Annotated in this window: 61 protein-coding genes and 2 pseudogenes (2 of these 63 cut by a window edge); 36 read left to right on the forward strand and 27 right to left on the reverse strand. The window is 53.7% G+C overall.

Annotated elements, in window-relative coordinates:
• Together L383_RS19730 and L383_RS19725 are read left to right on the forward strand one after the other, a co-directional pair.
• Window positions 1–204, forward strand: the final stretch of a protein-coding gene (locus tag L383_RS19730) for a TorD/DmsD family molecular chaperone (protein WP_023332670.1). The gene continues 351 nt to the left of window position 1, outside the view; 204 of the gene's 555 nt are visible here — the last part of the coding sequence; its start codon lies off the left edge, out of view; it ends in the stop codon at window positions 202–204.
• 96 nt (window positions 205–300) lie between these two features.
• Window positions 301–783, forward strand: a complete 483-nt coding sequence (locus L383_RS19725) for a DUF1097 domain-containing protein (protein WP_072093713.1) — start codon at window positions 301–303, stop codon at window positions 781–783.
• Between the two features lie 43 nt (window positions 784–826).
• Here L383_RS19725 and csgG read toward each other — a convergent pair whose 3' ends face one another.
• The 4 genes from csgG to csgD are packed head-to-tail and all read right to left on the reverse strand — an operon-like array spanning window position 827 to window position 3,168.
• Window positions 827–1,660 carry a curli production assembly/transport protein CsgG gene (csgG, locus tag L383_RS19720; RefSeq protein ID WP_014883331.1) on the reverse strand — a complete coding sequence of 278 codons (834 nt, stop codon included), beginning with the start codon at window positions 1,658–1,660 and terminating at the stop codon, window positions 827–829.
• A 26-nt stretch (window positions 1,661–1,686) separates the two neighbouring features.
• Window positions 1,687–2,100 carry a curli production assembly/transport protein CsgF gene (gene csgF / locus L383_RS19715; protein ID WP_014883332.1) on the reverse strand — a complete coding sequence of 138 codons (414 nt, stop codon included), beginning with the start codon at window positions 2,098–2,100 and terminating at the stop codon, window positions 1,687–1,689.
• Window positions 2,101–2,123: 23 nt separating this feature from the next.
• On the reverse strand, window positions 2,124–2,513 hold the full coding sequence (csgE, locus tag L383_RS19710; RefSeq protein ID WP_014883333.1) for a curli production assembly/transport protein CsgE: 390 nt from the start codon (window positions 2,511–2,513) through the stop codon (window positions 2,124–2,126).
• A 4-nt stretch (window positions 2,514–2,517) separates the two neighbouring features.
• On the reverse strand, window positions 2,518–3,168 hold the full coding sequence (gene csgD / locus L383_RS19705) for a biofilm master transcriptional regulator CsgD (protein WP_014883334.1): 651 nt from the start codon (window positions 3,166–3,168) through the stop codon (window positions 2,518–2,520).
• A 756-nt stretch (window positions 3,169–3,924) separates the two neighbouring features.
• Here csgD and csgB point away from each other — a divergent pair.
• From csgB to ymdB, 5 genes are all read left to right on the forward strand, one after another.
• On the forward strand, window positions 3,925–4,380 hold the full coding sequence (gene csgB / locus L383_RS19700) for a curli minor subunit CsgB (RefSeq protein WP_023332672.1): 456 nt from the start codon (window positions 3,925–3,927) through the stop codon (window positions 4,378–4,380).
• A 41-nt stretch (window positions 4,381–4,421) separates the two neighbouring features.
• Window positions 4,422–4,874 (forward strand): curli major subunit CsgA, encoded by a 453-nt coding sequence (csgA, locus tag L383_RS19695; protein ID WP_014883336.1) that lies wholly within the window; start codon window positions 4,422–4,424, stop codon window positions 4,872–4,874.
• 60 nt (window positions 4,875–4,934) lie between these two features.
• On the forward strand, window positions 4,935–5,267 hold the full coding sequence (gene csgC, locus L383_RS19690) for a curli assembly chaperone CsgC (protein WP_023332673.1): 333 nt from the start codon (window positions 4,935–4,937) through the stop codon (window positions 5,265–5,267).
• Window positions 5,268–5,426: 159 nt separating this feature from the next.
• Window positions 5,427–5,747, forward strand: a complete 321-nt coding sequence (locus L383_RS19685; RefSeq protein ID WP_014883338.1) for a fimbrial protein — start codon at window positions 5,427–5,429, stop codon at window positions 5,745–5,747.
• A gap of 81 nt (window positions 5,748–5,828) precedes the next feature.
• On the forward strand, window positions 5,829–6,371 hold the full coding sequence (gene ymdB, locus L383_RS19680; RefSeq protein WP_014883339.1) for an O-acetyl-ADP-ribose deacetylase: 543 nt from the start codon (window positions 5,829–5,831) through the stop codon (window positions 6,369–6,371).
• A gap of 35 nt (window positions 6,372–6,406) precedes the next feature.
• Here the strand turns inward: ymdB and mdoC are convergent, their stop codons facing one another.
• Window positions 6,407–7,546: a glucans biosynthesis protein MdoC gene (gene mdoC / locus L383_RS19675; protein ID WP_023332674.1), complete on the reverse strand. Its 1,140-nt coding sequence runs from the start codon at window positions 7,544–7,546 to the stop codon at window positions 6,407–6,409.
• Between the two features lie 254 nt (window positions 7,547–7,800).
• Between mdoC and mdoG the strand changes: the two genes are divergently transcribed.
• From mdoG to L383_RS19660, 3 genes are all read left to right on the forward strand, one after another.
• Window positions 7,801–9,354, forward strand: coding sequence for a glucans biosynthesis protein MdoG (mdoG, locus tag L383_RS19670; protein ID WP_032628846.1), 1,554 nt, complete (start codon window positions 7,801–7,803; stop codon window positions 9,352–9,354).
• On the forward strand, window positions 9,347–11,875 hold the full coding sequence (mdoH, locus tag L383_RS19665) for a glucans biosynthesis glucosyltransferase MdoH (protein WP_023332676.1): 2,529 nt from the start codon (window positions 9,347–9,349) through the stop codon (window positions 11,873–11,875). Before mdoG ends, mdoH begins: the two co-directional genes overlap by 8 nt.
• 85 nt (window positions 11,876–11,960) lie before the next feature.
• Window positions 11,961–12,188: a YceK/YidQ family lipoprotein gene (locus L383_RS19660; RefSeq protein ID WP_014883343.1), complete on the forward strand. Its 228-nt coding sequence runs from the start codon at window positions 11,961–11,963 to the stop codon at window positions 12,186–12,188.
• 6 nt (window positions 12,189–12,194) lie between these two features.
• Here L383_RS19660 and L383_RS19655 read toward each other — a convergent pair whose 3' ends face one another.
• The 3 genes from L383_RS19655 to L383_RS19645 all read right to left on the reverse strand — a co-directional run bounded on the left by L383_RS19655 (window position 12,195) and on the right by L383_RS19645 (window position 14,953).
• Entirely contained in the window at window positions 12,195–12,569 is a 375-nt protein-coding gene (locus tag L383_RS19655; RefSeq protein ID WP_008500834.1) for a MysB family protein, read from the reverse strand.
• A gap of 97 nt (window positions 12,570–12,666) precedes the next feature.
• Window positions 12,667–13,884, reverse strand: coding sequence for a multidrug efflux MFS transporter MdtG (gene mdtG, locus L383_RS19650; protein WP_023332677.1), 1,218 nt, complete (start codon window positions 13,882–13,884; stop codon window positions 12,667–12,669).
• A gap of 142 nt (window positions 13,885–14,026) precedes the next feature.
• Window positions 14,027–14,953 carry a Kdo(2)-lipid IV(A) acyltransferase gene (locus L383_RS19645; protein WP_023332678.1) on the reverse strand — a complete coding sequence of 309 codons (927 nt, stop codon included), beginning with the start codon at window positions 14,951–14,953 and terminating at the stop codon, window positions 14,027–14,029.
• Window positions 14,954–15,174: 221 nt separating this feature from the next.
• Here L383_RS19645 and L383_RS19640 point away from each other — a divergent pair, with 221 nt between their 5' ends.
• Window positions 15,175–16,224 (forward strand): oxygen-dependent tRNA uridine(34) hydroxylase TrhO, encoded by a 1,050-nt coding sequence (locus tag L383_RS19640; protein ID WP_014883346.1) that lies wholly within the window; start codon window positions 15,175–15,177, stop codon window positions 16,222–16,224.
• Window positions 16,225–16,264: 40 nt separating this feature from the next.
• On the opposite strand, the pseudogene L383_RS0123705 reads toward L383_RS19640, so the two are convergent.
• The 9 genes and pseudogenes from L383_RS0123705 to mdtH form a co-directional block, all read right to left on the reverse strand.
• Window positions 16,265–16,844: pseudogene (locus L383_RS0123705) on the reverse strand (YceI family protein).
• 1 nt (window position 16,845) lies between these two features.
• Window positions 16,846–17,412: pseudogene (locus L383_RS0123710) on the reverse strand (cytochrome b).
• Between the two features lie 218 nt (window positions 17,413–17,630).
• A complete protein-coding gene (locus tag L383_RS0123720; RefSeq protein WP_014883349.1) occupies window positions 17,631–17,744 on the reverse strand; it encodes a YceO family protein in 114 nt (37 codons plus the stop codon).
• A 59-nt stretch (window positions 17,745–17,803) separates the two neighbouring features.
• On the reverse strand, window positions 17,804–18,922 hold the full coding sequence (solA, locus tag L383_RS19635) for an N-methyl-L-tryptophan oxidase (RefSeq protein ID WP_023332682.1): 1,119 nt from the start codon (window positions 18,920–18,922) through the stop codon (window positions 17,804–17,806).
• 116 nt (window positions 18,923–19,038) lie between these two features.
• Window positions 19,039–19,293: a biofilm formation regulator BssS gene (bssS, locus tag L383_RS19630; protein ID WP_008500827.1), complete on the reverse strand. Its 255-nt coding sequence runs from the start codon at window positions 19,291–19,293 to the stop codon at window positions 19,039–19,041.
• Window positions 19,294–19,565: 272 nt separating this feature from the next.
• Window positions 19,566–19,811: a DNA damage-inducible protein I gene (dinI, locus tag L383_RS19625; RefSeq protein ID WP_014883351.1), complete on the reverse strand. Its 246-nt coding sequence runs from the start codon at window positions 19,809–19,811 to the stop codon at window positions 19,566–19,568.
• A gap of 74 nt (window positions 19,812–19,885) precedes the next feature.
• Window positions 19,886–20,932, reverse strand: a complete 1,047-nt coding sequence (pyrC, locus tag L383_RS19620; protein ID WP_023332683.1) for a dihydroorotase — start codon at window positions 20,930–20,932, stop codon at window positions 19,886–19,888.
• Window positions 20,933–21,058: 126 nt separating this feature from the next.
• Window positions 21,059–21,619: a lipoprotein gene (locus L383_RS19615; RefSeq protein ID WP_023332684.1), complete on the reverse strand. Its 561-nt coding sequence runs from the start codon at window positions 21,617–21,619 to the stop codon at window positions 21,059–21,061.
• Window positions 21,620–21,743: 124 nt separating this feature from the next.
• Window positions 21,744–22,952: a multidrug efflux MFS transporter MdtH gene (gene mdtH / locus L383_RS19610; RefSeq protein WP_023332685.1), complete on the reverse strand. Its 1,209-nt coding sequence runs from the start codon at window positions 22,950–22,952 to the stop codon at window positions 21,744–21,746.
• Between the two features lie 236 nt (window positions 22,953–23,188).
• Between mdtH and rimJ the strand changes: the two genes are divergently transcribed.
• The 4 genes from rimJ (at window position 23,189) to murJ (ending at window position 27,024) form a co-directional block, all read left to right on the forward strand.
• Window positions 23,189–23,773 carry a ribosomal protein S5-alanine N-acetyltransferase gene (rimJ, locus tag L383_RS19605; protein WP_014883355.1) on the forward strand — a complete coding sequence of 195 codons (585 nt, stop codon included), beginning with the start codon at window positions 23,189–23,191 and terminating at the stop codon, window positions 23,771–23,773.
• A 9-nt stretch (window positions 23,774–23,782) separates the two neighbouring features.
• Window positions 23,783–24,433: a YceH family protein gene (locus L383_RS19600; protein ID WP_014883356.1), complete on the forward strand. Its 651-nt coding sequence runs from the start codon at window positions 23,783–23,785 to the stop codon at window positions 24,431–24,433.
• Window positions 24,434–24,435: 2 nt separating this feature from the next.
• A complete protein-coding gene (locus L383_RS19595; RefSeq protein ID WP_023332686.1) occupies window positions 24,436–25,359 on the forward strand; it encodes a Gfo/Idh/MocA family protein in 924 nt (307 codons plus the stop codon).
• Window positions 25,360–25,488: 129 nt separating this feature from the next.
• Window positions 25,489–27,024, forward strand: coding sequence for a murein biosynthesis integral membrane protein MurJ (gene murJ / locus L383_RS19590; protein ID WP_023332687.1), 1,536 nt, complete (start codon window positions 25,489–25,491; stop codon window positions 27,022–27,024).
• 59 nt (window positions 27,025–27,083) lie between these two features.
• On the opposite strand, the gene flgN is transcribed toward murJ, so the two are convergent.
• From flgN to flgA, 3 genes are all read right to left on the reverse strand, one after another.
• Window positions 27,084–27,509: a flagella biosynthesis chaperone FlgN gene (gene flgN / locus L383_RS19585; protein WP_014883359.1), complete on the reverse strand. Its 426-nt coding sequence runs from the start codon at window positions 27,507–27,509 to the stop codon at window positions 27,084–27,086.
• A 4-nt stretch (window positions 27,510–27,513) separates the two neighbouring features.
• Window positions 27,514–27,807, reverse strand: a complete 294-nt coding sequence (gene flgM, locus L383_RS19580; RefSeq protein WP_023332688.1) for a flagellar biosynthesis anti-sigma factor FlgM — start codon at window positions 27,805–27,807, stop codon at window positions 27,514–27,516.
• 93 nt (window positions 27,808–27,900) lie between these two features.
• Complete coding sequence (gene flgA / locus L383_RS19575; protein WP_014883361.1) at window positions 27,901–28,560, reverse strand: flagellar basal body P-ring formation chaperone FlgA; 660 nt, start codon at window positions 28,558–28,560, stop codon at window positions 27,901–27,903.
• 157 nt (window positions 28,561–28,717) lie between these two features.
• On the opposite strand from flgA, the gene flgB reads away from it, so the two are divergent.
• The 11 genes from flgB (at window position 28,718) to flgL (ending at window position 38,574) form a co-directional block, all read left to right on the forward strand.
• The gene (gene flgB / locus L383_RS19570; protein ID WP_014883362.1) at window positions 28,718–29,134 is read left to right on the forward strand and encodes a flagellar basal body rod protein FlgB; all 417 of its coding nucleotides are present in this window, start codon (window positions 28,718–28,720) and stop codon (window positions 29,132–29,134) included.
• Between the two features lie 3 nt (window positions 29,135–29,137).
• A complete protein-coding gene (gene flgC / locus L383_RS19565) occupies window positions 29,138–29,542 on the forward strand; it encodes a flagellar basal body rod protein FlgC (protein WP_013097138.1) in 405 nt (134 codons plus the stop codon).
• Between the two features lie 11 nt (window positions 29,543–29,553).
• On the forward strand, window positions 29,554–30,264 hold the full coding sequence (gene flgD / locus L383_RS19560; protein WP_014883363.1) for a flagellar hook assembly protein FlgD: 711 nt from the start codon (window positions 29,554–29,556) through the stop codon (window positions 30,262–30,264).
• A 26-nt stretch (window positions 30,265–30,290) separates the two neighbouring features.
• On the forward strand, window positions 30,291–31,499 hold the full coding sequence (gene flgE / locus L383_RS19555) for a flagellar hook protein FlgE (protein WP_023332689.1): 1,209 nt from the start codon (window positions 30,291–30,293) through the stop codon (window positions 31,497–31,499).
• A gap of 20 nt (window positions 31,500–31,519) precedes the next feature.
• Window positions 31,520–32,275: a flagellar basal body rod protein FlgF gene (locus L383_RS19550; RefSeq protein WP_014883365.1), complete on the forward strand. Its 756-nt coding sequence runs from the start codon at window positions 31,520–31,522 to the stop codon at window positions 32,273–32,275.
• A gap of 11 nt (window positions 32,276–32,286) precedes the next feature.
• Complete coding sequence (flgG, locus tag L383_RS19545; protein ID WP_008500810.1) at window positions 32,287–33,069, forward strand: flagellar basal-body rod protein FlgG; 783 nt, start codon at window positions 32,287–32,289, stop codon at window positions 33,067–33,069.
• A gap of 57 nt (window positions 33,070–33,126) precedes the next feature.
• Window positions 33,127–33,825 (forward strand): flagellar basal body L-ring protein FlgH, encoded by a 699-nt coding sequence (gene flgH / locus L383_RS19540; RefSeq protein WP_003857987.1) that lies wholly within the window; start codon window positions 33,127–33,129, stop codon window positions 33,823–33,825.
• 12 nt (window positions 33,826–33,837) lie between these two features.
• Window positions 33,838–34,935: a flagellar basal body P-ring protein FlgI gene (locus L383_RS19535; protein WP_014883366.1), complete on the forward strand. Its 1,098-nt coding sequence runs from the start codon at window positions 33,838–33,840 to the stop codon at window positions 34,933–34,935.
• Complete coding sequence (gene flgJ, locus L383_RS19530; RefSeq protein ID WP_023332690.1) at window positions 34,935–35,888, forward strand: flagellar assembly peptidoglycan hydrolase FlgJ; 954 nt, start codon at window positions 34,935–34,937, stop codon at window positions 35,886–35,888. Before L383_RS19535 ends, flgJ begins: the two co-directional genes overlap by 1 nt.
• 75 nt (window positions 35,889–35,963) lie before the next feature.
• Window positions 35,964–37,604 (forward strand): flagellar hook-associated protein FlgK, encoded by a 1,641-nt coding sequence (gene flgK / locus L383_RS19525; RefSeq protein WP_014883368.1) that lies wholly within the window; start codon window positions 35,964–35,966, stop codon window positions 37,602–37,604.
• Between the two features lie 16 nt (window positions 37,605–37,620).
• The gene (flgL, locus tag L383_RS19520; protein ID WP_014883369.1) at window positions 37,621–38,574 is read left to right on the forward strand and encodes a flagellar hook-associated protein FlgL; all 954 of its coding nucleotides are present in this window, start codon (window positions 37,621–37,623) and stop codon (window positions 38,572–38,574) included.
• Window positions 38,575–38,648: 74 nt separating this feature from the next.
• On the opposite strand, the gene L383_RS19515 is transcribed toward flgL, so the two are convergent.
• A complete protein-coding gene (locus tag L383_RS19515) occupies window positions 38,649–39,863 on the reverse strand; it encodes an MFS transporter (RefSeq protein ID WP_023332691.1) in 1,215 nt (404 codons plus the stop codon).
• Window positions 39,864–39,879: 16 nt separating this feature from the next.
• On the opposite strand from L383_RS19515, the gene L383_RS19510 reads away from it, so the two are divergent.
• Entirely contained in the window at window positions 39,880–40,911 is a 1,032-nt protein-coding gene (locus L383_RS19510) for a LysR family transcriptional regulator (protein WP_078310215.1), read from the forward strand.
• Between the two features lie 40 nt (window positions 40,912–40,951).
• On the opposite strand, the gene rne is transcribed toward L383_RS19510, so the two are convergent.
• Window positions 40,952–44,068, reverse strand: a complete 3,117-nt coding sequence (rne, locus tag L383_RS19505) for a ribonuclease E (RefSeq protein ID WP_023332692.1) — start codon at window positions 44,066–44,068, stop codon at window positions 40,952–40,954.
• Window positions 44,069–44,640: 572 nt separating this feature from the next.
• On the opposite strand from rne, the gene rluC reads away from it, so the two are divergent.
• Window positions 44,641–45,588 (forward strand): 23S rRNA pseudouridine(955/2504/2580) synthase RluC, encoded by a 948-nt coding sequence (rluC, locus tag L383_RS19500; RefSeq protein WP_014883373.1) that lies wholly within the window; start codon window positions 44,641–44,643, stop codon window positions 45,586–45,588.
• Between the two features lie 79 nt (window positions 45,589–45,667).
• Here the strand turns inward: rluC and L383_RS19495 are convergent, their stop codons facing one another.
• Window positions 45,668–46,252 carry a Maf family protein gene (locus L383_RS19495; protein WP_023332694.1) on the reverse strand — a complete coding sequence of 195 codons (585 nt, stop codon included), beginning with the start codon at window positions 46,250–46,252 and terminating at the stop codon, window positions 45,668–45,670.
• A gap of 140 nt (window positions 46,253–46,392) precedes the next feature.
• Between L383_RS19495 and yceD the strand changes: the two genes are divergently transcribed.
• From yceD to fabF, 8 genes are all read left to right on the forward strand, one after another.
• Window positions 46,393–46,914: a 23S rRNA accumulation protein YceD gene (gene yceD / locus L383_RS19490; protein WP_014883375.1), complete on the forward strand. Its 522-nt coding sequence runs from the start codon at window positions 46,393–46,395 to the stop codon at window positions 46,912–46,914.
• Between the two features lie 16 nt (window positions 46,915–46,930).
• Window positions 46,931–47,104: a 50S ribosomal protein L32 gene (gene rpmF / locus L383_RS19485; RefSeq protein WP_003857964.1), complete on the forward strand. Its 174-nt coding sequence runs from the start codon at window positions 46,931–46,933 to the stop codon at window positions 47,102–47,104.
• 80 nt (window positions 47,105–47,184) lie between these two features.
• Window positions 47,185–48,219, forward strand: a complete 1,035-nt coding sequence (gene plsX / locus L383_RS0123725) for a phosphate acyltransferase PlsX (RefSeq protein WP_014883376.1) — start codon at window positions 47,185–47,187, stop codon at window positions 48,217–48,219.
• Window positions 48,220–48,225: 6 nt separating this feature from the next.
• Window positions 48,226–49,179 (forward strand): beta-ketoacyl-ACP synthase III, encoded by a 954-nt coding sequence (locus tag L383_RS19480; protein WP_023332696.1) that lies wholly within the window; start codon window positions 48,226–48,228, stop codon window positions 49,177–49,179.
• Window positions 49,180–49,195: 16 nt separating this feature from the next.
• Entirely contained in the window at window positions 49,196–50,125 is a 930-nt protein-coding gene (fabD, locus tag L383_RS19475) for an ACP S-malonyltransferase (protein ID WP_014883378.1), read from the forward strand.
• A gap of 12 nt (window positions 50,126–50,137) precedes the next feature.
• Entirely contained in the window at window positions 50,138–50,872 is a 735-nt protein-coding gene (gene fabG, locus L383_RS19470) for a 3-oxoacyl-ACP reductase FabG (RefSeq protein ID WP_008500795.1), read from the forward strand.
• 154 nt (window positions 50,873–51,026) lie between these two features.
• Window positions 51,027–51,263, forward strand: coding sequence for an acyl carrier protein (gene acpP / locus L383_RS19465; protein WP_003857954.1), 237 nt, complete (start codon window positions 51,027–51,029; stop codon window positions 51,261–51,263).
• A gap of 91 nt (window positions 51,264–51,354) precedes the next feature.
• Window positions 51,355–52,596: a beta-ketoacyl-ACP synthase II gene (fabF, locus tag L383_RS19460; protein WP_023332697.1), complete on the forward strand. Its 1,242-nt coding sequence runs from the start codon at window positions 51,355–51,357 to the stop codon at window positions 52,594–52,596.
• Window positions 52,597–52,658: 62 nt separating this feature from the next.
• Here the strand turns inward: fabF and L383_RS19455 are convergent, their stop codons facing one another.
• The 4 genes in view from L383_RS19455 to L383_RS19440 are tightly spaced (at most 16 nt apart) and all read right to left on the reverse strand, a layout consistent with a single transcriptional unit that may run on beyond the window.
• Window positions 52,659–53,174: a fimbrial protein gene (locus tag L383_RS19455; RefSeq protein ID WP_226882684.1), complete on the reverse strand. Its 516-nt coding sequence runs from the start codon at window positions 53,172–53,174 to the stop codon at window positions 52,659–52,661.
• A gap of 12 nt (window positions 53,175–53,186) precedes the next feature.
• The gene (locus L383_RS19450; RefSeq protein WP_023332699.1) at window positions 53,187–53,714 is read right to left on the reverse strand and encodes a fimbrial protein; all 528 of its coding nucleotides are present in this window, start codon (window positions 53,712–53,714) and stop codon (window positions 53,187–53,189) included.
• A gap of 16 nt (window positions 53,715–53,730) precedes the next feature.
• Complete coding sequence (locus L383_RS19445; protein WP_023332700.1) at window positions 53,731–54,732, reverse strand: fimbrial protein; 1,002 nt, start codon at window positions 54,730–54,732, stop codon at window positions 53,731–53,733.
• Window positions 54,723–56,124: the 3' portion of a fimbria/pilus outer membrane usher protein gene (locus L383_RS19440; RefSeq protein WP_023332701.1), read on the reverse strand. Its footprint extends 1,142 nt past the window's final position; the window shows 1,402 of its 2,544 coding nt (coding positions 1,143–2,544); the start codon falls outside the window, past its right edge — the gene reads right to left on this strand; its stop codon occupies window positions 54,723–54,725. Before L383_RS19440 ends, L383_RS19445 begins: the two co-directional genes overlap by 10 nt.

Below are 56,124 nucleotides of genomic sequence, written 5' to 3' on the forward strand. Positions count from 1 at the left end.
TCCTGGATCGAAGACAACGCGGGTGATGATGAAAATGAAGCCATCGAAATCCTCTTCGAGACGTATCTGCTGCCGTGGGTTGGAACCTTCCTGGGGAAAGTTGAAGCCCACGCCACCTCTCCGTTCTGGAGAACGCTGGCTCCGCTGACGCGCGACGCCATCGCAGCAATGTGGGATGAGCTGGAAGAAGAGAGTGAAGAGTGATTTACATCACAGAAATTCTGCAACGATACATTTCGACTTGCACGTAATGTGCTTCTGATCTCATTTCCATGGTGCGCATCTGCTAAGATGCGCACCATGAACATATTACTTAGTATTGCAATCACGACGGGCATTCTCTCCGGTATCTGGGGATGGGTGGCGGTGTCTCTTGGTTTATTAAGCTGGGCTGGCTTCCTTGGCTGCACGGCCTATTTCGCCTGCCCGCAGGGAGGGCTGAAAGGGCTCTTTATCTCTGGTTGCACGCTGATGAGCGGCGTTATATGGGCGCTGGTTATCATCAAAGGCAGCGCGCTGGCGCCGCATCTGGAGATCCTGGGCTACGTCATGACGGGGGTCGTTGCCTTCCTGATGTGTATTCAGGCGAAGCATCTGCTGCTGTCGTTTGTACCGGGCACCTTTATGGGGGCGTGCGCGACCTTTGCCGGACAGGGGGAGTGGAAGCTGGTCGTCCCTTCACTGGCGCTGGGGTTGCTGTTTGGCTATGCCATGAAGAACAGCGGTCTCTGGCTGGCGGCGCGACGGGAAAAAACGCAAAACATCACCGCGGTGAGTGAATAAAAAAAGGCGAGATAATCATCTCGCCTTTTTTATGCGCTTCCTGTCAGGATTCCGGAGGCACGGACATATCACGGTATTTCACCAGGATCGGGTTCTGCACGTCTGATTTGTTTTGCAGATCCCACAGCCCGCGATCGATACCATCGTTAATCAGGAAGATCACGCCGGTTTCAATGGCTGACATCAGACACATCATGACCGGTTCATTCGAGGTATAACCAATTTCACCTTCCAGTAAACGCTGGTAGTCGATGAAGCGGAATACCCCCGCCTGGACTTCATAAGACAATATCGTTTTGCTGGTGTTTACCGAGGAGAGCACTTCACCGGTACTGACGTTGACGACACGCAGGTTAACGGCAATTTGGTCGAGCTGATACTGGGTATCCGCGCCAATCCCAAAGTAACGTGCTCCCACACCACCCGATTTAACGTTGCTCTCATAACCGATAATCGAGCCTTCGATCATGACGTTTGCTGCAGCCAGAGACTGCAGAGGCATTCGGTTATTGTCCGCGACGGTGCCATTCTCCTGTGCAGCACGAATAATTTTTCGTTCATTTAACAGGTTCTGTAGCCCCTGGCGTTCCAGCGGTATAAACCAGTGCGAATCCTTGAGTGCGGTTACCAGCATGGCGGTGGCGCTTTGCGGCACTGCCGTGGAGAAGTTACTGGCCGGGTAGGGCTTAAATTGCCCTGTTTCATCCTGAATGTTGTATACCGAGACAAATATTTTGCCCGTTGGAGAAGGCAAATGGGTTAAATCACGATAACTCTGAGCCCGAGGCATTAATGTTGGTTTTGCAGCTTCTTTAGGCGGAGCAGTTAAACAACCGCTCAATAAGCACACTGCAACAAATATCAGGAAGCGCTGCATGATCGTTGTCCTTATTTAGCTATTGTTTAAAAATCAGTTGAATTGCTTTGTAGGCCAGAAACCTCAATGGTGGAGGTTTTTCCGGTTTTACGATCGGTTACGTTCAACTGAAGTTGTCCGTCTCTGTTGGCGATATCGACAATAAAATCGTTGGTCACCATTCGGCCGGGCTTGCCGGTGTTAATGTTTGTCAGCAATCCCCCTAAAATTTGCGACTGGATAGCCTGGGTGAAGTTATCCAGTGCGGAAGGGGTATCAACGGTAAAGTCCTTATAACTGGGATCTTTATAGGAGTTTTGCGCCTGAGCTTCATTCAGCAGGAACGCACCGTTGTTAGGGTTACCGCCAAAGTTAGGGTTACGGAACTGGAACGTCATATTTCCGCCCCAGCAAAGAGGGGTAATAAGCATTATCGAAACAACTGCATATGCAATACGCATGACAGCCTCCGCATATCGGTTCGCTAGAACTCATCTTTTGCTAAATCGCTGGTGCTTAATAGCGCTTTGTCTATTTGCAGGCGATTAATAGCGTCTTCAGTTTGAGCCAGTGCTAAGGCCACGTTTTTATCGAAGTCTGTTTTCGAGGGGAATAAAAACGTTTGATAAATAACGTCCTGATTAGCCGTGATGGTTATCCAGCTTCCCCAACGTGCACTGGGCCGCTCGTTGATTGTTAAATTACCCGTGTAGGTACTGTCCCATTTATCACTGAAGGCCCGGTAAAAACTGTGCCCGATCGATGAGACTGTGTGGTCAGTTAACAATCCGGGAACTTCGACCTCGACGGCCTGCAGATTCCCTGCAGCGAGCAAGAAACTCGCTGCGGCGATCCAACTCAACGTGCGCTTCATGTGATTAACGCCTGAGGTTATCGTTTGCCCATGAAACAGCCTGAGTTCGATTTTTAACAGCTATCTTCTTGAAAAGATTATAAAGGTGCGTCTTTACCGTATTTTCGCTGATAAATAACGAACGGGCGATTTCAATATTTGAAGCACCAATGCGTAGTTTGTTCAGGATCTCTTTTTCACGGTGCGTGAGCAGCGCGGATTCCGAACTGTTATAGCGGTAGTTACCGGAGTGCGTGATGAGGTAGCTGGCCAGCTTTTGCGAGAAATAACACTCTCCGCGCAATATGCCCTGCAGACCCTCTACCACCCGGCCTTCTTCTTCAGTGACGTAGAACACGCCATTGATATGCGGCCAGCTTTCAATATCTCTGAAAGGGTATTCATCAGGAGTGTTCAATAATAACACGCGGATATTATTGTTTTTCCTGCTTAAGTTATCTTGCCAGTAATGGATAAGCTTCTTATCAGCTTCCATCATATCAAACAGAATGATGCTGCCAGGCGCAATATCATCAAAAGAACGTTGAATATTATGCAATTTCCCGTTCAATGATAAAGATTGCTTTAAATGTTGTAATAAAGCTGTCGCTTGCAGAGAAGGTTTTGTGATCAACAGTAATGTATGACCATGTAAACTATGGACTTCATTATACATGATGAAACCCCACTTATTTTTGGCACCTGACAGCTGCCCTCCTGAAAAGAGGAAGGCACCAGAAGTACTGACAGATGTTGCACTGCTGTGTGTAGAATCAGAACATAACCTCCACAGGGAGGTAAATATAAAACCAATTTCGTACAGCTAATTTCAATCTAGCTTTTACGAAGTTTAAAGCAAGTGTTAATCATGTAACAAGATGTAAAAATCAATATTAATTTGTGAATATTGGCTGTTTTGAATGTTGTTATTTGATATGAAAGTTGTACATATAAATAGTCGTGCACAGATTTTAAAAATCATACAAATTTTATTAACTGATTGATTTTATGTCTTAATTTTTATTTTGGGGACGTTAAGCATTGGTATGAGTAACTGATACTTTCTAAGCCATTATGTTCTCCTCTCTCTGGCTTAAGAAAACACGTCCTGTGTCACGTGATGAACAAAATGCCATCCTGCCGTTACGCTTAAACAACGCGGAGGGAAGCGTGGGCAGGCTTGTCGTCGTTGTACGACACAACGCGCATAAATATTCTATAAAAAATTAAACCAGCCTGTGTAATGTGTATTTTTTCTGCAAATTACGACTTTGTGGTGACCTGATAAATAAAAATAAGCCACGCGGGTGAGATATTTAAAATGTTTCAGCGGACATACTCTTCACCGTAACGACGCGTTAACAAAAAAACGAGTCGTTTAACACGAAATACGAACAGGGTGTTTTCAGGTAGCCGGGTCCAGGGTGACAACATGAAAAACACATCGTTATTTTTGATGTTTACATTACTGGGTGTGCCTGGATTTGTAACCGCGGCTAATACTGATTTGGCGAATGCTGAATATAATTTTGCGGTTAATGAATTAAGTCGTTCATCATTAAATCAGGCAGCCATTATTGGTCAACAGGGCGTATTTAATGACGCTCAGATTCGCCAGGAAGGGGCGAAACTCTTGTCAGTCGTTTCCCAGGATGGTGCAGGCAACAGAGCGAGAGTTGATCAATCAGGGACTTACAATATTGCCTGGATCGATCAGAGCGGTAACGGGAACGATGCAGGTATTACGCAAGATGGATATGGTAATAGTGCAAAAATTATCCAGAAAGGGTCGGGTAATAGAGCAAATATTACGCAGTACGGTACGCAGAAAACCGCAGTTGTAGTGCAGAAACAGTCGCAGATGGCAATTCGCGTTATTCAACGCTAGTTATTTCGCGACGACTTTAATCAATCCGATGGGGGTTTACCATGAAATTTATCAAAGTGGCAGCACTTGCAGCAATCGTAGTTTCTGGTAGTGCTATGGCTGGTATGATTAACCAGGGCGGATGGGGTCATGGACATGGTCATGGCGGATACGGTGGCCCAAATTCAACCCTGAATATTTACCAGAATGGTGGCGGTAACTCCGCGCTGGCCCTGCAGACTGATGCCAGAAATTCAGTTCTGAATATTAGCCAGACCGGTGGCGGTAACGGCGCTGACGTTGGTCAGGGGTCTGACGACAGTAGCATTAACCTGACCCAGAACGGATTTGGCAACAGTGCGACACTTGATCAGTGGAACAGTAAAGATTCCGTGATGAATGTCAGCCAGTACGGTGGCCTTAACGGCGCACTGGTAGACCAGACGGCGTCTAACTCCACCGTCAACGTTACCCAGATTGGCTTTGGTAACCACGCGACAGCTCATCAGTACTGATACTGACATCTGTGCTACAAAAAACAGGGCTGATGCCCTGTTTTTTTTCGGGAGTTAATTATGAATACCTTAATTCTCCTCGCCGCGCTGTCGAGCCAGATAACCTTTCAAACCTCACAGCAGGGCAATATGACCACCATTATTCCGCAGGTCACGTTGACGGAATCGTGTGATTGTCAGGTCCAGATTGTCTCTTTGCGCGAAGGGCAGAGTGGACAAAGTTCATTCCGCCAGCAAAACACACTTTTTATCCCCGCTAATCAGGCGATTGATTTAATGCGCTTGAGTTTAAATATCTCAGCGGGAGACACGGTAACGATCGTGGTAACCGTCACTGATGGAAAAGCACTTCATTTATCACAACAGTGGTCGCCTGGAGGGCGCGCGCTCTAATCATTCATAATATCAATATGTTGCGAAGGTGGCGGGTCTGTGCCGTTGAGCTATGCTGTTATCAGGAACTATGTCGTAATGTTCCGTAACGTGACACTTCGTTAACATAATGAAGCGCGTTTGCCCCTCATGGACGATTTTCATTGAGGAGTACCTATCGTGACCCACAATTTTGCACATCTTATTTCAGGTTTGGGCCTGCTCGTTTCTGCCTTTATCGTTCCTGCGCATTCGGCCACTTTTGCGGAAGGGGGCGTCATTCACTTTCGCGGTGCAATCGTTGCTGACCCGTGTGAAGTTACGCAGCAACATCGGCAGCTGGCGGTATCGTGCCCGGATAAAAACCGTATGCAAACCCGTATGGTCAGTTACGACGATGCGCTGAACGGCATGACGACACCTTCCAGCCTGGCGACAGTGGATATGAAATACCTTAATCCTGAAAAAACGCTCGCAGTGGTTCAGATCCAGTACCGCTAATTCGTGTTTTACCGCCGATCGTTTTTCTCAATAACCCCTCTGCGATACACTTAAGAAAAAGGCGGGTAGCAGAGGGCTTTTATGAAACCGCAAATTGAAGTGATTCATGGCGATATTACGACCCAGCATGTCGATGTCATCGTCAATGCGGCCAATCCTTCCCTGATGGGGGGAGGCGGGGTTGACGGTGCTATTCACCGCGCTGCCGGACCGCAGCTGCTGGAAGCCTGTAAAATCGTGCGTCAGCAACAGGGCGAATGCCCGCCGGGCCATGCGGTGATTACGCTTGCGGGCAACCTTCCGGCCAAAGCGGTGATTCACGCCGTTGGCCCAGTATGGCAGGGCGGCGACCACCATGAAGCGAGTCTGCTGGAAGAGGCATACCGAAACTGTCTACGGCTTGCCGCCGACAACGGCTACAAAACGATGGCGTTTCCGGCAATTAGCACCGGCGTGTATGGTTATCCTAAGGCGGCAGCGGCGACCATCGCGGTAGAAACCGTCTACCGCTACCTGTCGCTAAAACCGCTGCCAGAGAAGGTGACCTTTGTCTGTTTTGATGAAGACACCCTGCATCTGTATCAGCGGTTGTTGGCGCAGCGCAGACAAGCGCTGGAGAGTTGAAACAAACGTGGCGCACCGTCAGTGCGCCACGCTGCTCAGGCAGTTTTCGTCTGGGGTTTGCCTGAAAACAGGAAACGCAGGAGAGGGATCCGCAGATGGATCTCGTAGAGCACGATCGCCACGCCCACCACAAACACCAGTCCGGTAAAGAAGCCCAGCGTGTTAGAGGCGATATGCGGCGTGATGTAAGCCCCGAAGAACAGCGTCAACGGGTGATGCACCAGATAGATAAACAGTGAAGCATTGACGAAGTAGGTCACGCGGCTGGACTTAAAGTTCAGCAAGCGGTGGCCGAGTGCGAACACCACATTCACCATCCACAAGCCCAGCAGCATAGTGATCACGCTTTCCGTTTCATACATCCAGGCGTCGCCGCTACCGTAGCGCTGGTTCAGCAGATAGGCCGCAAACGCGAAGGCGGCACCCACTGCGCACCACGGTGACGGTGTGGTAAACAAGGCTTTAAGCTTCGGATAAATAAACGCCAGTGCGCCAATTAAAAAGAACGGAATGTAGAACAGCGACTGCATCACCACAAAATTAAACAACCCGTCGCTCAGTATCGGTGGGTAGACGATAAACAGAGTGCGTCTCACGGCGGCATAAGCAACGCCAAGCAGCAAAAAGAGCACCGACAGTTTGCCCAGCGTGACGTTGGCGAAGAAGGCGTCAGTGGTCGTGCTTAAATGACGGCGCAGACGGCTAAAGATCACCAGGCTGACCGTGGTCAGTACCACCAGTACCAGCAGGAACCAGAGGTGAGACACCAGTTCCCAGACCAGCGTATTGTACTTTTCATACAGCGTAAGATTCGGCCAGTTCTCTGCTTTGCCTTTAACATACTGCAGCATAATGAACTGCGGCAGCGTCAGCAGCGGGATGGCGGTCAACATAGGAATACCCACGCGCTCTACGCGGACTTTCCACCAGCGCTTCAGCGGATAGCGTAAAAAAAGCATGTAGGAGAAATAGCCTGAAATGACAAAAAACACCTGCATACGGAAGGCGTGAATAAAGTCATTAAACAGCGTGAGCCACCAGGACGGCATCTGGCTATTAACATGCCACGTGTGGCTGGAGTAAATCAGTGAAATGTGAAAGGGGATCCCCAATAGCATCAGCCATGCCCGGATCGAGTCGAGGAAATATTCACGTTCTGTTGGTGATGTGCTCATATAACTTTGTGCATTCTCAGACTTTTCGTCTTATCCCTAAGACTCATAATGGTTACATTCGACGCCAACCCTACACCAAGACCGACACACTGTCTCCAGGATAAGCACGCAAAGTGAATCGCGGGTTCTTTCATTTGCTTAATCCATGAGCCAGTAGCTGAACAAAGCAGTGATTATGTTGTCGGATTGCCTGAGTTTCCATTAAAATGGATCGGATCGATATAAGCACACAAAGGGGGAAGTGCTTACTTATTATGAAACATAAACCACAGATGATGAAAATGCGTTGGGTGGGTGCTGCAGTCGTGTTATCACTGTATACCTCATCGGCACTGGCCTTTAACATCGACGATGTCGCAAAACAGGCAAAATCGATGGCAGGCAAGAGCTACGAAGCGCCGAAAAGTAACTTGCCCTCCGTTTTCCGCGACATGAAGTATGCGGACTATCAGCAGATCCAGTTCAATCACGATAAAGCGTACTGGAACAACATTAAAACCCCGTTCAAGCTTGAATTTTATCATCAGGGTATGTACTTCGACACGCCTGTTGCCATCAATGAAGTGACGGCGACCGCGGTACGTAAGATCAAGTACAGCCCGGATTACTTCAATTTTGGCAATGTGCAACACGACAAAGATACGGTGAAAGACCTGGGCTTCGCAGGCTTCAAGGTGCTTTACCCGATTAACAGCAAAGATAAAAACGACGAAATCGTCAGCATGCTTGGCGCCAGCTACTTCCGCGTTATTGGCGCGGGGCAGGTGTACGGGCTTTCTGCGCGTGGTCTGGCCATTGATACCGCGCTGCCATCAGGTGAAGAGTTTCCGCGTTTCCGCGAGTTCTGGATTGAACGTCCAAAACCAACGGACAAACGTCTGACTATTTATGCGCTGCTGGACTCTCCGCGCGCAACCGGTGCCTATCGCTTTGTGATTATGCCGGGTCGTGACACGGTCGTTGACGTGCAGTCTAAAGTCTATCTGCGTGACAAAGTGGGCAAACTGGGCGTTGCGCCGCTGACCAGTATGTTCCTGTTTGGGCCAAACCAGCCGTCGCCGGCAACCAACTTCCGCCCGGAACTGCATGACTCCAATGGTCTGTCTATTCATGCCGGTAACGGTGAGTGGATCTGGCGTCCGCTGAATAATCCGAAACATCTGGCAGTAAGCAGCTTTGCGATGGAAAACCCGCAGGGCTTTGGCCTGCTGCAGCGTGGCCGTCAGTTCTCTCGCTTTGAAGATTTGGACGATCGTTATGACCTGCGTCCAAGCGCCTGGGTTACGCCGAAAGGCGACTGGGGTAAAGGCAAGGTAGAGCTGGTTGAAATTCCAACCAACGACGAAACCAACGATAACATCGTCGCTTACTGGACGCCGGATCAACTGCCGGAAGCCGGTAAAGAGATGAACTTCAAGTACACCATTACCTTCAGCCGCGACGAAGATAAGCTTCATGCGCCGGATAACGCGTATGTGATGCAGACTCGCCGCTCAACAGGTGATGTGAAGCAGTCTAACCTTATCCGTCAGCCTGACGGTACCGTGGCGTTTGTCGTGGACTTCACAGGCCAGGATATGAAGAAACTGTCTCCGGATACGGCGGTGTCGGCTCAGGCCAGCATTGGTGATAACGGTGAAATCGTTGAAAACACGGTGCGTTACAATCCGGTAACCAAAGGCTGGCGTCTGACCCTGCGAGTGAAAGTGAAAGATCCGAAACAGACCACTGAAATGCGTGCTGCGCTGGTCAGTGACGATCAGCCGCTGAGTGAAACCTGGAGCTATCAGCTACCTGCCAATGAATAATACATCTGAATATATTGATGCCATGCCGCTGACGGATATCGAAAAAGCGGCGCTGCCTAAGAGCGACATCCGCGCGGTTCACACCGCGCTGGATGGGGAACATCGTCAGTTTTCCCGTGATGATGATACGCCGCTGGGGTCAGTAAAAGCGCGTCTGGAGCAGGCATGGCCAGACTCGCTGGCAGAAGGGCAGTTGATTAAAGACGACGAAGGACGCGATCAGCTTCAGGCGATGCCGAAGGCGACGCGTTCCTCTATGTTCCCCGATCCATGGCGCACCAACCCGGTTGGCCGCTTCTGGGATCGCCTGCGTGGGCGTGATGTGACGCCGCGCTATCTGTCACGCCTGACGAAAGAAGAGCAGGCCTCTGAGCAGAAATGGCGTACCGTGGGGACTATTCGCCGTTACATCCTGCTGCTTCTGACGCTGGCACAAACGGTTGTCGCGACCTGGTACATGAAAACCATTCTGCCTTACCAGGGCTGGGCGTTTATTAACCCAACGGACATGATGGGCCAGGATCTCTGGGTCTCCTTCATGCAGCTACTGCCTTATATCCTGCAAAGCGGCATCCTCCTGCTGTTTGCGGTTCTGTTCTGCTGGGTTTCGGCCGGTTTCTGGACCGCGCTAATGGGCTTCCTGCAATTGCTGATGGGGCGGGACAAATACAGCATTTCAGCGTCAACGGTCGGGGATGAACCCCTCAATCCTGAGCACCGTACCGCGCTGATCATGCCTATTTGTAACGAAGACGTTGACCGCGTATTTGCGGGCCTGCGTGCGACCTGGGAGTCCGTCAAGGCGACCGGCAACGCGGCGCATTTCGACGTCTATATCCTGAGCGACAGTTACAACCCGGATATCTGCGTTGCAGAACAAAAAGCGTGGATGGAGCTGATTGCAGAAGTACAGGGCGAAGGTCAGATCTTCTACCGTCGTCGTCGCCGTCGTGTGAAGCGTAAAAGCGGTAACATCGATGACTTCTGCCGTCGCTGGGGTAAACAGTACAGCTACATGGTGGTGCTGGATGCGGACTCCGTCATGAGCGGTGACTGCCTGAGCGGTCTGGTGCGTCTGATGGAAGCCAATCCGAACGCGGGGATCATTCAGTCTTCGCCAAAAGCGTCCGGTATGGACACGCTTTATGCGCGCTGCCAGCAGTTCGCCACCCGTGTTTACGGGCCGCTGTTTACTGCCGGTCTGCACTTCTGGCAGTTGGGTGAATCGCACTACTGGGGTCACAACGCCATTATTCGCGTGAAGCCGTTCATTGAACACTGTGCGCTGGCGCCGCTGCCAGGTGAGGGTTCGTTTGCCGGTTCTATTCTGTCGCATGACTTCGTGGAAGCTGCGCTGATGCGTCGTGCGGGCTGGGGCGTCTGGATTGCCTACGACCTCCCGGGATCGTACGAAGAGCTGCCGCCGAACCTGCTGGATGAGCTCAAGCGTGACCGCCGCTGGTGTCACGGCAACCTGATGAACTTCCGCCTGTTCCTTGTCAAAGGGATGCACCCGGTTCACCGCGCGGTGTTCCTGACGGGCGTGATGTCTTATCTCTCCGCACCGCTGTGGTTCATGTTCCTTGCGCTCTCTACTGCATTGCAGGTCGTCCATGCTTTGACGGAGCCGCAATACTTCCTGCAACCGCGCCAGCTGTTCCCGGTGTGGCCGCAGTGGCGTCCGGAGCTGGCAATTGCGCTGTTTGCGTCTACCATGGTGCTGCTGTTCCTGCCTAAGCTGCTCAGTATCATCCTGATCTGGTGCAAAGGTTCGAAAGAGTATGGCGGTTTCTTCCGCGTGACCCTTTCACTGCTGCTGGAAGTGCTGTTCTCTGTGCTGCTGGCACCGGTGCGTATGCTGTTCCACACCGTGTTTGTGGTCAGTGCGTTCCTGGGCTGGGAAGTGGTCTGGAACTCACCGCAGCGTGATGACGACTCCACGCCGTGGGGCGAAGCCTTCATGCGTCACGGTTCTCAGCTGCTGCTGGGGCTGGTGTGGGCGGCGGGCATGGCCTGGCTGGATCTGCGCTTCCTGTTCTGGCTGGCGCCGATTGTCTTCTCGCTGATCCTGTCGCCGTTCGTCTCTGTGATCTCCAGCCGTTCAACGGTGGGACTGCGGACTAAACGCTGGAAACTGTTCCTGATCCCGGAAGAGTACTCCCCGCCGAAGGTGCTGGTGGATACCGATACCTATCTGGAGCAGAACCGCAATCGCACGCTGGATGATGGCTTTATGCACGCCGTGTTTAACCCGTCATTTAACGCCCTGGCAACAGCCATGGCGACGGCGCGTCACCGTGCAAGTCATGTGCTGGAGATTGCCCGCGATCGTCACGTTGAGCAGGCGCTTAACGAGACGCCGGAAAAACTCAACCGCGACCGTCGTCTGGTGCTGCTGAGCGATCCGGTCACGATGGCAAGGCTTCACTATCGCGTATGGTCCGCTCCGGAAAAGTATTCTTCGTGGGTGAACTACTACAAAGACGTGAAGCTGAATCCGCTTGCACTGAAGGCGAAGTAAGTTGTTAACCAGGGCGGGTAAGCGTAGCGCCACCCGCCAGATAAAAATACCGGCTTAATCGCCGGTATTTTTTTAGAGGTAACTTATGAGAATAATCATTGTCGTCCTGATGGCATGCCTGCTTAGCGGCTGCGGCAGCATCATCAGCCGCACTATTCCAGGGCAGGGCCATGGGAATCAGTATTACCCGGGTGTGAAATGGGATGTCCGTGATTCCGCGTGGCGCTACCTGACCGTGCTCGATCTGCCGTTTTCGCTGATTTTCGACACGCTGTTGCTGCCCATCGATGCCAGCCACGGCCCGTACGAGTAGCGTAAATCAACGCTCGTCCCACTCATCGGCTGCGGTTTGACCTTCTTCCGTATCCAGCGGGGGTTCGAGCTGAAATTCGCCCTCATCCCACTCGTGCAGGGTGTTCTCTTCCAGCCACTCCTGCCGTAACTCGATTTCGTCATAATCACCATCAAAGACGGCCTGCGCGCCTTCACCGCTCAGGACCGGCAAACATTCCCCTTCTTCACCTTCATCAGCAAAGAATTCGGCCTGCCACATAATATCCCCGTCCTGCAGAACGTATTTTTGGATATTAAGTTGTTGCACGTCAGCATCTTCTTCCTCAACACCGGGATTGTCGGCGAGGAACTCTTCGCGAGCGGCATCAATAGCTTCTTCCAGCGTGGCGTACATGGTCATTGGTGTCTCCCTGTTTTCCAGAAGGTTTCAGGGAAAGAATAGCTGAAGATCGGATTCTGCAAGTATGAATGCGAAAATAAGCCGTCAGGCTTTCGCCTTATTCTGTCGTGGGGCGTAACGCGCGGGATAAACTCAACCACGAATACATCGCGTTGAACAACACCACGCCCGCCGTCACGATAAAGACGGCGCGGAAACCAAAGCTGGCGGATATACCTGCACCGAGAAGCGGTCCGGTCACATTACCAATATCGCGAAATGACTGGTTATAGCTAAAAATACGCCCCGCAATCTGGTTCGTGGAGTTGTAAACCAGCAGGGTCTGTACGGCGGGCAGTAACGCCCCGTCGGCGGCGCCCAGTAAAAAGCGCAGAACCCCCAGTTGCCACGGAGAGTGCACCATCGACATGGGGACAAGCAGCAGGACGGAGATCACCAGTGCGCAGATCAGAATTTTTTCCGGGCCCACCCGATCCCCCAGCTTGCCCAGCCTCGGGGCGCTAAGCAGCGCCGCCACGCCGGGCACGGAGGCAATCAGCCCGCTGATAAAGGCGATGTTACTGACATCACCCGCCAGGTCACGCACGTAGAGCGTCAGAATTGGCGCAATCGAGCCGGTAGCGACCTGAATAATCATTGTCGTGACGAACAGGCTCAGCACCAGTCTGGGATTCTTAAGCGAGGTCAGCACGTCTCTGGCATGGAGCATCTCTTTTTTGGCGACAGGCGTGAAGTTCTCATGGATACAGAGCAGAGTGACGATAAAGCACAGGAACAGCACGCTGGCGGTGATGAAAAAGACCGGGCGCAGGCCGTAATTATCCGCCAGCAGTCCTCCGGCCAGTGGCCCCAGCAAGGCGCCACTTACGCCACCGGTGGAGAGCGTCCCAAGCGCCCAGCCGCTCTTATGGCGCGGAATTTGCGTGGCAATCAGGGCATTCGCATTGGGAATAAATCCGCCCAGTAAACCCAGCAATGCCCGCAATACCAGGAACTGCCAGACGTTTTGCGCGACCCCCATCAGCGCCATGATGATGGCCATCCCCAGCGCAGAACGTAACAGCATAATTTTTCGGCCCTTGCGATCGGCAAGTCCACCCCAGAAGGGTGAGGCAATCGCGGAGAAGAGAAACGTAATGCTGAAGACCAGTCCAGACCACATATTGAGCGCGCTGTGGCCCGTCACGCCCAGTTGTTCGACGTAGAGCGGCAGGAAAGGCATAACCAGGCTGAACGCCGCACCGGTAAGAAAACAGCCAAGCCACGCAACCGTGAGGTTACGTTTCCAGTTTATGGGGGCATCTGAGGGTGACATAACATTCCGCATAATGAGGTGCTGAGCACCTGAGGCATAAAGTAATAAGCCTGCTAATTATGCGCCTGGGTTATGATTGCCGCAATGCGGAAGCGCTTTTAAAGCTAAAACAGGAGGCGGCCCGAATGGGGCCGCATGAGGATCAATAGCGGGACGGTGTGCCCTGTGGTCGCGTTTTAAAGCGGCGATGCAGCCACATATACTGCTCAGGGGCCAGCATGATGCACTTCTCTACAACGCTGTTCATCCAGCGCGCGGTGGTTTCTGCATCGTCTAACGGCGGCGCGAGCTCCGGTTCGAGCATCATCAGCTCGTAGCCTGAGCCATCCGGCATACGGCGGGGCACAAAGGGGACGATGGCGGCTTTGGACATCCGTGCCAGCATCCAGGTGCCGGTGGTGGTGGCCGCCTCTTCAACGGCGAAGAACGGCACAAATACGCTCGACTGCGGACCGTAGTCGTGGTCGGGAGCATACCAGACCACTTCACCGGATTTAAGGGCGCGGATCATGCCCTTCAGATCCTTACGGTCGATCATGCTTTTATTGGAGCGCATACGGCCGTTGGTCTGGATGAGATCGATAACCGGGTTGTCGTTTGGACGATAAACACCGATGCCGGGCGCCTGCATGCCAAACATCCGCGCCCCGATCTCCAGCGTCAGAAAATGAACCCCGATCAGCAGAACGCCGGTCTGGTTAGCCTGAAGCGTATGCACGGGCTCCATGCCGGTTCCCGTCACTTTGCTCCAGCGCGCCATGCGCTTATCTGACCAGAACCACGCCATACCGGTTTCCATGAGCCCCATACCGACGGATTCGAAATTCTTCGTGACCATATCGTGGCGCTCTGCCTCGCTCATCTGCGGGAAGCACAGCTCAAGATTTCGGTACGCGATGCGCGCCCGACGCTTCATGAACGTTAGCGCGATTCGGCCTAACGATTTACCTAACCGGAAGATAACAGGGTAGGGAAGCTGTACCAGTAGCCATAAAAAGCCAATGCCAAGCCAGGTCATCCAATAGCGAGGGTGCAAAAGGGCGACGGTAAATTTGGGTAACTGGGTCATGTCTTTCCTGTGTTCAAACGTCCTGTTTCGCTATTGTCGCATTTTTTGAGACGTTGCCAAAATATCTGCCAACGAAACCTGTACGACGAGAGCAATTGTTAAACCTGATTAATCAGGGTGTGTGAAATGTAGCGTAAATTGTGTGGATGTAAATTGGTTTTGTTTGCTATATGATGCCGACCGATTTTTCATTCTCTCTAACGATTCCAGGACTGTACACCATGCCAGTGTTACACAACCGCGTGTCGAATGAGATGTTAAGAGCGCGTATGTTGGCTGAAACCGAACCGCGCACAACCATCTCTTTCTATAAATACTTCACGATCGACGATCCGCAGGCGACCCGCGATGCGCTTTATCAGGCTTTCACAGCCCTGAACGTTTTCGGGCGCGTCTACCTTGCCCGCGAAGGCATCAACGCGCAGATTAGCGTACCGGAAAGCAAAGTCAGCGCTTTCCGCGAGTGTCTTTATCGCTTCGACCCCGCTCTCGACGGCTTACGCCTGAACATTGCCCTGGACGATGACGGGAAATCCTTCTGGGTGCTGCGCATGAAGGTGCGTGAACGCATTGTGGCGGACGGTATTGACGATCCTGAATTTAACCCGGCGAACGTCGGTGAATATCTGAAGGCCGCGGAAGTGAATGCGATGCTGGACGATCCGGATGCCGTGTTCATTGATATGCGTAACCACTATGAATACGAAGTGGGGCATTTCGAGAACGCGATGGAAATCCCGGCCGACACCTTCCGCGAGCAACTGCCCAAGGCGGTTGAGATGATGCAGGAGCATAAAGATAAAAAAATCGTTATGTACTGCACCGGCGGTATCCGCTGTGAGAAAGCCAGCGCGTGGATGAAGCACAACGGCTTTAATAAGGTCTGGCATATTGAAGGCGGCATTATCGAGTACGCCCGCCGCGCCCGCGAGCAGGGTTTACCGGTACGCTTTATCGGGAAAAACTTTGTCTTTGACGAGCGTATGGGTGAGCGTATCTCGGAAGACGTTATTGCCCAGTGCCACCAGTGCGGTGCGCCGTGCGATACCCATACCAACTGTAAAAACGACGGTTGCCATCTACTGTTCATCCAGTGCCCTGCCTGTGCCGAGAAGTTTAACGGTTGCTGCAGTGAACTGTGCAGTGAAGAGAGTATTCTGCCGGAAGAAGAGCAGCGTCGGCGTCGTGCGGGACGAGAAAACGGCAATAAGATTTTTAATAAATCACGCGGCCGTCTGAATACCAAACTGGGTATTCCCGACCCGGAATGATAATAACGCCCGGCAGGCGAGATCCTGCCGGGCGAAGCTATTATGACTTCTGCTGCACACCTTCAACAGAAATAACCAGCTCAACATCCTGAGACGCCGGACCCAAATCCGTTGTGATATTAAAATCTTTCAGGTGAATTTTTCCTGCCGCTTCAAAACCTGCGCGTTTACCCCCCCCACGGATCGTCACCCTGGCCGATCAATTTTGCATCCAGAGTCACGGGTTTCGTAACGCCATTCAGGGTAAGATTACCGGTAATATTCAACTTATCACCGTCTTTTTTCACGTCCGTAGAGGTGAAAGTCGCTTTCGGGAATTTAGTGACGTTCAGGAACTCTGCGCTGCGCAGGTGTTTATCGCGCTCAGCATGATTGGTGTCAACGCTGTTCGTATTAATGGTCACATTGACTTTATCCGCCGCAGGATTTTTCTCGTCAAAGGTGAATGTGCCGTCAAAATCTTTAAAGGTACCGTACAGCCAGCTGTATCCCAGATGCTGAATACGGAAATTGACGAACGCGTGCTGGCCCTCTTTATCAATTTTATAATCCGCCGCCACGGCGGAACCGGTGGTGAATAACAGAGAGCCCAGTGCGATACCCAGCAGGTGTTTTTTCATTTTATACTCCAGAGTCAATTGACGAGCGGCCAAGCATGCGCTTGAGCGTATCGTCTTTATCAATAAAGTGGTGTTTAAGGGCGGCAAGCCCGTGCAGCACGGACAGGATCACCACGCTCTAGGCAAGCCAGAGGTGGACCACCCCCGCCGTGTCGGCCTGAACCCCAGCATCACTGAGCGTTGCTGGCACCTCGAACAGACCAAAAACGCTGATCGGCTTGCCGTCTGCCGTCGAAATGAGATAGCCGCTGATCAGAATGGCGAAGAGCAGCGCATAAAGCGCAATATGCGCGGCGACAGCACTGAAACGGGTCAATTTACTGTGGGTCTTCGGTGCTGCAGGGGGCGGAGAGATATGTCGCCATATCACGCGGAAAATCAGCCCCAGCATCAGCAAAACGCCGATGCTTTTATGCAACTCCGGCGCCTGGTGATACCAGCCGTCGTAATAGCTGAGCGTGACCATCCAGAGTCCAAGTCCGAACATGCCATAGACGGCAATGGCAAATATCCAGTGCAAACTTATGGATATTATTCCGTAGCGCCGGGAGGAGTTACGCAATTGCATCAGAATGTCCATTTTCAAATTAACCGAAACGTAAAAATGAACGGGAAGGCAAGATATTGCAACTGAAATAAGAGTATATGGATTTTTATTTTATTTATTTCAGCAATTTTGAAAAGGAACCGCAAAGGTAATTCAAAGGCTTCGTGCAAGGCGCAATAAGCAGGGGGAAAGAGATTAAATAAACATAAAGTAACGTCAATAAATGTCAGTCAACGCTTTCAATAAAATACAATGTAAATAAAATCAACGATCGCAAGTAGTGCCCACAGTAAGATATAGAGCATAAAATGTTCGCGAATATTATTGACGAGAAAACTCACAATCCTGCGCATAATGCCCCATGATTCACCGTAAAGAAAACGGGCCCCGAACTGTCCGGAGCCCATAGCGATTATCCGTTAAAACGCGCGAGTGAGAAGGGCGTCAGATCAAACTGAGGCGTGATACCCTGAGCAAATTGCGCGGCGATTTCACCCAGCACGGAAGCGAACTTAAATCCGTGTCCGCTCAGCCCGGTAATGAGCAGGGTGTTGTCATGTCCTGGCAGCGTATCAATGATAAAGTCTTCATCCGGCGTGTTGTCGTAGGTGCAGGCCGCGCCGTAGAGCAGGCCACCCACGCCCGGGAGAATATTGCGCAGGAACGAGAAGGCTTCTGAACCATCCTGCGGACAAGCACCAAACGGTTTACGCTCGTCAGGTGAGGAGATAACTTGCCCCCCGTTGTGTTTTCCAATCTTGAGCGCGTCTTTTTCGGAAGGGAAACCGTAGAACTGATCGCCATTGGGCAACTCGCCGGTGAACGCCGGGAATTTATTCTGGGCACTGTAGCGACCATCCGACTGGAACCACGAAAAGACCTTACGCACGGGCTGGATCGGCAGGTCTGGCAGCAGGCGGGTGACCCAGGTTCCAGCGCTGATAAGCAAACGAGACGCCGAATATTCACCGTCCAGAGTCGTTACCGTCACGCCATCTGCGTTATGCGTGATGGCCTCCACCGGACAGTTAAACAATTGCGCACAGCCCGCTTTGGCGGCAAGGTCGATCCAGGTTTTGATGGCGGTTTCACAGTGCAACACCCCGGAGTTGGCTTCAAAGAGGCCAATATAATCGTCCGGGACGGTAATTTCTGGCCAGCGCGCGGTGATAGCCGGCGCGTCCAGCTTCTCAACCTCCAGATTAAAGGCCTTTGCGCTGCGTTCCACATTAGCCAGAAATTCCGAACGGGCCGGGCCAAGATTGATGACGCCCGTACGTTCGAAAATGCGCTCTTCAGTCTCTTTAGCCAGCGCGTCCCACAGCATCTGGGCTCGAAGCACCAGCGGAACATAGCGTTCCCCCTCGCCATAGGCATGGCGAATGAGACGCGTGTCGCCGTGGTGGCTACCTTCGCTATGGGGCGGCAGGTGAGAGTCAATCATCAGGACATTGAGTCCTGCCTGTGTCGCGTAATACCCGGCGGCCGATCCTACGGAGCCACTGCCAATAATGATTAGGTCATATCTCATATGCATCTCGTCACGTACGTTTTTTTTAGCAGAGTAATTAACAAAGCGGGTGCAAACAAGCGGGAAATAAATAAGGCACCGCGTGGGTGCCTGTTGAAAGAAAAGTGAGCATTCGGTTAGTGCCGTTTATACTCATTTTCCTGATAGTCGCCAGATTCTATTTTTGCAATTCCTGCCTCTAAAATAGAAATAAACTGACGGGCGACGTCTGTCGTAAGCCACAGCGTCTGTCCAACTTCCGCTTCTTCACGGTTCAGCTGATTTGGGGTCTGGTAGTGCAAACGCAGCATCAGTGCATCGTAGCTGTCTACGGTACTGATATCCCAGCCAACGAGTGGGTGGGTCTGGATGACTTCGCTATTCTTTTCCATTATAACCCCCATAATGCGTGTTAGAAGACAACGACTTCGAGGTTCAATGCATGTTTTTCTGAAAGCAACTTCAGTATACAAGTAATAAGGGTTCCTAAGGGAAAAATAAACAGCTAGCAACACATTTTTCTGCTTTTTAGGATTGTTCGAGCAATAAAACACCATCTTGTTCACGATTTTTAAAGAAGTTGCCGAATTATTTTGAACTTTCTGGAATTTCAGGCAAAAAAAAGCCGGGGCGACCCGGCAAAAAACACAATGAGGGAGCAGTGTTAATCTGTGATGAACCAGTCGTCAGCGCTCTCCCACGTTTCCTGCAGGATTTCGCTGATGCGATCTTTATCTTCTTTTGCACCGCCAATGACGGAAAGGTTGTTCGCCGCGGCGTAACGAACAGTGACGGCGCCTGCATTGTCGGGGAAGGTGTTATGAATACGACGGGATAATTCGCCTGCCAGTGCGTCAAGCGCGCCAGCAGGCAGAACGGTAGTTTTGGCTATGGTGACTTCAATACGCATAAATGCCCCCTGTGTAATACACTGTTTATTTATACAGGTATATTGTTCGTTTGACAACAAGGGGCGTTGATTATTTAGCGTTTTACCGTCCAGTTGACGGTTTCGCCTGCCAGGAAGGGGATCAGCGTATCATCCGTCAGGGCAATGGATGCCTCCACCTGGCTCGCTTTGCGCTCCAGTTCAATGAACGTGTCATTGACCGGCAGGCCGTAAAAGCGCGGGCCGTTGAGGGAGCAGAACGCTTCGAAATGTTCCAGCGCGTCCATCTCTTCAAATACCGTTGCATAGCTGGCAAGGGCCGTAGGGGCGTTGAAACAGCCTGCGCAGCCGCAGCTCGCCTCTTTACGATGGCGGGCGTGAGGCGCGGAGTCTGTGCCGAGGAAAGCGCGTGAAAAACCGCTGGCAACCAGTTCGCGCAGCGCCTGCTGGTGAACGTTGCGCTTAAGGATCGGCAGGCAGTACAGGTGAGGGCGTACCCCGCCTACCAGCATGTGGTTACGGTTAAACATCAGATGCTGTGGGGTGATGGTGGCGGCAATCAACTCGTTGCCGTCACGCACATATTCTGCGGCGTCTTTGGTGGTGATATGTTCAAAGACCACTTTAAGCGCAGGCAGGCGCTGACGCAGCGGTTCCATCACGGTCTCGATAAAGCGGGCTTCACGGTCGAAGATATCAATCTCGGCATGCGTGACTTCGCCGTGTACCAGCAACGGCATGCCCAGTTTCTGCATACGTTCCAGCACCGGCATGATGGCATCAATGCTGGTGACGCCGTGGCTGGAGTTGGTGGTGGCGTTTGCAGGATAGAGTTTCGCCGCCGTAAAAACGCCTTCGTTAAACCCGCGCTCAACTTCGTCCGGATCGAGAGAATCGGTCAGATAGCAGGTCATCAGCGGGGTGAAATCATGTCCAGCCGGGACGGCATCCAGAATGCGCTGGCGGTAGGCAATCGCGGCATCGACGGTGGTGACTGGCGGAACCAGGTTTGGCATGACAATCGCGCGGCCATAAATTTCACTGGTATAAGGCACGACGGTTTTCAGCATATCGCCATCGCGCAGATGGATATGCCAGTCGTCAGGGCGGCGGATTTTAAGAACCTGGGGTTGTGCAGTCATGGAAGCTCCGGCTTGTCAGGAATCAGTCATAAGGATGGCTGTTTTTGCCGGACACAAATCATAAGCGGAAACGTTTTCGTTTGCACACTTTTCCGTAAAAAAAAGGGCGCCGCAGCGCCCTTCAGGTTAATCGGTGAAAGGAATGATGATTTCTCCCGGTTTCACCTCTATACCTTTTGCGTATTTTTTCGCAAGGGCTTCACCCTTACTTTTGTCTTCGCTTAAGACATACGCCGGTTGCTGATTGAAATAGTTACGCAGCGACTGGTTCAGATAGGGCATCAGGGTTTGCAGAACCGGTGCCATCTTGTCCGGTGAAACCTGCGCATCGACTACTTCCATCTCCTGCAGGAAAATCGCGCCCTTCTCTTTGTTGAAAACCGGAAGTGCCTTCAGCTTGAGCTTGATGTTGGCTTTCTGGTTGCCAAAAAGGGAGGTCATATCAAGGCTGGCATCCCCGGCGAGGGTGACTTTGTTGGGCTCTTCACGACCAATCTGGCTGGTGAGATTGGTGAGAATGATATGCGCATCGGCAAGGCCTGGCACACCAATGTCTTTAGAGAAATTGTTATGTTTTTCCAGCGCCTGATTAATTTCCTGTTCACTGACGGTGTATTGCGTAAGCTGATTGCAGCCCGCCAGCAGGCCGCTAACGATAAATGCGGCGGCAATGACAATTTTCTTCATGGTGTTCCTCAACGAAAAATCGGCGCTTCTGTCCTGTAGCGTCAGTATGTCAGTGTGAAATGGCAGAAACCAGCAGAAAATACTGAGAAGTGAGGCGGGAGAGTTCTCCCGCCAACGAGAAGGATTATGCGCCCGGCTCGAGCATACCGCTCGCGCTGCGCTTCTGGCTGAACTGCCACCAGAGGGCCAGTAACGTCATAAAGCCCACTGCGCCGAGCATCATCCACGGCAGTTCCGGTTGATTCAGCGCTTTACCGGCATCGAACAGCCAGCCGCCGCCGGTGTAGCCTAACGCGCCACCAAAGGCCAGACCGAGTCGGCTGAATCCCATATAGCTGCCGCGGGCACGCGCGTCCGCAAGCGAGGCGCTCAGCGTTTCCCGGGCGGGCTCGGCGATGATGGAGCCGATATAGAAGGTGCAAATCAGCGTAAACAGCTGCTGGAGCGAGCTCACCAGACCGATCGGCATCATGCTCAGCGTCATCAGAAACAGCCCGGCCATCAGGCGATGTTCCAGGCGAAAATGCCGTTCGCTCCAGCGGGCGATGGGGTAGAGCAACGTCAGTGACAGGCAGGCTTCAATGGCGTACATCCATTTAACGGCAGCAGGTGTGCCCGCAATATCGTTTACCATGATCGGCAGCATCAGCATCACCTGCACGGCCAGCATGTAATACCCGGTCAGGGTCAATACGTAGGTGACAAAACGCTTGTCGCGAAGAACGCGACCTAGCCCCTCGCGCACCGGCGCTTTTACCGTCGACAGTTTCCAGGCGGGAAGATAGAGACCGTTAAACAGCGCGCACAAAATAAAGAGTACCGCCCCGGCCGCACAGACCAGACGGAAATCGTACTGCAGCAGCCAGCTTCCCAGCAATGCGCCAACCACCGCGCCGGCACTGTCCTGCATCATCAGAATGGAGAAGAAACGCCCCCGGTGCTGCGGGCGAATCAGCTTCACCACCAGCGCGGTACGGGGCGGGTCAAACAGCGTGCCGCCGATACCGGAGAGGAAGCAGGAAAACCAGAGCAGCCAGGGCTCGTGGGCAACGGCCATCGTGGCAAAGCCTGCCGCGCGGAGCAGCATACCGGTCACGATCATTGGTTTAGCGCCAAAGCGGTCAGCGATCGCGCCGCCAAAGACGCCCAGACCCTGCTGGACAAACTGACGCAGTCCCAGGGCAATACCGACCATTACCGCCGCCCAGCCCATTTGATCGACAAAGCGGATCGAGATGAGAGGGAATACGACAAAAAAGCCGAGCACGACCAGCATGTTATCGACTAACAGGAAATATTTACCCAGGCTCCTCGCCTGTGATACGCGGGACATTTTCCCTCCAGGGAAAATAAGAAGGTGAGCACGCTAACATTCTGCGGTGTCGCCACTTTTTTTCCCACCCCTGGACGCGACAATATTTTTTTATCAAAAGGGTGCTTTGATAGAGAGTTTTCATTGAAAAAGGTGAAAAGAGGTGAAAATGGTATGTCACTGTTTTCACAGACGGCACGGGCGCAGGTATAGTAAAGCTAATGGGCAAGCTGAAGTGACGGGAAGGAGTGGTATTGATGTTTGGCTATCGCAGTAATGTGCCAAAAGTGCGTCTGACAACGGACCGGCTGGTCGTTCGTCTGGTGCATGAGCGTGATGCCTGGCGTCTGGCGGATTATTACGCCGAGAATCGCCAGTTTTTGAAACCCTGGGAACCCGTTCGGGATGAGAGCCATTGTTACCCCTCCGGCTGGCAGGCGCGCCTCAGCATGATTGCGGAATTTCATAAGCAGGGTAGCGCGTTTTATTTTGCGTTGCTGGATCCAGAAGAGAAAGAAATTATCGGGATCGCCAATTTCTCGAATGTGGTGCGCGGGTCGTTTCACGCCTGTTACCTTGGCTACTCCATCGGTCAGAAATGGCAGGGGCAGGGGCTGATGTACGAGGCCTTAACGGCGGCAATCCGCTATATGCAACGTACGCAACACATTCATCGCATTATGGCGAACTATATGCCGCATAATCAGCGCAGCGGAAATTTACTGGCGCGCTTAGGGTTCGAGAAAGAAGGTTACGCCAAAGACTATTTGTTGATAGACGGCGAGTGGCGTGACCACGTGCTGACGGCGTTAACCACCCGTGACTGGACTGCAGGTCGTTAAGGAGAAAAGATGAAGTATCAGCTAAACGGTACAGAAGCGCGCGTGATTGGGTGCTTACTCGAAAAACAGGTCACCACGCCGGAACAGTATCCGCTTTCTGTTAACGCCGTGACCATGGCCTGTAACCAAAAAACGAACCGTGAGCCGGTGATGAACCTCAGCGAGCATGACGTTCAGGACGTGCTGGATGCGCTGGTAAAACGCCACTATCTGCGCACCGTCAGCGGCTTCGGTAACCGCGTGACCAAATACGAACAGCGTTTCTGTAACTCCGAATTTGGCGACCTGAAGCTGAGCAGCGCCGAAGTGGCGGTCGTTACTACGCTGCTGTTGCGCGGGGCGCAGACGCCGGGGGAGCTGCGCACGCGTGCTTCCCGTATGCATGAGTTTAGCGACATGCAGGAAGTTGAGCAGACGCTGGAGGGGCTGGCCGCACGTGAAGATGGCCCGTACGTTGTCCGTCTGGCCCGCGAGCCGGGTAAACGTGAAAGCCGCTATATGCATCTCTTCTGCGGTGACGTTGATATTTCAGTTAAGTCTCCTGTAACCGATATAACAACTGGCGATGACGATTTGGTTGCCCGTGTGGAGGCTCTGGAAGGTGAGGTTGCCGGGTTGAAACAACGTCTGGATGCATTACTGGCACATTTGGGAGACTGACGGTGAAAAAATTACGCATTGGCGTCGTGGGGCTGGGCGGAATAGCGCAAAAAGCCTGGCTACCGGTTTTAGGGGCTGCGACCGACTGGACGCTGCAAGGCGCATGGTCTCCTGGCCGTGAAAAAGCAGAGCGTATCTGCGCAACCTGGCGCATTCCGTATGCCGCCTCGCTGCAGGATCTGGCCCGCGAGTGTGACGCCGTCTTTGTGCATACCTCCACGGCCACCCACTATCAGGTGGTCAGCGAGCTGCTCAATGCGGGCGTCCACGTCTGCGTGGATAAACCGCTGGCGGAAAACGTACAGGACGCCGAACGCCTGATTGATCTGGCGGCGCGTAAAAACCTGACCCTGATGGTGGGGTTTAACCGCCGCTTTGCGCCGCTTTACCAGCAGCTGAAAGCGCAGTCCGGCAATATGGCTTCGCTGCGTATGGATAAGCATCGTACCGACAGCGTAGGGCCGAACGATCTGCGTTTTACCCTTCTTGATGATTATCTTCACGTGGTGGATACCGCGCTGTGGCTGAGCAACGGTAATGCACAGCTGAAAAGCGGCACCCTGGTCACTAACGAACGAGGGGAGATGGTGTACGCGGAACACCATTTTGCCGTTGAGCATCTTCAGATTACCACCAGTATGCACCGTCGCGCGGGCAGCCAGCGTGAGTTCGTTCAGGCCGTCACCGACGGTGCGCTGTATGACATTACCGATATGCGCGAGTGGCGCGAAGAGAAGGGCAATGGCGTTGTTACGCCTCCTGCACCCGGGTGGCAAAGTACGCTTGAGCAGCGTGGTTTCGCAGGATGTGCCCGTCACTTCATCACCTGTGTGCAAAATCAGACGGTTCCTGAAACGTCCGGCGAGCAGGCCATTCTGGCGCAGCGCATTGTGGAAAGACTCTGGCGCGATGCCATGAGTGAATAATTCGCTGTAACATCTGCCGATAGTAATTCGATGAAATCCGGTTAGACTAAGCGCCGCTTGTTGGCTTTGCCGGGTGGCGCTTACGCTAACCCGGCCTACAAATCCGTATGGTTCTGGAAATTCACGTTAATGAACTTATTAAAATCGCTGGCGGCAGTCAGCTCGATGACCATGTTTTCTCGCGTGCTGGGCTTTGCACGTGACGCGATTGTGGCAAGGGTTTTTGGTGCAGGAATGGCGACGGACGCCTTTTTCGTCGCGTTCAAATTGCCAAATCTGTTGCGTCGTATTTTTGCGGAAGGGGCATTTTCGCAGGCATTTGTGCCTATTCTCGCGGAATATAAAAGCAAGCAGGGCGAGGATGCGACCCGCGTTTTTGTCTCTTACGTCTCTGGGCTACTGACCCTGGCGCTGGCCGTGGTGACCATTATCGGGATGCTGGCCGCGCCGTGGGTGATTCTGGTGACCGCCCCCGGTTTTGCCGATACGGCTGATAAATTTGCACTGACCTCGCAGCTGCTGCGCATTACCTTCCCCTATATTCTGCTGATCTCGCTGGCCTCGCTGGTGGGGGCAATACTGAACACCTGGAACCGTTTCTCCGTTCCGGCGTTTGCGCCGACGTTCCTTAACGTCAGCATGATCGGTTTTGCCCTGTTCGCCGCGCCGTATTTCAACCCACCGGTACTGGCGCTGGCCTGGGCGGTAACCGTGGGCGGCGTGCTGCAGCTGGCGTATCAGCTGCCGCACCTGAAGAAAATCGGTATGCTGGTGCTGCCGCGCATTAATCTCAAAGATGCCGGCGCGATGCGCGTGATTAAGCAGATGGGGCCCGCCATTCTTGGCGTCTCCGTCAGCCAGATCTCGCTTATCATCAACACCATCTTTGCCTCTTTCCTCGTGTCGGGCTCTGTGTCGTGGATGTACTACGCGGACCGTCTGATGGAGTTTCCATCCGGTGTGCTGGGCGTGGCGCTGGGGACCATCCTGCTGCCGTCGCTGTCAAAAAGCTTTGCCAGCGGCAACCATGATGAATACTGCCGCCTGATGGACTGGGGGTTACGTCTCTGCTTCCTGCTGGCATTGCCAAGTGCGGTGGCGCTGGGGATTCTGGCCAAGCCGCTGACGGTGTCCCTGTTCCAGTACGGTAAATTCACTGCCTTTGACGCCGCGATGACCCAGCGGGCGCTGATTGCCTACTCCGTCGGCTTGATGGGGCTGATTGTCGTCAAGGTGCTGGCTCCGGGGTTCTACTCGCGTCAGGACATTAAAACGCCGGTGAAAATTGCCATTGTGACGCTGATTATGACGCAGCTGATGAACCTGGCGTTTATCGGCCCGCTGAAGCATGCCGGTCTGTCGCTGTCTATTGGTCTGGCGGCCTGTCTGAATGCCGGGCTGTTGTACTGGCAACTGCGCAAGCAGGATATCTTTACGCCGCAGCCGGGCTGGGCGAGCTTCCTTGTGCGGTTGATTATTGCAGTACTGGTGATGTCTGCGGCATTACTCGGGATGATGCATGTTATGCCAGAGTGGTCCCAGGGCACGATGCCTTATCGTCTGATGCGGCTGATGGCCGTGGTGGGCGTCGGGGTGGTAGCTTACTTTGCCACGCTCGCCGTACTGGGCTTCAAAGTGAAAGAGTTTGCCCGCCGTACGGCATAAACGCCAAAAGGGGAGTTCACCTTAGGGTGCTCCCCACTGCATGATTTGCCGCATATGCGTCAAATCGAAATCTTTTTCACACCCGCAATGCGCGCCGTCGCTGTCTGACCATCCGCACCGTACAGTCCGGTTTCTTTATGCGGCTTCAACACCTCAAGCGCCTGCTGATTACGCTCTATCTGGCCTTCAAGCAGCCAGCCGTTATGCTGGTTGAGGTCGCGCAGGTGCTGGGTTTTTTCCGTTATGGTCTGCCAGCGCTCAACAATATCGTCATTGGCGCTGCGCTTAGGATCCTGCTCAGCGCGTCGTTGCTGCTCCAGATAATCCAGCGTCGCCAGAAGCGAACTCTTATCCTCAGTAATCCGCTGCAACGCACTGCCGTTGATGTTACCGGAAGAGAGGTGCTGCTGTTCAGCGTCCATTACCGTTTTCAGGTCGTTCAGGACAACCGTCATGTGATCCAGTATTTCTGACAGTCGACTCATACGGTTAGTTACTCTGTAAGAAACTCTGTGCTTCCTGAATCAGGGCGTCAGCGATTTTGCTGGTGTCCATTTTCAGCTCGCCGTTACGAATTGCGGTTTTCAGCGCTTCCACACGTTCCATATTGATATCGTTGCTGCCGGGCTGCATCAGTTTTGCCTGGGCATCGCTCAGCGTCACGCTGGTGCTGTTAGACGTTGACGGTTTTTCCAGACGCGTTTTCTGAGGGGCAGCGTCATTCGTTTCGCGAGGCTGTACAGCGCTTACCGGCTTCAGGGCTGATGTACGATCAATGCTCATAGTGTTGTCCTCATCGAGGGTTCGCGGCGTTTGCGCCTGACATCATCATTAGTTGAATATTTATCGGCACGCGCCGCGAAATCTTTAAAAAGATTATAGGTTAATCAGAATATTCCCATCAGAATCGACGGTTCCGCTCACCACCTGGCCTGAGGACATTCTGACGCGGGCGTTTTGCGCGACCGCGGCATTGTTTAACGCTTTCCCTTCACTGTTGATGCTAAAGCCGTCTCCGTTGGCCACAACCATCACCTGCTGTCCCGCTTTGACACGCCATGCCTGGCGCAGCATTGAAAGCTGAATCGGCTGGCCTGGCGCAACATCGCGCAGGCTGACGGCATCCTGTGCCTGGTTCATTTCCAGCATTGTCCGTGGCGGGAGCTGATCCAGGCGCCCGCGCTTCAACGTCACGCTGTTTGCCTGCAGCAGGCTGCCACGCGCAATAGGCACGGCGGCAACAACATAATTGCCCGTCGCCTGAACGGCAACCTGTAAATAGCGTTTTTCGTTGGCGCAGCGAGCCAGCACGTTCACATTGCCCCACAGCTTCGTGGTTCCCGTGACGCTGAATGACGGTTGCTCACAGGTGGGGTACAGATTCGGGGGCGTACGTACGGTAACGGTAACGTCATCGCTAAAGCCTGCCAGCTTTTCAGCAAAGAAAGCCGTTAACTGATCCTGTAAACCTTCAGCCTGCACCAGAGGGCTAAACAGCAAGAAAGCCGCCACCAGACCACGTTTTAACGTTTGCATCGCAAGTTCCACCGTTTCCAGAGTTGACTGAATTCTACCTGCAGTGGTTTTGCATCAACGGAATAAATAGCGACGCATTTTGCGCTTATTCCGTCGATAGGGGGGACCGGGTGAGATTTAAGCTGTGAACTGAAATTTTGCCATCAGCGGAGGAGACATGCTCGATAAACTCGACGCCGCGTTACGTTTTCAGCAGGAAGCGCTCAATTTACGCGCCCAGCGGCAGGAGATTTTAGCCGCCAACATCGCTAACGCCGATACGCCCGGGTATCAGGCGCGCGATATTGATTTTTCCAGTGAACTCAAAAAGGTGATGGAGCGTGGACGTGCCGAAGGAACGGGTGTTGCACTTGCCATGACATCCTCTCGCCATATTCCTGCTCAGGCGATGACCGCGCCAGCGACCGATTTACTTTATCGCATCCCCGACCAGCCATCACTCGACGGTAACACCGTGGATATGGACCGGGAGCGTACGCAGTTCGCCGATAACAGCCTGAAATACCAGACGGGCCTGACCCTACTCGGCGGACAAATCAAAGGCATGATGAACGTCCTGCAGGGGGGCAACTGATAAATGGCCTTGCTGAACATTTTTGATATCGCCGGTTCGGCGTTAACCGCTCAGTCCAAACGTCTGAACGTGGCGGCCAGTAACCTGGCGAACGCCGACAGCGTGACCGGACCTGACGGACAGCCTTACCGTGCCAAACAGGTCGTCTTTCAGGTCGATGCGGCGCCCGGTGCGGCCACGGGCGGCGTGAAGGTGTCTGACGTGGTAGAGAGCCAGGCGCCGGACAAGCTGGTGTATGAGCCCGGTAACCCGCTTGCGGACGCTAACGGATACGTGAAGATGCCAAACGTGGATGTGGTAGGTGAGATGGTGAACTCCATGTCGGCCTCTCGTAGCTACCAGGCGAACGTCGAAGTGCTTAATACCGTGAAGAGCATGATGCTCAAAACACTCACTCTCGGCCAGTAAAGGAGACACACATGTCCATCGCCGTCAATGTGAATGATCCCACGAACACGGGTGTTAATAACACCCAAAGTTCGACAAGCTCCAGCTCCCTGACGGGAAGTAACGCCTCCGATTTGCAGAGCAGCTTTCTGACGCTGCTGGTGGCTCAGCTGAAGAACCAGGATCCCACGAACCCAATGCAGAACAACGAACTGACGACGCAGCTTGCGCAGATCAGTACCGTGAGCGGCATTGAGAAACTTAACACGACCCTGGGTTCCGTCTCCGGCCAGATTAACAGCAGCCAGTCTCTGCAGGCGGCCAGCCTGATTGGTCACGGGGTAATGATCCCGGGCACCACTATTCTTGCCGGCACCAGCACCACAGACGGTACCTCGACCACCACGACGACCCCGTTTGGCGTTGAATTGCAGCAGGCCGCTGACAAAGTGACTGCGACGATCACCGACTCGACCGGCGCGGTGGTTCGCACCATCGACATTGGTGAGCTGAAGGCGGGCGTTCATACCTTTACCTGGGATGGCAGCCTGGCGGACGGCACCAAAGCACCAAATGGCTCCTACAAAGTCGCGATTAGCGCCAGCAACGGGACAACCCAGCTGGTGGCGCAGCCGCTGCAGTTCGCGCTGGTTCAGGGCGTGATTAGAGGGGGCGACGGCAACAAACTGGATTTGGGTACCTCAGGTACCACCACACTCGACGAAGTTCGGCAGATTATCTAAGCCTTAACACTTATCAGGAGTAAGTCATGGCCTTTTCTCAAGCGGTCAGCGGCCTGAATGCTGCGGCCACCAACCTGGATGTCATTGGCAACAACATCGCCAACTCCGCGACCTATGGTTTTAAATCCGGTTCTGCTTCCTTTGCAGACATGTTTGCCGGTTCCAAAGTGGGTCTGGGCGTCAAAGTTGCGGGCATCACTCAGGACTTTACTGACGGCACCACCACCAATACCGGGCGCGGCCTGGACGTTGCCATCAGCCAGAACGGTTTCTTCCGTATGGTCGATGCAAACGGCTCGGTGTTCTACAGCCGTAACGGTCAGTTTAAGCTGGACGAGAACCGTAACCTGGTGAACATGCAGGGGATGCAATTAACCGGTTATCCGGTTGCCGGCACGCCATCAACGGTTCAGACCGGTGCGAATCCACAGGCGATTAATATCCCGACCACGCTGATGGCCGCGAAGTCCACCACCACGGCTTCCCAGCAGATTAACCTCAATTCCACCGACACCGCACCGACCACCGCCTTTGATCCGGCTAACCCGGATACTTACAACAAAAAAGGCACGGTAACCGTCTTTGATAGCCAGGGTAATGCGCACAACATGAACCTGTTTTACGTCAAAGATGCGACTCCGGCCAACTCCTGGAAAGTGTATGCCCAGGACGGTAGCGTGACCGGCAGCACGGCGGCACTGGCCACCACGCTGACCTTCGATAATAACGGGACGCTGACCGGTGGTGGAAACGTCACCCTGATGACAGAGATCATCCCGGGTGCGACCCGTGCGACCTTCGCCATGAGTTTTGCTAACTCTATGCAGCAGAACACCGGCGCAAACAATATCGTGGCGACCAGCCAGAACGGCTTCAAGCCGGGCGATCTGGTGAGCTATCAGATCAACGATGACGGTACCGTGGTGGGGAACTATTCCAACGAACAGACTCAGGTGCTGGGTCAGATCGTGCTGGCAAACTTCGCCAACAACGAAGGCCTGAAGTCTGAAGGCGATAACGTCTGGTCGGCTACCCAGTCCTCCGGCGTGGCGCTGCTGGGTACGGCGGGAAGCGGTAACTTCGGTACGCTGACCAACGGTGCGCTGGAAGCCTCAAACGTCGATCTGAGTAAAGAGCTGGTGAACATGATTGTCGCGCAACGTAACTATCAGTCGAACGCGCAGACCATCAAGACCCAGGATCAGATCCTCAACACGCTGGTTAACCTGCGTTAAGCGGCTAACAGGAAAGCGCAATGGATCACGCAATATATACCGCGATGGGCGCGGCAAGTCAGACGCTCAATCAGCAGGCCGTTACTGCCAGCAACCTGGCAAACGCCTCGACGCCGGGCTTTCGCGCGCAGCTGAATGCGTTGCGCGCGGTGCCGGTAGAAGGTCTTTCCCTGCCGACCCGTACGCTGGTCGCCGCCTCTACCCCTGGCGCAGATATGACGCCAGGGCAGATGGATTACACCTCACGCCCGCTGGACGTTGCGCTGCAGCAGGACGGCTGGCTGGCGGTGCAGACCGCTGATGGCAGCGAAGGCTATACCCGTAACGGGAATATCCAGGTTAGTGCAACCGGCCAGTTGACGATTCAGGGTCATCCGGTGATGGGGGAAGCGGGTCCGCTGACGGTGCCTGAAGGCTCTGAGTTGACCATCGCGGCTGACGGTACCATCTCCGCGTTGAACCCGGGCGATCCGGCCAATACCGTTGCCCCTGTCGGACGACTGAAACTGGTAAAAGCGGAAGGCAAAGAGGTGCAGCGTGGTGACGACGGGATGTTCCGTCTGACCCAGGCTGCTCAGGCTACCCGTGGTGCTACGTTACAGGCCGATCCGAGCATCCGCGTGATGTCCGGCGTTCTGGAAGGCAGTAACGTCAAGCCGGTAGCCGCCATGAGCGACATGATCGCCAGCGCCCGTCGTTTCGAAATGCAGATGAAAATTATCAGCAGCGTGGATGAAAACGCGGGCAAGGCTAACCAACTTCTGTCTATGAGTTAACAGGACTCTTTATGATCAGTTCTTTATGGATCGCGAAAACTGGCCTGGACGCGCAGCAAACCAACATGGATGTGATTGCCAACAACCTGGCAAACGTCAGCACCAATGGTTTCAAGCGTCAGCGCGCCGTTTTCGAAGATTTGCTTTATCAAACCATCCGTCAGCCGGGCGCGCAGTCTTCTGAACAGACGACGTTGCCGTCAGGTCTGCAGATCGGTACCGGTGTTCGCCCGGTGGCCACCGAGCGTCTGCACAGCCAGGGCAACCTGTCTCAGACCAACAACAGTAAAGACGTGGCAATCAAAGGTCAGGGCTTCTTCCAGGTGCAGTTGCCTGACGGTACTTCTGCCTATACCCGTGACGGCTCGTTCCAGGTCGATCAGAACGGCCAGCTGGTGACGGCGGGCGGTTTCCAGGTTCAACCTGCGATCACCATTCCGGCGAACGCCCTGAGCATTACTATCGGCCGCGACGGTGTGGTCAGCGTGACCCAGCAGGGCCAGGCTGCGCCGGTCCAGGTTGGACAGCTCAACCTGACCACCTTCATGAACGATACCGGTCTGGAAAGCATTGGTGAGAACCTCTACACCGAAACGCAATCCTCCGGTACGCCAAATGAAAGCACGCCTGGCCTGAACGGTGCGGGTTTGCTGTATCAGGGGTATGTAGAAACCTCCAACGTGAACGTGGCGGAAGAGCTGGTGAATATGATCCAGGTTCAGCGCGCGTATGAAATTAACAGTAAAGCAGTCTCGACGACCGATCAGATGCTGCAAAAACTGACGCAACTCTAAGGTGTTGCCCGGTGCGGTAAACGCCGCACCGGCTCCCTGTTTTCGAAGATGAAGGCAATGCAAAAAAACGCGGCGTTTCGTTATCCGATACTGACTGTCCTGGCCGTCACCCTCAGCGGGTGTGCCTGGATCCCGTCTAAACCATTAGTCCAGGGTGCGACGACTGCCCAACCCGTTCCTGGCCCTGCGCCAGTGGTAAACGGCTCTATTTTCCAGACCGCGCAGCCGATTAATTACGGTTATCAGCCGCTGTTTGAAGATCGCCGCCCGCGTAACGTCGGCGATACATTGACCATTGTTCTGCAGGAAAACGTCAGCGCGAGCAAGAGTTCGTCGGCGAATGCCAGCCGCGATGGCAAAACCAATTTTGGCTTTGACACCGTACCGCGTTATCTGCAAGGACTCTTCGGCAATGCGCGAGCGGACGTTGAGGCTTCCGGCGGCAATACCTTTAACGGTAAAGGTGGCGCGAACGCCAGCAATACCTTTAGCGGCACGCTGACGGTCACGGTTGACCAGGTGCTGGTTAACGGCAACTTACACGTTGTGGGTGAAAAACAGATCGCCATTAACCAGGGCACTGAATTCATTCGCTTCTCGGGCGTGGTGAATCCACGCACCATCAGCGGCACCAACACCGTTCCGTCCACTCAGGTGGCGGATGCGCGCATTGAGTACGTCGGTAACGGCTACATTAATGAAGCGCAAAATATGGGTTGGCTGCAGCGCTTCTTCCTTAATTTATCGCCGATGTAAGCGAGGTGACCCATGTTTAAATCGATCTTCGCCGTGGCGCTGGTTCTGGTGGCTACCTTTGCCCAGGCTGACCGTATTCGCGATCTCACCAGCGTTCAGGGCGTACGCGAGAACTCGCTGATTGGCTATGGCCTGGTGGTGGGGCTGGACGGTACGGGTGACCAGACAACCCAGACGCCATTCACGACGCAGAGCCTGAACAACATGCTTTCCCAGCTCGGTATTACCGTTCCGGCGGGAACCAACATGCAGCTGAAAAACGTGGCTGCGGTCATGGTCACGGCCTCTTACCCGGCGTTTGCACGCCAGGGGCAGACCATTGATGTGGTGGTCTCCTCTATGGGGAACGCCAAAAGCCTGCGCGGCGGTACGCTGCTGATGACGCCGCTGAAAGGCGTCGACAGCCAGGTCTATGCCCTGGCGCAGGGTAACATTCTGGTCGGCGGTGCGGGGGCCTCTGCTGGCGGTAGCAGCGTGCAGGTGAACCAGCTGAACGGCGGACGCATTACCAACGGCGCGATCATTGAGCGTGAACTGCCGACCCAGTTCGGCGCCGGGAATACCATCAACCTGCAGCTGAACAACGAAGATTTCACCATGGCGCAGCAGATCGCCGACACCATCAACCGCAGCCGCGGCTATGGCAGTGCGACGGCGCTGGATGCCCGTACCGTGCAGATCCGTACCTCCACGGGCAGCAGCAACCAGGTGCGCATGCTGGCCGATATCCAGAATATGGAAGTGAACGTCCCTGTTCAGGATGCCAAAGTGATCATCAACTCCCGTACGGGCTCCGTGGTGATGAACCGGGAAGTCTCGCTGGATAGCTGCGCCGTGGCGCAGGGTAACCTCTCCGTGACGGTTAACCGTTCTGCCAACGTCAGCCAGCCGGATACCCCATTTGGTGGCGGCCAGACGGTGGTGACGCCACAAACGCAGATTGATTTACGTCAGAGCGGTGGTTCTCTGCAGAGCGTACGCTCCAGCGCCAACCTGAACAGCGTCGTGCGTGCGCTGAATGCGCTGGGTGCCACGCCGATGGATCTGATGTCCATTCTGCAGTCCATGCAAAGTGCAGGCTGTCTGCGCGCCAAACTGGAAATCATCTGATGCTGACCGATAGCAAACTGTTGACCAGTGCCGCCTGGGATGCCCAGTCGCTCAACGAACTGAAAACCAAAGCAGGTAAAGACCCGGCGGCGAATATCCGCCCGGTCGCCCGCCAGGTGGAAGGGATGTTTGTACAGATGATGCTGAAAAGCATGCGTGAAACCCTGCCGAAAGACGGGATGTTCAGCAGCGATTCAACGCGTCTTTACACCAGCATGTATGACCAGCAGATTGCGCAGCAGATGACCGCCGGTAAAGGCCTCGGTCTGGCTGACATGATAGTCAAACAGACCGAAGCCGCGCAGGGGATCCAGCCGAAAGATGAGCCGCAGCAGGTACCGATGAAGTTTGACCTGCAAACGGTGACCAGCTATCAGAACCAGGCCCTGACGCAAATGGTGCGTAAAGCGATACCGAAGGCGACGGTGAGCAGCGACGAGCCGCTCTCCGGTGACAGCAAAGACTTTCTGGCGCAGCTTTCGCTGCCGGCCCGCCTTGCCAGTGAGCAGAGCGGTGTGCCACACCATCTGATTCTGGCTCAGGCCGCGCTGGAATCCGGGTGGGGCCAGCGCCAGATCCGTAAGGAAAACGGCGACCCGAGCTTTAACATCTTCGGCGTGAAGGCCACCTCCAGCTGGAAGGGACCGACAACGGAGATCACCACCACCGAATACGAGAACGGTGCGGCGGTGAAGGTGAAAGCGAAATTCCGTGTTTACAGCTCCTATCTGGAAGCATTGTCCGACTATGTCGGTCTGCTGAGCCGAAATCCACGTTATACGGCCGTTACGCAGGCGGCGACGGCGGAGCAGGGCGCTCAGGCCCTGCAAAACGCAGGCTACGCGACCGACCCGAACTACGCTCGTAAGCTTACCAGCATGATCCAGCAGCTGAAATCCATGGGCGAGAAGGTCAGTAAAGCCTATAGCACAGATATTGAAAATCTGTTCTGAAAGTTCTCAAGTCCCGGTGGAGGTTGCCGATAACCTTCATCAGGACTCGTGTCTGAACGTATAAAAGGAACCCCCATGTCCAGTTTGATTAACAGCGCCATGAGTGGCCTCAGTGCCGCGCAGTCGGCACTCAATACCGTCAGTAATAATATTTCAAGCTATAACGTGGCAGGTTACACCCGCCAGACCACGGTACTGGGTGCCTCTAACAGCACGCTGACCGGCGGTGGCTGGGTGGGTAACGGGGTGTATGTCTCCGGTGTCCAGCGTGAGTATGACGCTTTCATCACCAACCAGCTGCGCGCCGCGCAGACCCAGAGCAGCGGCCTGACGACGCGCTATCAGCAGATGTCAAAAATTGACGATGTGCTCTCCGATACCACGAACTCGCTTTCCACCACCCTGCAGGATTTCTTCAAGAGTCTGCAAACGCTGGTGAGCAACGCCGAAGACCCGGCTGCACGTCAAACGGTGCTGGGTAAAGCGGACGGTCTGGTGAATCAGTTCAAAACGAACGATCAGTATCTCCGTGACCAGGATTCACAGGTTAATACGGCGATTTCTACCAGCGTCGATCAGATCAATAACTATGCGAAGCAGATTGCCAATCTGAACGATCAGATTTCCCGTCTCACCGGTGTTGGCGCGGGTGCATCGCCTAACGAACTGCTCGATCAGCGCGATCAGCTGGTGAGTGAACTGAATAAGATTGTCGGTGTTGACGTCACCATACAGGACAGTGGCACCTACAACATCTCTATCGCCAACGGCTACAGCCTGGTACAGGGCAGCAACGCAAGCCAGCTGGCGGCGGTGAAATCCAGCGCGGATCCTGCGCGTACAACCATTGCTTATGTGGATGCCGTAGCGGGTAGCGTGGAGATCAAGGAAAAACAGATCACCACGGGGTCGCTTGGGGGGCTGTTAACGTTTCGTTCTCAGGATCTGGATCAGGCGCGAAATACGCTTAACCAGATGGCGCTGGCGTTTGCTGATGCCATGAATACCCAGCATCAGGCTGGCTTTGATGCAAACGGGGACCCAGGCGGTAAACTGTTCGACTTTGGATCTCCGGCGGTGCTGAGTAATGGCAAAAATACCGGAAGTGCGTCTGTTACGGCCACGATGACGGACAGTACTAAGGTCCAGGCGACAAACTATAAAGTTGAGTACAACGGTACTGACTGGACAATCACGCGTCTTTCAGACAACACCAGCTTCACGGCCCAGCCTGATACCAGTGGTAATCTGTCGTTTGATGGTCTCAACGTCAATATTAGTGGCTCAGCCAATACTAAAGACAGTTTCATCGTCAAACCGGTGAATGACGTTATCATCAATATGGACGTTACGATCAGCGACGAGTCCAAACTGGCGATGGCTTCAGCGAATGGAAGCGGAGCAAGCGACAATACCAATGGCCAAAAGCTCCTGGATTTGCAGAGCGCCAGGCTGGTGGGTGGGAATAAAACCTTTAACGATGCTTATGCCTCACTGGTCAGTACGGTGGGTAGCACCACGGCGTCGCTGAAAACCAGCAGTGAAACCAAAGTTAACGTGGTGACGCAGCTTACCAAACAACAGCAGTCAATCTCCGGGGTTAACCTGGATGAAGAGTATGGCAACCTCCAGCGCTATCAGCAGTACTATCTGGCGAATGCGCAGGTGCTTCAAACGGCGAGTACGCTGTTTGATGCATTGATCAATATCCGCTAAGGCTGAGGCATAAAAAATGCGTATTAGTACTCAAATGATGTATGAGCAAAGCATGCGCGGCGTGACGAACTCCCAAAGCCTCTGGCTAAGCTACGGCGAGCAGATGTCTACGGGTAAGCGCGTCAACCGTCCTTCTGACGACCCGATTGCCGCCTCGCAGGCCGTTGTGCTCTCTCAGGCTCAAACACAAAACAGCCAGTATGCGCTGGCGCGCTCCTTCGCTACGACAAAAGTTTCGCTGGAAGAGAACGTGTTATCGCAAGTGACAACCGCTATCCAGGCTGCTCAGGAAAAGATTGTCAATGCGGGCAACGGCACGTTAAGTGATGATGACCGCGCTTCGCTGGCAACGAACCTGCAAGGTATTCGCGATCAGCTAATGAACCTGGCTAACAGCACGGACGGTAACGGTCGCTATATCTTTTCAGGATACAAAACCGAAGCGGCGGCTTTTGACCAGACTACCGGTGACTATAAGGGCGGCGGGACGCCAATCAGCCAGCAGGTTGACTCCGCGCGCACGATGCAAATAAGCCATACGGGCGCAGAAGTTTTCGACAGCTTCACCAGCAATGCGAAACCAGAGCCGGCGGGGAGTACGCAGGAAACGAATTTGTTCAAGATCCTCGACACCGCTATCGGGGCGCTGAATACGCCGATTGGTGATGACGAAACGAAAGCCGAGGCGTTTACTGCGGCTATTGATAAAGCCAACCGTGGCCTGAGCAACTCTCTCAACAACGTTCTGACCGTGCGCGCCGATCTCGGCATTAAGCTGGATGAGCTAGGGAAGCTGGATTCTCTGGGTGAAGACCGTGCTCTGGGCCAGACCCAACAGATGAGTGACCTGGTTGACGTGGACTGGAACTCGGTAATTTCATCCTACACCATGCAGCAGGCGGCCTTGCAGGCCTCGTATAAAGCGTTTAGCGATATGCAGGGCATGTCTCTGTTCCAGCTGAACAAATAACATCTTGACCTCTTAGAACATGTCTTGAAACTGGCATGTTTTGCTGCCCAATCCGTCTGGATTGGGCATTTTTTTTATGCCATTTCCGCCGGCGCTGAGGCGAGGCGGGCGCTTTCAACCAGACGGATTGCCAGCGCAATGATGCCGCATACCGTTGCCAGAGCGACCACGCCCGTCCAGCCCGCCAGCGTATAAATATTGCTGCCTAATGCGGAGCCCAATGCCATGCCGATAAAGATCACGGTAAAGAGCAGGGCGTTAAGACGACCGCGCGCCTGCGGTTCAAGGCTATAGACCAGATTCTGGTGTGCAACCAGGCTGGACTGCAGACCCAGATCGAACCCGACGGCAGAGAGGGCAATCAGAACCAGCTGTCCGTGCACCCCCAGCGCGGGCATCAGGAACATCAGGGCAAACGAGATGGTCACGAGGATAGCACCGAGCTGCGTGACTTTCCCGGCACCCAATTTGTCTGCCAGACCACCCGCCAGCGGCGCGGCTAACGCACCGGCCGCACCGGCGATACCAAAACCACCCGCGACTGCACTCCCGAGGTGATAGCGTTCCAGCAGCATGACCGCCAGCGTAGACCAGAAGGCACTAAAGGCAATCGACAGAAAACCCTGAGCCAGCGCCGCACGGCGCAGAGCGGGGTAACGACGCCACAAATGTGCCATTGAGTGCATAAGCGCGGGATAGCTCAGTGTGGAGTGAATGGCAAAACGAGGAAGTACCGCCCACATCACCACGCCGATAAATGCAATGCTTGCCGCAGCCAGCTGATACATCACGCGCCAGCCGAACGCTTCGCCCACGACACCGCTGACGGTTCGGGAGAGCAAAATCCCCAGCAGCAGACCGGTCATCACCGTACCCACGGTTTTCCCCTGTTTACCTTCCGGCGCAAGAATAGCCGCTGCCGGGACAATATCCTGCGCCATGGTGGCGGCCATGCCGATGAGCAGACTCGTCAGCAGCAGGGAGTGGATCTGTCCGGTCAGACTACAGCCCAGAAGAAACAGCGCCAGCGCAGCACTTTTTATCAGTATTAACGTCCTGCGGTCGTGGCGGTCGCCGAGCGGTAACAGGAACAGGATCCCTAAGGCATAACCGGCCTGGGTGAGCGTCGGGACCATGCCCATTCCTTCGATACTCAGGTGAAGGTCTACGCCCATCAGGGGCAGCAGAGGCTGGGCATAATAGATAGATGCCACGCTAAAGCCAGCCCCGAGTGCCAGCATTAAAATGACCCAGCGGCTTACGGCATGGGCGGCAGTGGTTGTGTTCATAAGACATTCCTCATTCATGGTGTACGGCTATTTTTTACCAGGACGCCTTGCGACGGTAGCGGGCCCGGTGGTAAAACGCTTATACGTTGAACGTATAAGTGGAAAGATAATGAAAAGAGTTGAGCGTATAGACAGGGTGGAGTTAATGCGAACGTTTGTCCGTATTGTTGAGGCTGGTTCACTCTCTGCTGCGGCACGCCAGCTGGCAACAACCCAGGCCACGGTGAGTCGACGGCTGCAATCGCTTGAGACGATGCTGGGCGTACGCCTGATGTTGCGCACCACCCATACGACACGGCTGACGGATGACGGTGAACGCTGCTATCAGCACGCTCGTCGGGTGATTGACAGCTGGCTGGCACTGGAAGATGAGGTGGGGCAGACGGAAGATGAACCGGTAGGTGTGCTGAGGGTGCGGGCACCGCACGCGTTTGGTCAGGATCAACTCCTGCAACCGTTAACCGAGTTTTTGCAGCGTTATCCGCAGCTTTCCATTGAATGGTTGCTCAACGATCGGTCGGCTGATTTTCTCGGTGACAACCTTGATTGTGCTATTCGGGTGGGGGCAGAAGTCGATCCGGCGACCGTATCCGTGCTGCTGGCGGAAGTGCCGCGCTCGGTGGTGGCATCTCCGGCATTACTGGCCCGTTTCCCGGCGGTTAACACGCCTGAGGATTTGCAACCGTTTCCGTGGATTGCCATTAACTCTTTCTACCAGCGTCATGTAGAGCTTTTTCATGATGCGTCGTCAGCCACCGCGCGAATTGACATTACTCCGCGCCTCAGCACCGACAGCCTGTATGTTGCACGTAAAACGGCACTCACCGGGCTGGGTGTGGCGGTAGTGTCAAGCTGGACGGTACATGACGATATTCGGGAAGGGCGGCTGGTGCATGTGCTGCCAGAGTGGCAACCGGCGGCATTACCGGTGCATCTGGTTTATCCCTGGTCTCGTTATTATCCTGCGCGTTTGCGGCGTTTTCTGGAGTTGATGCGGCAGGTCATGCCGGAGGTAACGGGAATGAGAAAGCCCGTGCAGCAGCCATAAAAAAGCCGACCCGAAGGTCGGCTTTCAGCGCCAGCGTCCGTTATTCAACAGACTGCGGACGGGTGGCTGGTGCAGTAGCCTTGTGCGTAGCACTGTGACCACCGGCTGCACCTTTACCTTCGAAGTTGAATTCCGGGCGAACCCAGTCGCTGTGACGCGGTGCTTCAGGCACATAATCCGGTGCCGGAGCACGTGTCATCGGCGCTGTTGCAACGTGAACTGGCGCAGGCGCGGCGACAATCTTAACCGGCTCTGGCTCCACTTCAGGCGCTTTCACGTCTTCGACAACCGGTTCAACCTGAATCTCAACGTCCTGAACAACGTCTTCAGCGGTGGTTTCGACGATGGCTTCAGCGGTCTCTTCCACTGCGGCTACAGGTTCAGCCTCTTCAGCGACGTCCTTAGCGACCACGACATCTTCTTCAGCAATCAGCTGTGGAGCGGCTTCAACCGGCGCGGCAATCACTTCAGGGTGCGTGGTTTCGACTTCTACAGCCTGAGGTTCTGCTGTTTCAACAGCCTGAGGCTCAACCACGGTTGCGGCTTCAGTCACGACCTCTTCAACCGCGGCGACAGGTGCAATCACCTCTTCGGTCACAGCCTGTTCTTCAACAGCCTGCTCCGGGCGAGCAACCGGGTAACGGATCCAGACTTTGCCGGATGCCATTTCAGGTGACGCGCACGCGACGGTCAACGGCATTGGAGACTGAGTCGGGTAACGCTCGTCACGGTAACGACGACGACGCTGGCCGCTGACGCGCAGATGACGCGGAGAACGACGTGAACGGCGCGGCATGCCTGCGTTGTCACGGTTTTCCCCATTCTCATCCTGCTCAACGTGATTTTCCACAACGGCTGGCAGATCAACTTTTGCAATCTGCGTACCCGTTGCGGCTTCCGGTACTTCAGCCACTACAGCTGCGGTTTCTTCTGCCTGAGGAGCACCAATGCGCACTTTCTGCGTCAGCTGGCGCTGCTTACGACGTGGCATAACCTGAGTACGTTCTTCCTGCTCGCTGTCCTGCTGCTCTACAGGCTCTTCGCGGTTCAGATTTTTGACTTCCTGCTGCGCCTGACGTTTCTCGTCGTTACGACGACGGCTACGTTCGCGACGTGGCTGCTGGTCGTCACGCTGTTTGCCTTTCTCAGACTCATCGCCCGCCTGCTGGCGAATTTCACGATCTTCAACGTTCTGCTGTTGTTTCTCGCGACGGTTGCGACGGTTGTCTTCGCGTTGCTCACGGCCTTCGCTGTTGTCTGAACGGTTGTCACGACGGTCGTTACGATCGTTACGGTCGTTGCGGTCATTACGATCGCGGCGGTTGTTCTGACGTTTACGACGATCCTGCTGACGCTCAGGTTTAGCCGCTTTTGGTTCTTCTTTCGGCTGCTCTGGCTGGACTTCTTCACCCGCAAACATCTTTTTCAGCGCGCCGAAGAAGCGGCTCAGCAGACCCGGTTGCGCCGGCTGGGCTTTCGGTGCAGCGGCTTCTGGTTTCTGCACGACAGGTTTAGTGACCGGTTTTTCCAGGGCCGCTTCTGGCGGTGCTTCTGGCATGATGAAAGTGGCTAACGCAGGCTGCTCTGGCAGTTTGCGCTCGGCGGGTTCCTCATCGGAAGGCAGCGCCATCTCTTCTTCATGCAGCTTCGGCAGCAGGTAGCTGAGAGTGGTCGTCTCTTCGCCCTTACGCACGCGCAGCACGTGATAGTGTGGGGTCTGCATCTGGTCGTTTGGCACGATGATACAGCGAACGCCGCCCTGACGTGCTTCGATAGCACTTACCGCTGCACGTTTTTCGTTCAGCAGGTAAGAGGCAACGGGCACCGGCACAATGGCGTGAACCTCTTTGGTGTTCTCTTTCAGCGCTTCTTCTTCAATCAGACGCAGAATGGAGAGGGACAGAGATTCGTTATCACGCACGGTACCGGTGCCGGAGCAGCGCGGACAAACGTGATGGCTGGACTCGCCGAGAGACGGGCTCAGACGCTGACGAGACATCTCCAGCAGGCCAAAGCGTGAGATATGGCTAATCTGGATACGCGCCCTGTCCTGACGCACCGCTTCGCGCAGACGGTTTTCAACCGCACGCTGGTGGCGTACAGGGGTCATGTCGATGAAGTCGATAACAATCAGACCACCCAGATCGCGCAGGCGGAGCTGGCGGGCGATTTCATCAGCGGCTTCGAGGTTAGTGTTGTAGGCGGTCTCTTCGATGTCACCGCCGCGTGTAGCACGCGCGGAGTTGATGTCGATAGCGGTCAGCGCTTCAGTGGTATCGATAACGATAGAACCGCCGGAAGGCAGACGCACTTCACGCTGGAAGGCTGACTCAATCTGGGATTCAATCTGATAGTGGCTGAACAGCGGGATTTCACCGGTGTACAGTTTGATTTTGCTGGTGAAATCCGGACGACCCAGTGCGGCGATGTGCTGGCGAGCCAGTTCAAGCACTTTTGGGTTGTCGATCAGGATTTCACCGATGTCCTGACGCAGGTAGTCACGGAAGGCACGCACGATAACGTTGCTTTCCTGGTGGATCAGGAACGGAGCAGGGCGGCTTTCTGCAGCTTTCTGGATAGCTTCCCAGTGCTTCAGGCGGAAGCTTAAGTCCCACTGCAGCGCTTCGGCAGATTTGCCCACGCCTGCGGTACGCACGATAAGCCCCATGCCATCCGGCAGCTCAAGGCTTGCCAGCGCTTCTTTCAGCTCGGTACGGTCATCACCTTCGATACGGCGAGAGATGCCACCCGCACGCGGGTTGTTTGGCATCAGCACCAGATAGCTCCCTGCCAGGCTAATAAAGGTAGTCAGTGCGGCACCTTTGTTGCCACGCTCTTCTTTATCAATCTGGACGATAACTTCCTGACCTTCACGCAGAACATCTTTGATGTTTGGGCGGCCATGGGCGTTGTAGTTGGCAGGGAAATATTCGCGGGCGATTTCTTTCAGAGGGAGGAAACCATGACGCTCAGCACCGTAATCAACAAATGCAGCTTCAAGGCTGGGTTCAATGCGGGTGATTTTACCTTTGTAAATGTTCGCTTTTTTCTGTTCGTGTCCAGGACTTTCGATATCCAGATCGTACAGGCGCTGCCCATCCACAAGGGCGACACGCAACTCTTCTTGCTGAGTTGCGTTGATTAACATTCTTTTCATCGTAACTTACTCGTTATTCTTACATTGACGACAAAGCTGCGGGCAAGGTGACGCTTTCCGGGGTATGAACCGATGGCCTCGTGTCTGTTCACGTCGCCAACCTCACGGTTGTCGCTCGCTTAAGAGGCGCAGAGTGTCGGTTGCCTGTATTTCATACGGAAACACAGCGCAATTATCAGGGGAATTGCCTGGGTAGAACTCTCCAGAGAACAATCCTTATACCGGGAAGTACTGCAACCCGCAGCCCGCTAACTGCCTGAAAGATCAATACGTCTTACGCCATTGCTGCGTGGATGATCGGTCAGGCAAAATTGGTCATTCCGTCAACATCCTTACGTAACCAGGATTTAACACGGAAAACGGCTTCATTATTCCACTGCTCGCCGGGTTATAGCAAGATGACTTTTACCAATTATCACCCGGTTACTCACAGTTTCTTCACTTCAAAACGGTGATTGGTTTAATAACCACCAAATCGATTGCGTGAAACGGGGTGCAGGCCGGACAAAAGTAAATATAAGCATAGAAAAATGAGTGGCGCTAATGGCTGACGATATTTAGAATCGCCAACCATGAAAACAGAGACTCCAGCCGTAAAAATGGTTGCTATCGCGGATGATGACGCGGGGCAACGTATCGACAACTTTTTGCGTACCCAACTGAAAGGGGTGCCAAAGAGCATGATTTACCGCATCCTGCGTAAGGGCGAGGTGCGGGTTAACAAAAAACGCGTGAAGCCCGAGTACAAACTCGAGGCGGGTGATGAAGTGCGCATTCCGCCGGTGCGCGTTGCCGAGCGTGAAGAAGAGACCGTTTCACCTAAATTACAGAAAGTGGCGGCTCTGAGTGATGTGATCCTGTATGAAGACGACCACATTCTGGTGCTGAACAAGCCGTCAGGGACCGCAGTCCACGGCGGTAGCGGCCTGAGCTTCGGCGTGATTGAAGGGTTACGCGCTCTGCGTCCGGAAGCCCGTTTCCTCGAGCTGGTTCACCGTCTTGACCGCGATACCTCCGGCGTGCTGCTGGTGGCGAAAAAGCGTTCCGCGCTGCGTTCCCTGCATGAGCAACTGCGTGAGAAAGGCATGCAGAAGGATTATCTCGCGCTGGTGCGCGGTCAGTGGCAGTCCCATGTGAAAGTGGTGCAGGCGCCGTTGCTGAAGAACATTCTGCAAAGCGGTGAGCGCATCGTCCGCGTAAACCAGGAAGGGAAACCGTCTGAGACGCGCTTTAAAGTTGAAGAGCGCTATGAGTTTGCCACGCTGGTACGCTGCAGCCCGGTGACGGGGCGTACCCATCAGATTCGCGTGCATACCCAGTTTGCGGGCCATCCGATTGCGTTTGATGACCGCTATGGCGATCGCGAATTTGATAAGCAGCTGGCGGGAACCGGCTTGTCTCGTCTGTTCCTGCATGCGGCTGCGCTGAAGTTTACCCATCCGAATACCGGGGAAGTCATTCGTATTGAAGCGCCGCTGGATGAGCAGTTGAAACGCTGCCTGAAGGTTTTGCGCGGCTGATTATGTGCCGGGTGGCGCTGCGCTTACCCGGCCTACGAAACCTGTAGGCCCATGCAAGCGAAGCGCCGCTGGGCAAACGTCACAGGGTCAGCGGATTACACGCTTCTCTGCGCAACATCTGGCACAGTGCAATCAGCGGTAATCCCACCAGCGTATTCGGATCGCGACCGTCCAGCTTGTCGAATAGCGCAATCCCCAATCCTTCACTTTTAAAACTTCCCGCACAGTTCAGCGGACGCTCCCGGCGTACATAATCCATGATCTCCTGCTCGCTGAGATGGCGGAAGTGCACGTCAAAAGGCTCACACTCCGTTTGCAGATGACCAGAGGCGGAGTTATAGAGCGCCAGACCCGTATAAAAGGTCACAATGTTGCCACGCGCCTGCATAAGCTGTTTGAACGCGTTCTCTTCAGTGTGCGGTTTACCTGTTATTTCTCCGTCCAGCACACAAACCTGATCGGAGCCTATAATCAAGTGTGAAGGATAGCGCGCTGCGAGCGACTGCGCCTTCTCCTTAGCGAGACGGCTCACCAGATGTCGTGGTGATTCACCTGGCTGTGGCGTTTCATCAACATCCGGTGCGGCGCATTCAAACGGGATCCCTAGCTTTTCCAGCAACATTCGGCGGTAAGGAGAAGTGGAGGCAAGGACGAGATTTGGCATATTTTTATCACCAGATATAGCGTATCGATGCCAGCCATTTTAAACTACAGGCCGCAATGTGTGCGAATAATTGGCAAAAGGCAGCTCTGGTTGCCTTTTTCTTTGACTCTATGACGTTACAAAGTTAATATGCGCGCCCTATGCAAAAGGTAAAATTACCCCTGACTCTTGATCCGGTTCGTACGGCTCAAAAACGCCTCGATTACGAAGGTATTTATACTTCCGATCAGGCTGAGCGTATTGCCGAATCCGTAGTCAGTGTGGACAGTGATGTAGAATGCTCCATGTCGTTCGCTATCGACAACCAGCGTCTCGCCGTTTTAACCGGTGATGCAAAGGTGACGGTAACCCTCGAGTGTCAGCGTTGCGGGAAACCGTTTGTACAGCATGTTCACACAACGTATTGTTTTAGTCCGGTTCGTTCTGACGAACAGGCTGAAGCACTCCCGGAAGCGTATGAGCCGATTGAGGTAAACGAATTCGGTGAAATCGATCTTCTGGCTCTGGTTGAAGATGAAATCATCCTCACCTTGCCAGTGGTTCCGGTGCATGATTCTGAACACTGTGAAGTGTCCGAGGCGGACATGGTCTTTGGGGAATTGCCTGATGAAGCGCAAAAACCAAACCCATTTGCCGTATTAGCCAGCTTAAAGCGTAAGTAATTGAGGAGTAAGGTCCATGGCCGTACAACAGAATAAACCAACCCGTTCCAAACGTGGCATGCGTCGTTCCCATGACGCGCTGACTGCAGTTACCAGCCTGTCTGTAGACAAGACTTCTGGTGAGAAACACCTGCGTCACCACATCACCGCTGACGGTTTCTACCGCGGCCGCAAGGTTATCACTAAGTAATCACGCGTCAGCGTGATTAGGCTTAGTGAGGATTTCCCCGTGCAAACGGGGAAGTTACCGAACCAGGCTGCGACGATACCTTGACACGTCTAACCCTGGCGTTAGATGTCATGGGGGGAGATTTTGGCCCTTCCGTGACAGTGCCTGCAGCATTGCAGGCACTGAATTCTAATTCGCAACTCACACTTCTTTTAGTCGGCAATCCCGACACAATCACGCCATTACTTGCAAAAGCTGACTTTGAACAACGTTCACGTCTGCAGATTATTCCTGCGCAGTCAGTTATTGCCAGTGATGCCCGGCCTTCGCAGGCGATTCGCAACAGCCGTGGGAGCTCAATGCGGATCGCGCTGGAGCTGGTGAAAGAAGGGCGAGCGCAGGCTTGCGTCAGTGCGGGAAATACCGGCGCGCTGATGGGGCTGTCGAAATTATTGCTCAAGCCGATTGAGGGTATTGAGCGCCCGGCGCTGGTGACGGTATTACCGCATCAACAAAAGGGCAAAACGGTGGTGCTGGATCTCGGTGCTAACGTGGATTGTGATAGTACCATGCTGGCTCAGTTCGCCGTGATGGGATCGGTGCTGGCAGAAGACGTGGTCGGGATTAAGAATCCCCGCGTGGCGTTATTAAATATTGGTGAAGAAGAGACCAAAGGCCTGGACAGCATTCGCGAAGCTGCTGAAATGCTCAAACAGGTTCCCTCCATCAACTATATTGGTTATCTCGAAGCCAATGAGTTGCTGACGGGGAAAACGGACGTTCTGGTGTGCGATGGCTTCACCGGGAACGTCACGTTGAAGACCATGGAAGGGGTCGTTCGCATGTTCCTTTCTCTGCTGAAATCTCAGGGAGAGGGCAAAAAAAGTGCCTGGTGGCTGATTTTATTGAAGCGTTGGTTACAAAAAAGCCTGACGCGGCGATTCAGTCACCTCAACCCCGACCAGTATAATGGCGCCTGTCTGTTAGGATTGCGCGGCATTGTGATTAAGAGTCACGGAGCCGCCAATCAGCGAGCATTTTCTGTCGCCATTGAACAGGCAGTGCAGGCGGTGCAGCGACAAGTCCCTCAGCGGATTGCCGCTCGCCTGGAATCTGTATTAGCTAAAAGTGACTGAGCGTACATGTATACGAAGATTTTAGGTACCGGCAGCTACCTGCCAAAACAAGTGCGTACCAACGCCGATCTGGAAAAAATGGTAGATACGTCTGACGAGTGGATTGTCACGCGCACAGGTATCCGTGAACGTCGTATCGCCGCGCCAGACGAAACCGTGTCCACCATGGGTTACGAAGCCGCACAGCGTGCTATCGAAATGGCGGGCATTGATAAAGAACAGATTGGCTTGATCGTGGTCGCTACGACGTCTGCCACGCATGCTTTCCCTAGCGCAGCGTGCCAGGTGCAAAACATGCTCGGTATTAAAGGCTGCCCGGCATTTGACGTTGCCGCCGCGTGTGCAGGCTTTACCTATGCGCTGAGCATTGCCGACCAGTATGTTAAATCGGGTTCCGTCAAATATGCGCTGGTGATCGGTGCTGACGTACTGGCGCGTACCTGCGATCCAACCGATCGCGGGACGATCATTATTTTTGGTGATGGTGCAGGCGCGGTGCTGCTGGGGCAGTCCGAAGAGCCGGGTATCATCTCTACGCATTTGCATGCCGATGGTCGCTACGGTGAACTGTTAACGCTGCCTAACGCCGATCGCGTTAATCCGGATAACGCTATTTACCTGACCATGGCGGGTAATGAGGTGTTCAAGGTGGCGGTGACTGAGCTTGCGCACATTGTCGATGAGACGCTGGAAGCGAACAACCTTGAACGTACCGCACTCGACTGGCTGGTACCGCATCAGGCGAACCTGCGTATCATCAGCGCGACAGCTAAAAAGCTGGGCATGTCGATGGATAACGTTGTGGTGACGCTGGACCGTCACGGCAACACCTCTGCGGCGTCAGTACCGTGCGCATTTGATGAAGCGGTACGCGACGGACGAATCAAACGGGGCCAGTTGGTCTTGCTTGAAGCCTTCGGTGGCGGGTTCACCTGGGGTTCTGCGCTGGTTCGTTTCTAGGATAAGGAATAAAAAAATGACGCAATTTGCTTTTGTGTTCCCGGGCCAGGGTTCTCAAACCGTTGGGATGTTGTCTGAAATGGCAGCAAACTACCCGGTCATTGAAGAGACTTTTCGTGAAGCTTCTGACGCGCTGGGTTATGATCTGTGGGCGCTGACTCAACAGGGTCCGGCCGAAGAGCTGAACAAAACCTGGCAGACCCAGCCAGCATTGCTGACCGCCTCCGTTGCACTGTGGCGCGTCTGGCAGCAGCAGGGTGGTAAAGCCCCCGCGCTGCTCGCGGGTCATAGCCTGGGAGAATATTCTGCGCTGGTCTGCGCCGGTGTGATCGCGTTTGCTGACGCGGTGCGTCTGGTGGAACTGCGCGGTAAATTCATGCAGGAAGCGGTGCCGGAAGGCACGGGTGGCATGTCTGCCATTATCGGCCTGGATGATGCCGCGATTGCAAAAGCGTGTGAAGAGTCTGCTGAAGGTCAGGTGGTTTCTCCGGTTAACTTCAACTCGCCAGGCCAGGTTGTTATCGCCGGTCATAAAGAAGCGGTTGAACGTGCCGGTGCTGCCTGTAAAGCTGCAGGCGCGAAACGTGCGCTGCCGCTGCCGGTGAGCGTGCCGTCTCACTGTGCATTGATGAAGCCCGCTGCCGAGAAACTGGCGGTTGAGCTGGAAAAAATCACCTTTAACGCACCGACGATTTCCGTCGTGAACAACGTCGATGTGAAATGCGAAACCGCGCCGGAAGCCATCCGCGACGCGCTGGTTCGCCAGCTCTACAGCCCGGTACAGTGGACCAAAACCGTTGAGTTTATGGCCGCTCAGGGCGTTGAGCAACTGTATGAAGTCGGCCCAGGTAAGGTCCTCACCGGTCTGACAAAACGTATTGTTGACACCCTGACAGCGTCCGCGATTAACGAGCCGGAAGCGATGTCAGCGGCACTCTCGCAATAAAAGAGGAATACCATGAGTTTTGAAGGAAAAATTGCCCTGGTCACTGGCGCAAGCCGTGGTATCGGGCGCGCAATTGCTGAAACACTGGTTGCGCGCGGCGCGAAAGTGATTGGTACAGCAACCAGCGAGAATGGCGCTCAGGCCATCAGCGAATATCTGGGTGCAAACGGTAAAGGTCTGGTACTGAATGTGACCGAACCTGCATCTATCGAATCTGTTCTGGAAAATATTCGTGCAGAGTTTGGCGAAGTGGATATTCTGGTAAACAATGCCGGGATCACTCGCGACAACCTTCTGATGCGAATGAAAGATGATGAGTGGAACGATATTATCGAAACCAACCTGTCATCTGTATTCCGTCTGTCAAAAGCGGTAATGCGCGCTATGATGAAAAAGCGTCATGGTCGTATTATCACTGTTGGTTCTGTGGTTGGTACCATGGGAAATGCTGGTCAGGCTAACTACGCTGCGGCGAAAGCGGGTCTGATTGGTTTCAGTAAGTCGCTGGCGCGTGAAGTCGCGTCCCGCGGGATTACTGTAAACGTTGTTGCTCCGGGCTTTATTGAAACGGACATGACGCGTGCGCTGACCGATGAGCAGCGTGCGGGTACACTGGCGGCAGTTCCGGCGGGTCGTCTTGGCGACCCTAAAGAAATCGCCAGTGCGGTTGCATTTTTAGCCTCTGACGAAGCGGGTTACATCACTGGTGAAACCCTCCACGTCAACGGCGGGATGTACATGGTTTAATCACGATCGAAAATATTTGCGTTATTAGGGCAAATGGCCTCAAAATAACGTAAAATCGTGGTAAGACCTGCCGGGATTTAGTTGCAAATTTTTCAACATTTTATACACTACGAAAACCATCGCGAAAGCGAGTTTTGATAGGAAATTTAAGAGTATGAGCACTATCGAAGAACGCGTTAAGAAAATTATCGGCGAACAGCTGGGCGTTAAGCAGGAAGAAGTTGTGAACTCCGCTTCCTTCGTTGAAGACCTGGGCGCAGATTCTCTTGACACCGTTGAGCTGGTAATGGCTCTGGAAGAAGAGTTTGATACTGAGATTCCGGACGAAGAAGCTGAGAAGATCACCACCGTTCAGGCTGCCATTGATTACATCAACGGCCACCAGGCGTAAGTGAACATCTCCAGGCGGTCATTCGACCGCCTGAGTTTTATCTTTTTTAGTCCCACGAATCTCTTTTTTTATCCCTCCCTGGAGGACAAACGTGTCTAAGCGTCGTGTAGTTGTGACCGGACTTGGCATGTTGTCTCCTGTCGGCAATACCGTAGAGTCCACCTGGAAAGCTCTCCTTGCCGGTCAGAGCGGCATCAGCCTAATCGACCATTTCGATACTAGCGCCTATGCAACGAAATTTGCTGGCTTAGTAAAGGATTTTAACTGTGAAGAGATCATCTCGCGCAAAGAACAGCGCAAGATGGATGCCTTCATTCAATATGGAATTGTCGCTGGCGTTCAGGCCATGCAGGATTCTGGCCTTGAAATTACGGAAGAGAACGCAACCCGTATCGGTGCCGCTATCGGCTCCGGGATTGGCGGTCTTGGCCTGATCGAGGAAAACCATACATCCCTGATGAATGGCGGCCCGCGTAAAATCAGCCCGTTCTTCGTTCCGTCCACGATTGTTAATATGGTGGCGGGTCACCTGACCATCATGTTTGGCCTGCGTGGTCCAAGCATTTCAATCGCGACTGCTTGTACGTCTGGCGTACATAACATCGGCCAGGCCGCGCGCATGATTGCGTACGGCGATGCAGATGCTATGGTTGCGGGTGGTGCAGAAAAAGCCAGTACCCCTCTGGGTGTCGGTGGTTTTGGTGCAGCGCGTGCGCTCTCTACCCGTAACGATAATCCTCAGGCGGCAAGCCGTCCGTGGGATAAAGACCGTGACGGTTTCGTACTGGGTGACGGTGCGGGCATGCTCGTGCTGGAAGAGTACGAACACGCGAAAAAACGCGGCGCGAAAATGTATGCTGAAGTCGTTGGCTTTGGTATGAGTAGCGATGCTTATCACATGACGTCTCCTCCGGAGAATGGCGCAGGTGCTGCGCTGGCAATGGAAAACGCGATCCGTGATGCGGGCATTACGCCAGCTCAGATTGGCTACGTTAATGCGCACGGTACCTCTACACCTGCAGGCGACAAAGCGGAAGCTCAGGCTGTTAAGTCTATCTTCGGCGAGTCTGCCAGCCGCGTACTGGTCAGCTCCACAAAATCCATGACCGGTCACCTGTTGGGTGCGGCGGGTGCAGTAGAGTCAATCTACTCTATCCTTGCGCTGCGCGATCAGGCGGTTCCACCAACCATCAACCTGGATAACCCGGATGAAGGTTGCGATCTGGACTTCGTGCCTCACGAAGCGCGTCAGGTTAGCGGTATGGAGTACACCCTGTGTAACTCCTTCGGCTTCGGCGGTACCAATGGCTCGCTGATTTTCAAACGCGTGTAATGGTTTCTTGCCCATAAAAAACGGAGCGCATAGCGCTCCGTTTTTTTTAGTTCACATTTTCGTTACTGATAGGTGAAAGTGAACTGGACGGTGGTGTTAAATTCGCCTGCCGTGACGGTTCCCGTAGGGGTATAGAGGCGGGCCGTGAGAGGAAACTGCGCATTGTGCGTTGTTCTGTCTACATCGACGGTAATCGAGCCCGCGGGTGAGATCTCGGTGAGATGATCGCGGGTCATGATCTGCATCGCCATGCCTGTTGCATCCCCGCTGCTATTAGCAAATTTTGTCTGATCGTCACTGTCTGAATCGCCGGTCAAGGTAGCCTTAACACGTGTCGTTGAGCTGGGGCAGGATGAAAGCGTGAGTGAAAAATCCTGCCATTCTCCGGTTGCCCCAACGCGACTAAAGTTTACCGCTCGTGCTTGATCGAACCTTACTGTCTGATTTTTGGATCCCGCATCCACGGTACAGGCAGACGCCACGACCGTGCCGCTCAGATCGATAGTGGTTGCCTGCGCGGAGCTACAAAGTGCAAACACCAGGCATGCGAGAGTAGATTTTACCCGTTCTATCATCATCCCCATCCTGCATTACTGATAGGTAAAGGTGGCCTGTGCCTGGCCGATAATGGTGCCTGGCATCACGTTGCCGTTGGAAACGGCTCGGGCGCGCATTTTCAAATCATAGGCGTGCGTACTGCTGCTGATGGCGACATTTTGCAACGTGGCGCCACTCTTGTAAGCCGTGTTAGTCGTTTCGTCGGTCAACTCCAGCTTCAGGTTAGTGGCCGTTCCGGTATTTTTATAATAGTTAGTATCGGTATCCGCTGTACCGCCAAAAGTAACGCTAAAGCTGGACGTTGAAGCAGGGCAGTTTGTTAATGCAAGCGTAAAGTTAGTCCAGTTTGTTGCACTTCCGGCAGTGGCCAGACTATCAGCCTGTATATTGTCACCTAATTTTACCGCCAGCGAGGGGCTATCTCCATTGACCACACAGGGTGAGGCAACAACCGTGCCTGTAATGTCAATATTGACCGAGTTGGCTGAACACGCGCCAGAAAACAGACCTCCGCAGAGCGTTGCCAGAATCGCTATTTTTTTTCCATTCGCGATATTCATTTTCATTCCTTATGTATTAGTTGTAGGTTACTTTAAGTTCAATGGCCGATTTCACATTGCCAGCAGTAACGGTTGCAGCGTCATCAATATAATAAGCGACCTTAAAATCGGGCAGGGTGTAGTCGCCTGAGCCGTCATAAAGGCCCAGATTGATCTCACTGTTGATCTTATGTGCAGAACCATCGGCGTTCTGTACCTGAATATAGACATTGCTGGCGTAACCATCGCCAGTGACCGTATTTAATACCCCATTATTGGCATTGTGTGCGCCGTATACCGCGAATAAGTTATAGGTGATCCCATTAATCGCGCCAGGGCAGTTTTTCAACTCAACTTTTGGAACGTCGGTAATGTTTGATGCGCCACTTGCCAGGCTTGCGCCATACAGTGGGGATAATTTTATTTCCTTTGGTGCGTTAATAGTACAGGCAGTTACAATTGGCTGACTAACTACGCCGGACAGAATCAGGCCCGAATCTAACGCAACCCCATCACCATCAGGGTTATGTACATTCATGGTTACGTCGGGGACAGAAATAATAGTACCTGCTGGTATTTTTTCACTTAATCTAACCAGGCGATACCATACATGGTAGTAACCGTCACGCGCGCTACCATCGACAATTGGCAGATTGATGCGGTAATTGGGAGCTGTGGGATTATCTTGCGGTGAATATCCCGGTACAGATGAAACATGGACCTGATATTGAATACCAATACCTGGATTGCTTGTTGCCCAGGTCACATTGTCGGCAAGTAATTGTCCGTTAACAGACAAATCAATATAGGAGTTTTTTCCTTCGCCGGGGATAGTCTCGGTATAAATGGAATCATTATCATACCAGTCTGTCGTGCCGCCCACGACATTCGGTATAGATAATGTAGAAAATCCATGGTGCATGACATGGAAAGATTGAACTTCAATATAATTTGCGTAGGCGCAATTTATGCCTGACAGACCACATGGAATAAAAATAACAGGGGTTAGCCATTTTTTAAGCATTTTATTTAACGACATGATGCGTTGACCTCTACAATTGCGCTTGATGATGTGCTCTCTGGTAATTGCCAGCGGGTATGACACTGCTTATTTGCACCCCATTTAACGGTTGCACTTCCCTGAAGTGACATACCAGCCAGATAAACCTGTCCACCATCACCGACAATCGAGGTGGTTTTTGCGTTCTTGTCGTCAGTCACGATTGCACCAAACGGAACAGGGCGCCCGTCACGACGGGTTAACGTCATCAAAACGCGTTTACCCACACGTGTGTCAAAATGTGCCCGGACAATAGCCCCTCGGGTTGGCGTGACCGTTTTAGCAGAAAGCTCAACGTCGGCATCATCCGGCAGTTGTTCGGTATTCAGCGACAGCGTGTTTTCACGGTATGGGCTGATAAACGGCACAACGGTATAGCCGCGGAAATCGGTGCTGACGCCCGTCTGGTTAGTGATATCAACACCGCTTGCTCCCGGCGCTTCAACCAGAGCGACGGTCTCACCTAATTCCTGACTCAGCGTTATGCCATTTGCATGCGCAACCACACCGCCGCTGATACCATAATTTACCCGGCGCTGATCGTGGTCGTAACTGTAGGCGCTGTTCATTCTGGCATAGGTACCCTGGTAGTCCAGGCTGGCGCTACCACCGTTACCCCCATCGTGGTTCGTCTCGCTTTCCTGCACGCTCCAGTTGAGGTTCTGATCTTGCAGCGCGGTGCCATTCAGCCCGACCGTATGGCTGGTGCTGCCATGTTTACTGGTATTGAGGTTGTAGGTGGCGCGACTGCTGCTGAGCCAGCGATCCAGCGGCACGCTGATACTCATTGAGAACACCTGGTCCTCGCTGTAAACGGTGTTGCTGTCGCGGGCATCAGTGGTGTTACGGTTAAAGCTGTAGTTCAGGCTCCAGGTGATGCCGTTCCAGCTGTTGCTGTAACCCGCGCCGATTGAGCGCATTGTTCGGTCGCTGTTCCAGTAATCCTCGCTGATGGCGTTTAACGAGATGGACCCCGCGCCTTCCCAGAGATTCTGGTTAAGCAATATCTCGGCACGATTACGCCGGCGTTCGGTATTGTCCTGCCAGTTACTGTCCCGCCAGGTGTCGAGTACTTCCTGCAGGGTGTAATAGCCTGAAGTTGAGTAGCGATAACCCGAAATGGCGATATTGGTCCCCGTTTCGAGAATGTTTTTACTGTAACGAACACGCATTGACTGGCCGATCGCTTTTTCCTGATCCTGTTGGGTTGACCAGGCCTGCGTGCCATCGACGGATACGGCTCCCAGCCCACCAAAGTTTTTACCGAGCCCCACAAGTAGCGACTGATAATGTTGCGATAGCTGTCCGCCGCCGTAGGCGGTAAATCCTGCCGGCAGGCCGTAGATGGCCGAGCCCTGAGTAAAGAATGTT

This window comes from Enterobacter sp. MGH 37 (assembly GCF_000534515.1).
Classification (GTDB): domain Bacteria; phylum Pseudomonadota; class Gammaproteobacteria; order Enterobacterales; family Enterobacteriaceae; genus Enterobacter; species Enterobacter kobei.

Bases quoted from the DNA above. Each gene is read 5' to 3' on its own strand.
- L383_RS19725 (WP_072093713.1), top strand. From the start codon at position 301: ATGAACATATTACTTAGTATTGCAATCACGACGGGCATTCTCTCCGGT.
- csgG (WP_014883331.1), bottom strand. From the start codon at position 1,660: ATGCAGCGCTTCCTGATATTTGTTGCAGTGTGCTTATTGAGCGGTTGT.
- csgF (WP_014883332.1), bottom strand. From the start codon at position 2,100: ATGCGTATTGCATATGCAGTTGTTTCGATAATGCTTATTACCCCTCTT.
- csgE (WP_014883333.1), bottom strand. From the start codon at position 2,513: ATGAAGCGCACGTTGAGTTGGATCGCCGCAGCGAGTTTCTTGCTCGCT.
- csgD (WP_014883334.1), bottom strand. From the start codon at position 3,168: ATGTATAATGAAGTCCATAGTTTACATGGTCATACATTACTGTTGATC.
- csgB (WP_023332672.1), top strand. From the start codon at position 3,925: ATGAAAAACACATCGTTATTTTTGATGTTTACATTACTGGGTGTGCCT.
- csgA (WP_014883336.1), top strand. From the start codon at position 4,422: ATGAAATTTATCAAAGTGGCAGCACTTGCAGCAATCGTAGTTTCTGGT.
- csgC (WP_023332673.1), top strand. From the start codon at position 4,935: ATGAATACCTTAATTCTCCTCGCCGCGCTGTCGAGCCAGATAACCTTT.
- ymdB (WP_014883339.1), top strand. From the start codon at position 5,829: ATGAAACCGCAAATTGAAGTGATTCATGGCGATATTACGACCCAGCAT.
- mdoC (WP_023332674.1), bottom strand. From the start codon at position 7,546: ATGAGCACATCACCAACAGAACGTGAATATTTCCTCGACTCGATCCGG.
- mdoG (WP_032628846.1), top strand. From the start codon at position 7,801: ATGAAACATAAACCACAGATGATGAAAATGCGTTGGGTGGGTGCTGCA.
- mdoH (WP_023332676.1), top strand. From the start codon at position 9,347: ATGAATAATACATCTGAATATATTGATGCCATGCCGCTGACGGATATC.
- L383_RS19660 (WP_014883343.1), top strand. From the start codon at position 11,961: ATGAGAATAATCATTGTCGTCCTGATGGCATGCCTGCTTAGCGGCTGC.
- L383_RS19655 (WP_008500834.1), bottom strand. From the start codon at position 12,569: ATGACCATGTACGCCACGCTGGAAGAAGCTATTGATGCCGCTCGCGAA.
- mdtG (WP_023332677.1), bottom strand. From the start codon at position 13,884: ATGTCACCCTCAGATGCCCCCATAAACTGGAAACGTAACCTCACGGTT.
- L383_RS19645 (WP_023332678.1), bottom strand. From the start codon at position 14,953: ATGACCCAGTTACCCAAATTTACCGTCGCCCTTTTGCACCCTCGCTAT.
- L383_RS19640 (WP_014883346.1), top strand. From the start codon at position 15,175: ATGCCAGTGTTACACAACCGCGTGTCGAATGAGATGTTAAGAGCGCGT.
- L383_RS0123720 (WP_014883349.1), bottom strand. From the start codon at position 17,744: ATGCGCAGGATTGTGAGTTTTCTCGTCAATAATATTCGCGAACATTTT.
- solA (WP_023332682.1), bottom strand. From the start codon at position 18,922: ATGAGATATGACCTAATCATTATTGGCAGTGGCTCCGTAGGATCGGCC.
- bssS (WP_008500827.1), bottom strand. From the start codon at position 19,293: ATGGAAAAGAATAGCGAAGTCATCCAGACCCACCCACTCGTTGGCTGG.
- dinI (WP_014883351.1), bottom strand. From the start codon at position 19,811: ATGCGTATTGAAGTCACCATAGCCAAAACTACCGTTCTGCCTGCTGGC.
- pyrC (WP_023332683.1), bottom strand. From the start codon at position 20,932: ATGACTGCACAACCCCAGGTTCTTAAAATCCGCCGCCCTGACGACTGG.
- L383_RS19615 (WP_023332684.1), bottom strand. From the start codon at position 21,619: ATGAAGAAAATTGTCATTGCCGCCGCATTTATCGTTAGCGGCCTGCTG.
- mdtH (WP_023332685.1), bottom strand. From the start codon at position 22,952: ATGTCCCGCGTATCACAGGCGAGGAGCCTGGGTAAATATTTCCTGTTA.
- rimJ (WP_014883355.1), top strand. From the start codon at position 23,189: ATGTTTGGCTATCGCAGTAATGTGCCAAAAGTGCGTCTGACAACGGAC.
- L383_RS19600 (WP_014883356.1), top strand. From the start codon at position 23,783: ATGAAGTATCAGCTAAACGGTACAGAAGCGCGCGTGATTGGGTGCTTA.
- murJ (WP_023332687.1), top strand. From the start codon at position 25,489: ATGAACTTATTAAAATCGCTGGCGGCAGTCAGCTCGATGACCATGTTT.
- flgN (WP_014883359.1), bottom strand. From the start codon at position 27,509: ATGAGTCGACTGTCAGAAATACTGGATCACATGACGGTTGTCCTGAAC.
- flgM (WP_023332688.1), bottom strand. From the start codon at position 27,807: ATGAGCATTGATCGTACATCAGCCCTGAAGCCGGTAAGCGCTGTACAG.
- flgA (WP_014883361.1), bottom strand. From the start codon at position 28,560: ATGCAAACGTTAAAACGTGGTCTGGTGGCGGCTTTCTTGCTGTTTAGC.
- flgB (WP_014883362.1), top strand. From the start codon at position 28,718: ATGCTCGATAAACTCGACGCCGCGTTACGTTTTCAGCAGGAAGCGCTC.
- flgC (WP_013097138.1), top strand. From the start codon at position 29,138: ATGGCCTTGCTGAACATTTTTGATATCGCCGGTTCGGCGTTAACCGCT.
- flgD (WP_014883363.1), top strand. From the start codon at position 29,554: ATGTCCATCGCCGTCAATGTGAATGATCCCACGAACACGGGTGTTAAT.
- flgE (WP_023332689.1), top strand. From the start codon at position 30,291: ATGGCCTTTTCTCAAGCGGTCAGCGGCCTGAATGCTGCGGCCACCAAC.
- L383_RS19550 (WP_014883365.1), top strand. From the start codon at position 31,520: ATGGATCACGCAATATATACCGCGATGGGCGCGGCAAGTCAGACGCTC.
- flgG (WP_008500810.1), top strand. From the start codon at position 32,287: ATGATCAGTTCTTTATGGATCGCGAAAACTGGCCTGGACGCGCAGCAA.
- flgH (WP_003857987.1), top strand. From the start codon at position 33,127: ATGCAAAAAAACGCGGCGTTTCGTTATCCGATACTGACTGTCCTGGCC.
- L383_RS19535 (WP_014883366.1), top strand. From the start codon at position 33,838: ATGTTTAAATCGATCTTCGCCGTGGCGCTGGTTCTGGTGGCTACCTTT.
- flgJ (WP_023332690.1), top strand. From the start codon at position 34,935: ATGCTGACCGATAGCAAACTGTTGACCAGTGCCGCCTGGGATGCCCAG.
- flgK (WP_014883368.1), top strand. From the start codon at position 35,964: ATGTCCAGTTTGATTAACAGCGCCATGAGTGGCCTCAGTGCCGCGCAG.
- flgL (WP_014883369.1), top strand. From the start codon at position 37,621: ATGCGTATTAGTACTCAAATGATGTATGAGCAAAGCATGCGCGGCGTG.
- L383_RS19515 (WP_023332691.1), bottom strand. From the start codon at position 39,863: ATGAACACAACCACTGCCGCCCATGCCGTAAGCCGCTGGGTCATTTTA.
- L383_RS19510 (WP_078310215.1), top strand. From the start codon at position 39,880: ATGGTGTACGGCTATTTTTTACCAGGACGCCTTGCGACGGTAGCGGGC.
- rne (WP_023332692.1), bottom strand. From the start codon at position 44,068: ATGAAAAGAATGTTAATCAACGCAACTCAGCAAGAAGAGTTGCGTGTC.
- rluC (WP_014883373.1), top strand. From the start codon at position 44,641: ATGAAAACAGAGACTCCAGCCGTAAAAATGGTTGCTATCGCGGATGAT.
- L383_RS19495 (WP_023332694.1), bottom strand. From the start codon at position 46,252: ATGCCAAATCTCGTCCTTGCCTCCACTTCTCCTTACCGCCGAATGTTG.
- yceD (WP_014883375.1), top strand. From the start codon at position 46,393: ATGCAAAAGGTAAAATTACCCCTGACTCTTGATCCGGTTCGTACGGCT.
- rpmF (WP_003857964.1), top strand. From the start codon at position 46,931: ATGGCCGTACAACAGAATAAACCAACCCGTTCCAAACGTGGCATGCGT.
- L383_RS19480 (WP_023332696.1), top strand. From the start codon at position 48,226: ATGTATACGAAGATTTTAGGTACCGGCAGCTACCTGCCAAAACAAGTG.
- fabD (WP_014883378.1), top strand. From the start codon at position 49,196: ATGACGCAATTTGCTTTTGTGTTCCCGGGCCAGGGTTCTCAAACCGTT.
- fabG (WP_008500795.1), top strand. From the start codon at position 50,138: ATGAGTTTTGAAGGAAAAATTGCCCTGGTCACTGGCGCAAGCCGTGGT.
- acpP (WP_003857954.1), top strand. From the start codon at position 51,027: ATGAGCACTATCGAAGAACGCGTTAAGAAAATTATCGGCGAACAGCTG.
- L383_RS19455 (WP_226882684.1), bottom strand. From the start codon at position 53,174: ATGATGATAGAACGGGTAAAATCTACTCTCGCATGCCTGGTGTTTGCA.
- L383_RS19450 (WP_023332699.1), bottom strand. From the start codon at position 53,714: ATGAATATCGCGAATGGAAAAAAAATAGCGATTCTGGCAACGCTCTGC.
- L383_RS19445 (WP_023332700.1), bottom strand. From the start codon at position 54,732: ATGTCGTTAAATAAAATGCTTAAAAAATGGCTAACCCCTGTTATTTTT.